The organism is Streptomyces iakyrus, from assembly GCF_000717055.1.
Classification (GTDB): Bacteria; Actinomycetota; Actinomycetes; order Streptomycetales; family Streptomycetaceae; genus Streptomyces; species Streptomyces iakyrus.
On the sequence record NZ_JNXI01000039.1, the window covers coordinates 1 to 42,180 of the forward strand.

A 42,180-nucleotide genomic window follows, 5' to 3' on the forward strand; every position below is an offset into this window, starting at 1 on the left:
CCGCTGAAACAGTTCCCACAGCCCGTCCGGAACCAGACGTCCCACCCACTCCATCACGGCAGACAGCCTAGTGATCAAGCCAGTTGAGACGACCTCTAAGGAGCTGGCGGACCTCAAGGCGCTGAGCTTCATGCCGCCCCCCTTGCATCTGCGAGGCCCACATTCTGACAGTTACGGCGTCGCCCTGGTGCCGGGTCGGAGTGGACGACGGGACCCAACCTCGGTCCTTGTCCGGCGGCGCTACCCCGGTGCGGCGTGGGCGCGGGAGCAGGTGGCCCCTCGACCGGCCTCACGGAACCGGCTCCGTCGCGCCGACGGGCACCGGCCGAACGTCGCCGCGACGCTGGTGGCCGCGCGGTCGCCGCCCGCGCCCCGGCCAGGTGCCCGACCCCTCGCTCGCGGCTAGCTGCTGCGCATCGACCATTCCGCCTGTTCCCAGCACGACGGCGACAGTGAACATGCGGCCTGTAGCCTACGATCGCCGCCCTGACCGCGTTGCCGGAAGTCCATCGCACCGGCCTGGGCGATTTCCACCGGGACCCACCATGACCCGCGACGGTTACACCCGCGAGGCGTTCAAGCACTGGAACTCCGGCGACGATCCGGCCGACGGCTGCTCCATCCGCAGCGAAGTCCTCATTCACGAAGTCGTGGAGCCTCCGGCCGTGGGCCCCAGGTGCCGGCTCACCGGCGGCAGCTGGTGGTCGTACTACGACCAGATCATGGTGACGTCCGCCTCAGGCCTGGACATCGATCACATGGTGCCCCTGGCAGAGGCCTGGGACAGCGGCGCATCCGCGTGGACGGTGCAGCGCCGGGAGGCCTACGCCAACGACCAGGGGGCCGAGACCAGTCTGGTTGCGGTCACCGCCCGCTCCAACCGCAGCAAGGCCGACCAGGACCCGGCCCAGTGGATGCCCCCGGCCGCAGAAGTCCACTGCCGGTACGCGGCAGAATGGACCGGTACGAAACTCCGCTGGAACCTGACCGTCCACAGCACCGAACACGCCGCACTGAACGACCTCGCCTCCGTCTGCCCCGACCAGACCGTCACCTACACACCCGTCACCTGACAGGTTCCGCCCTACCCGGCCGCCCCGGTTCGCTGCGCATGATGCGGAGGCGACGGATCACTGCCACGGTCGTGAGGCTCAGGCACAGCACGGAGAGGGCCGATGTTCCGTACGCCGGCAAATTCGCCGGCGGGTCCTCGACCCAAGCACGCGAGAGGACCCGGGCCGGCTGATGAGCGTCGTACGTGACGAGCATTGCCCCATCACGGTGGACGTCGGGATACATCCCGGCGTAGTCCGAGACCTTGACCTCTTCCCCGGCCCGAGGGCCGCTGATGAGGCGCACCTTGACGTACTTGGGGTTGGAGTCGACGGCTACGACGGTGGCAGCGGAAGTGACGCCCCTGGAACGCAGGTCCTCGGCCAGGGCGTGGGCCGGGAACCAGAAAGCTGCGGTCATACCGAGGCACAGCAGAGACATACCGAACATCGTCAGGATCACGCGGCGTTGTGGGGGCTTCGGACGGGGCTTCCACTCTGCTGCCCTGCTGGCCGCCTGGCGTGCCCTGTCCACGTGCGGCGGCAGCTGATACCCGTTGGCCGGGCGCCACTTCTTCTTAGACACAGTTGCGCACTCTCGTGAGGACCATACGCTCACCGTATTCGACCTGGTGGATCGTGGATGAAGGGGTCCTGGAGCGGCTCCCGGGGGGTGACGTAGGTACGCAGAGGCACCTCACCCCGCCCCGACCTGGGTTGTCTACATGCGTCGAAGACGCAGGACGGCGGAAGCGGCACCGAGTGCGGCGATCGCCGTGACCACGGTGCCAGCCGGGCGGATCGAGCAGTACGGGCCTCCCACGCCGTGCCGGCCGGGTCCTGGCTATGAGGCGTGGCGATGGCGGCCGGGCAGGCCGCGGTTCGAGCAGCAGGCCGCCCTGGAGGGCTGCGACTTCAACGCCTCCCCGACGCTGTCCGCCGCCCGGATGCGCGACTGACCGAGAAGTGGCCGCTCCTTGCACCCTCGGACCGGGCTGGCGCCCGCGGCTAGTGCTGTGACCGGGAACGTTCGCCGGGTTGGTGGTTGGGGCGGTTGGATGGGCGGTGACGTCGGTTCCGACCGCTGGAGGTGTGGTGGCTGAGCCTGTGCGGGTGCGCAGACTGACCGATCAGGAAGGGCAGAAACTGCAGCAGATCGTGCGCCGGGGAAGTACCAGCTCGGTGCGCTACCGACGGGCGATGATGTTGCTGGCGTCCGCCGGCGGAAACCGCGTCCCGGTGATCGCCCAGCTGGTCCAGGCCGACGAGGACACCGTCCGGGATGTGATCCACCGGTTCAACGAGATCGGCCTGGCCTGTCTGGACCCTCGATGGGCGGAAGGCCGTCCCCGCCTGCTCACCCCTGACGACGAGGACTTCGTCGTCCAGACGGCCACCACCCGCCCCACAAACTCAGTCAGCCCTTCACCCGCTGGTCGATCCGCAAACTCGCCGCCTACCTGCGCCGTGTGCACGGGCGTGTCATCCGCATCGGCCGGGAAGCCTTAGTGGCTGTTGTCGTTCCGAATCTGAGGGCGGCGCTTTCGCTGGTCAGGCGTAGGGCGGGTGATTTGGTGGGAGTGGTGGCGTGTCGTGTCGTCGCTCCCCGGGAGGTTGCAGATGCCGTCGGTCGTCGGACTGCTGGAACAGCACGAACTCGCCGCGCGCCGTCGAGTCGACGGGTTGCGTGAGGAAGCCGATCGCATCCAGGCTGAACTGGCCGCGGCCGAGCAGGAATGGCAGGAGTGGGCGATCGCCCGCAGGCGGGTGGGCACCGTCCTGGCTTCGGACAACGGCAACATCGCTGATCAAGAGGCCGCCCATGGCCCACCGGACTCGGACACGCGCTCGGCGTCCGGGCAGGCGGCGAAACCGAAGTCGCAGGTGCCGGTGTGGCGGGAGGGGATGGCCTGGTCGGTGCTGTCGGCTGACTATCAGCGCATCCTCACTGCGCTCGCGGACCGGCACCGGCTCGATCAAGGTCCGCTGACCTGCCAGGAGTTGGCTGTGATGTTCGGCCTGGACGCGTTGCCGGCCAAGGTGGAGGCGCTGCGATCGAAGGCGAAACGCCTGGTCGCGCGGGGCTGGCTGGCCGAGCGGCAGCCGGGCCGGTTCACCCTCGCCCAAGGTGTGGCCGGGCAAGACGGTGCGTCATGAGCAGGGTCATCGACCAGTAGACCATCGCCTCGGCGCTGGCGGTGCGGCGTTCGAAGTCGCGCACCAGACGGCGGGTGCGCATCAGGTGGGCGAAGAACCGCTCGACGATCCACCGCTTGGGCAGCACCACAAAGCCGCGCATGTCGTCGCTGCGTTTCACGATCGCCAGGACCAGCGCGGGCGTGGTGAGGCAGTGGGCGACGAGGCTGCCGGTGTAGCCGCCGTCGGCCCAGACCAGTTCCAGCCGGTGGTGCACGTCGGCGACCTGCCCGAGCAGTTCCTGGGCCGCGATGCGGTCGCCGGTGTCCGCGGCGGTGACCATCACGCCCAGCAGCAGACCGAGCGTGTCGACCACGACGTGCCGCTTGCGGCCGTTGATGAGTTTGCCGCCGTCGAAGCCGCGGCTGTCCGTGGCGACGACAGCGTCCGCCTTGACCGACTGCGAGTCGATCACACCAGCCGTCGGTGCCGCGTCGCGGCCCAGCGTTTCGCGGACCTGCCCGCGCAGCCGGTCGTGGAACTCCTTGACCAGGCCATGGTCGCGCCAGCGGCGGAAGAACGCATACACCCGGTCCCACGGCGGGAAGTCGACCGGCATGCCGCGCCACTTGATTCCGTTGTCGACGAGGTAGCCGATCGCGTCCAGCATCACGCGGTGGCAGTACGCCTCCGGCTGCCCGCCCCGCCCGCGCAGCCAGGCCGGCACCGGCAGCAGCGGCCGGACCACGGCCCACTCCGCGTCCGTCATGTCCGACGGATACCGCCGAACACGTTCCGGGTGATCGGCTGCATTTCCGAACCGGTGGGCGAGACAATCACACGTCGGAGACGCCGAGTTGAACTCCACCGGCGCGAACACGTACAACTGCGGCAACAGGGCCTCCTGGATCTCGGTTGGCTCCGCAACCCCGAGCTGCCAAGAGGCCCTTCATGCCCGCGGCCGGTGCCGATCATCCGATCGTTCGACGCCACCCCTCAAGATCGGAACGACAACAGCCACTGAGCGACAAGTGTTGGCGGATCCCGTCGACAAAACCAGGGGCCAGGGCCGCGGTGGCTACCAGGCGGTCCTGACCGTGCTGTAGGAGGTACGGCAGGTGGCGTCGGACGCCGTAGCGGAAAGCTCATTCATGGCCTCGGTCCACACCTTCTTGACCACCTTGTCCAGGCCCCGGGCCGCCGCGGGGATGTTCGGAGAGAACTTCCTGGCCGTTCCCACCGTGGCGACGGTGAACTTGTTACACACCGGCAGGGCGGCGTTGCGGTAGCGGTTGTCGAGTTCACCCGTCACGGCGGAGCTGTTGGCGGTGGCCCAGCTGTTCCACGCCGCACAGGCAGGCCGAGTGAGTTCGGCCCGCTCGGTCTCGGTCAGACTGCCCAGAGCGGCGACAGCGGCGTTCGAGAACTCGTCCGGGATGGCGTAGCGGGTGGTGGCGAACTGATCCCCTGTTTTGAAGATCGCTTCCTGGCAGGCGAACGGCAGCGAAGCCGCTTGCGCAAGGGCGGCCAGGAGCGGAGGGGACTTCACACTCCGAGCGGCCGGGGTCTCCTCCTGAGGGATGACAGTCACCGCCACCACCAGGACACCGGCAGCCCCGGCCACGGCCACGGCAGAGCGCTTGAGAGTGCGGGAGGTGTTCATGAGCGCGGGCCTCCTGTACGTGAGGGCTGAGCGGCCAGCCCGGTGCAGACCAGGAGCGGGGGCTGGAAACGGAGCATCAGCCACCGCGCCCGTCCCCGGCCGTACTCAGCGCTGACGGTCGGCTGCTGAGGTGGCCAGTTCGGCGAGGCGCAGGGCGCCCGGCAGGCCGGTGAGTGCAACGTGTGCTCGTTCGGCGCGGGAAGATGCCATCTGGGCCGCCTTGGTGAGGGCGCCGGTGCGTGTCAGCACGGCGAGGATGTCTCGGTGTGCGGTGACGGGATCGATGTCGCCGTGGAATACGGTGGTCAGGCGGTCGCGGTCGGCTTTGTCGGCCACTTCGTAGGCGAGCAGGACGGGCAGGGTGGGCTGCAGGTTGGCGACGTCGCTGATGGCTGTCTTGCCGGTGATCTGGTCTTCGGCGGTGTAGGGGAGCAGGTCGTCACGGATCTGGAAGGCCATGCCGAGGTGTTCTCCGTATGTGCGGAGGGCCCGGTCCTGCTCCGGGGTTGCTCCGGCCAGGATGGCGCCGGCCTGGCAGGCGGCACCGGTCAGCGCGGAGGTCTTGGCTTGCATGACGTTCAGGACGGTCGGTACCCCGCAGGTCAGGTCGCCGCGGATCTCGGTTTCGCGCATGATGCCCTGGCACATGTGGCGCAGCGCCTCGACGGTGACGCGTGCGGCGTGCAGTACGCGCTCGGCGGGGCCGCCACTGAGCAGGGCCGCGATTCCGGCCATCGACAGTCCGTCGCCTGCTACCAGAGCCTCGGCGATACCGTACTGCTGGGCGGTGGAGGCCCGCCCGCGGCGTACCGGGTCCTGATCGACGATGTCGTCGTGGATGAGGCTCGCGACGTGCAGGCATTCGATGCCGGCGGCGAAGGCCAGCACCTGGTCGGCGGTGCCGCCGACGGCTTTGGCCGACTCCATGCACAGGATGGGGCGCAGGAGCTTGCCCGGCGGGAACAGAGCGTCCAGGCAGGCCAGCTCCAGCAGGCTGTCGCCGCTGCCCACCCAGCGCAGCAACTCGGCCTCCAAGAGCGGAATGTGCGTGCCGTCGGCTGAGGTCACGGCTACGGACATGACGAGTCCTCTCGATGGTCAGCAGGGGATGACGGCGCGCATGACGGGGCGCCACAGGTTGAGGAAGGGGCGCGTAGGCGGTTTGACCGGCCGATGTAGCACGTCCTGGCCTGCGTCCACCGCAGCGGCCACGAGCAGCCGGAGATGCTCGCCCACTGCGTGGGTGAACGGGCTGACGGGGCTGTGTTCCAGTTCAGCGGCCAGGGCGGGCAGCCGGTCAGTGACGCGCGCGGCCTCGAACGCGATGAGGTCGGACATAGCGGGTGTCCACTGTTTGGCCTTGAGGTCCGCAGGAGCTACTTCAAACCGGTCGAGATCTTCCAGCGGCAGGTAGAGACGACCGTCGTCAAGGTCTTCTGACAGGTCACACAGCACGTCGGTTACCTGGCAGAGCACGGAGAGCTGGCGTACCAGTGGCTCCACTTCCACCAATTCGGTGGCTGTCGTCGTCCTTAACAGGCTGGCCCAGCCAAAGGTGTTCAATTGCTCAGCCCACTGGCTCAATTCCTCGAAGGTGGCGAAGTCACGGAAGTCGACATCGCGCTGCATCGCGGTGAACATGTCCTGAATTCGTGACAGCGGCATGCCGAAGGTCTGGTAGGTGTGCACGAGGGCATGCAGGACAGGGTCGTGCGAGCTACCGACGGCGAAGGCCGCACTGGTGGCCTCCGCGAAGGCGGCGAGTCGGCGCTGACGGTCCTCGACCGGGCCGCTATCCGCGTAGGCGTCGGCACGAGACGCGTGTGCGTCTGATGCCATCATGTGAGGCCGAGCCGCTGCGGGAAGGGCGCGCGACGCCAGCCACGACATCTGCCAGCGGATGATCCCTCCGTCGTTATTGGCCAGCACGCGCGAGCACACGGTGTAACAGTGCCGAAGGACGGGATCGGTGATACCCGCCGCGTCCAGCCATCGCCTTACCAGCATCTGTGAACTCTTTCTAGTCAACCGGCTCGGTTCCAGGGCCGGGGCTTCGCTCTGCGATGAGGACGCAACCGTCTGTCGTAAGGGGTCTGCGAGCCGTCGCGCCAGGATGTTGCTCAACGGGGCGTCGACGTGGCCCGGGCCGGGCGCGCATGTTGCCGGCGCCTGGGCGGCCACGGCATATAAAAGGATCGTCTTGCGGTCAAGGCGTCCTTGGTGCGGCGGTGGAAGGCGAGCAGGCCCAGGAACGCGGCGCCGGCGAACCACAAGAACTGAACGGCCAGATCACCGGGCAGCCACTCGCGGGTGAAACCCGCAGCTGAGGCGGCCTGCATGGTGCCGTAGGTAGGCAGGAACCGCACGACCTGGCTTCCGGCACCGCCGCCGGCCAGCGGATTTTGAAGACCGACATCTACGAGGCTGGTCATGATCAGGGCGAACATGCCCTCCACCTCCCGGCGCAGCAGCGAGCCGAAGACGACGCCGAGCGCCCCGTAGGTCATCGCTCCGCAGAACAAGGCAGCGGCGAGCAGCAGTGGCTGGCGAGGGCTCCAGGCCGCGCAGATCACCGCGGTGGCATAGGCGGCGATGGCGCCGGAGGCCAGGGTGAGCGAGGTGGTCTTGGCCAGGACGAGGTGGATGCGGGGGTAGCCGGCCAAGGCGAGGCGGCGGTCGAAGCGCCCGCCGTTGAACGTGACGGCGAACATCATGAACCCGGTGATGAGGGTGACGGCGTTGATGGCGCCGGTGATCTGCGTGATCTGGTTGCCGGCCGGTGCCAGGAGCTGGCCGGCTGCCCGCAGGCGGAAGGTCAGGTGCCTGCTGGGGATGACGGCGTACGCCAGGCTGATCCAGCAGGGGATGAACACGGCGACCAGGACCATGGCGAGCCTGTTCCGGGCGTGTTCGACCAGGTCGAAGCGGACTGCTGTGACGAACAGGTTCAGGTGCCGCCTCACGCCGGCGCCCCCTCAGCGGGGCGCAGCACTCCGCTCTGAAGGCGCCACAACTCGTCCAGGCGCTCAGCGTCATAGGCCAGGTGGGAGACGACAAGGACTGAGCGGCCCGTATCGCGTAATCGGGCTGCCAAGTCCCAGAACCGCTGGTAGGTCTCCCAGTCGAAACCCTGGTAAGGCTCGTCCAGCAGCAGCACCTGCGGGTCATGCATCAGCGCCAGGGTCAGGTTCAGCTTCTGCCGGGTTCCGCCGCTGAGCAGGCCGGCACGCTCATCGACGTACTCCGACAACCGCAGCACCTCCATCACCTGCCCTGCGTGCCGCAGATCCGACAGCCCACGCGCGACGCGGAAGAACTCCAGATGCTGGCGCACGGTCAGCGCCTCGTTGACCACCACGTCCTGCGGGCAGTAGCCAAAACGGCCCTCATGACGGACCGTGCCACCCAGCGGGCGCAGCTCACCAGACAAGATCTTCAACAGCGTCGACTTGCCCGCACCGTTCTCCCCGACAATCCCGGCCAGCACTCCAGGCCGTAGATCAAGGTCGAGGCCCCGCAAGACCTCACGGCGACCGTATGCGTGACGCACACCCCGAACCTCCACCGCACCCCCGAGCTCTACGGCGGTGGCACGCACTCACTGGTGGCCACTCGCCGTCACGGCAAGGCTAGGCATTACGCACGGTCAAAACCGGGGCATGATCGCTCATTAGCCCGCACGAGTGAAGGCCGCGGTGTAAACGGCGATCGGCTCCAGAGTGATCGCCTGCGTTGCCGAACCAGCGCGCGAGGCAATCGCACAGCGGCATATGAGAGTTGGACTCCGACAGCAGGGACGCGACAGGCTAGGGCAAAAGGGCCTCCAGATGCTCGGAGCGGGTTCGCACCCCTGAGCTACCAGCAAGGCCCTGTTTCTGTGCGGTACGCGAAGATCACCTGTGCGGGTTCCGACTTGAGACATACGTTCGCGTGCCACCCAACAAGGTCGGAATGACAACAGCCTCTGAGAGATCACCTACAACCGCTCGTGCGGTGGCCCGCCCGACAGTCTCGACGGGCGGGCTCAAAGTCCGGGAGGTTCCCGCCGCCGTCGAAGCGCGTGAGGCGCTGCTCACCGCGATCGCACGAGAAGCCAAGACGGTCGTGGACCTAGCTGGTCGACGAACAGGACGTGCCCGGCGCTTCCCGCGTGTGCGAGGACCCTGGCGCGCACCTCGGGGACGGGAGTGCAACGCGGGTGGTCATGGTCGACGGCTTGACTCGCTGATCCCGAACCCGGCAGCGATCTCCGCCAGAGTGATGTGCTCGCGCAGGTACACCAGTGCCACCATCGCTCGCTGGGACGGAGCTTGCAGCGCCGGTCGCCCTCACGGGTGACGATCAACATGGTGACCCACTCCACGAGTGCATGCGGCAGGTCAAGTGCGGCAGGATGGACGACCACCGAGGCCCCCGAGCAACGTGATTGAGAAGTCAGACATCTCGATCAACAGCCCGGGGGCCTCGCTCGTTGCGCTGCATGGGCCGTCACCCGATCGGTGGCCACATCGAAGAAGCTCAGTTGGTTGTAGCCTCCGGCAGGGTGCTACCACCTGTGACTAGATCTTGCTCTGCACCCAAAGGGCGCTTCGCCTCGTACCCCATGGACAGATCATCCCCGAGTGACCCGGAACTGATCCGTCAGGCACCGTTAACGGGAGGGAATGGGTCGCCGACATGGGGCGCCACGACGACGATGCCGCCGGTCTCGTGGACGAGACCGAGTACATCAAGGAGGTGGTCCGGCGAGCTCGGCAGTGCTGCTCTCAGCAGTGCCGCAGACCGCGCGCGCTCGGATCGGCGTCGAACGAGGACGGTGTGTTGACCCAGTCCGCCGGGACGTAGCCCCACCCGTCGTAGCCAGGAGCGGTCCAGTCACCCTTGGTGTGGTACCAGGTGGTGTTGCCGCCGCCGTGCAGTCCACCATAGGTCCAGCAGTCGAACCAGCTGAAGGTGGAATAGAGCTGCCCCGTTATGTTCGCTTCGTGATAGGCGCCCGAGCGCAGAATGGCGGGGGCTCCGTTCCCGCACCACAGCCGGCCGTCGCTCGCCCGAACTCCGCACTCGGCGCTGGCAGCGGCACTGGCCGAAGGGGCGGCGATCACACCGCCCGCCGTCAGGGCGAGGGCTGCCGTCCAGAGGGAGAGATACTTCCTGGTCCTGGTCATCCACTGTCCTTTTCTCACTGGTCCCCCGCTTCAGCCGCCGTAGCGGTGCAGGGGACGCCCAGTCGGCGCCTCGAACTGTAGGGGCGGACCCGGGACGTTGCGACCCTGACAGATGTCAGGGTCACGATCAGCTGCTGGCGCGCGCCATGGTCCCGCCAGCCCGCCTGCCCTGGGTCACTTAAGGGCTGATCAACTGGCTGCACGTGCCGCTGCCCTGTACCCGAACGGCAGGATCGGCGAGAAGCTGCTCTGAACTTTGACCCGGCCGGATCTCCTCGCGCCAGCGGCAGTCTTATCGTCCTCCAGGTCGCCCGCCTGAAGTCCTGGCGGATCTTCCGCAGCTCCCGCTGCAGCCCCAACCGCATGACATCAATCGCCAAGGCCGTCCTCACCCTGGAGCTGCAACGCTGAAGAAGCTCACTGATCATGGTGCTGCTGATGATGACCAGCAGCATGCAGGCCACCATCACCGAGCTCACGCGCCAGCGCGACCAGGCCCGCGAATCCGAGCGCCAGGAGAAGGAAGAACTTCTCGCCCAGGCCCAGTTGCGCCTAGAACGCACCGAACAGGAACTCGCCAAGGCACGCGAACATCGCTACACCGCCGAACAGGCCCAGCAGGCCCTGCTGCGCGAGGTGGAAGAGGCCCGGCGGCAGGCGGAGGACGTACGGCGCAGAGCGGAGCAGGCGGGTCCGGATCTCGACATTGCCCCGGTGGAGGGCGCGATGCCGGAGAAGGATAAGGAGCCGCCTCTTGCGACCTCCGGTACGACGAGGCGGGAGGATTTCGAAGCCTTCGACGAAGCGCTGGAACGCATCAAGGGCGAAATCCATGGTGACGAGCGGGACCTGGCCGTGCTGGCCGAGCACACCGGGCAATCGCCCCCGTCGCACGCCAGCGAGGGCCAAGTCGTCCAGGGTGTAGTCCTGTCTGCCGAAGAGGCAGCGGCAGACCGCACCGTAGAACACTCCGTGCCAGACCTCGACGGGACCGCGGTTGCTCAGCAGTTGTCCAGGAAGACCTTACGTTGGTGACCAAGGCGAATTGGCAGCGCTCAGGCGCGAGCTCACTGTTGCGTCGGGGTTCAGGACGGCGGGGCCGGCAGAGGGTTCTCCGCCAGCGCCCGGGCGCTGTGGACGAGGATGGAGGCCATGGCCCGGCCGGTCGACGCCGACCGGCCTTGGCTGCGGTCGTCGTCCAGATCGTCAGGACCGGGGGGCGAAGATGCCAGTGTGTTCACGCCTGAGGGCTGTCCCGAAACTGCCAGGAGGGGTAAAAATCGGGCTCAGACTCCCTTATGGTCTGCTGCTGTGGCCCAGCGACGGATGTGCGGGTCGGGATGGACCCGGGCGGATGCGAGTGTGCTTTCAAGTAGTTGGTGCAGGTCTGACGGGTATGCCGCGCGGGAGGTGGGCAGATCCAGCAGGACACGGTGGCGCATACGCAGGTCGGTGGCTTCGGCCAACAGCCGCAGGGATCCCTCCAGCCACGCGGCCTTGATGTCGTGTGACTCGTCCAGCGCGGGATCACGTACCCCGCCGGGTGCATACGCGGGAGATCGGTTTGCACACAAAGGCACGTGGGCGCTGTACCAGGCCCGCACGGCACCAGCTCGCTCGGCATCCGTGCCGACCCGCAGGTAGTCGACCAATGCCGCCATCACACGGCGGCGTCCGAACGCATAGACCGCCGGCTCGACGAACCAGCGGCAGAAGCTGGGATCCGGGTCGTACACGGCGGCCGCCATCAGCGGGGCGAACCACTTTTCGGGCAGACTCGCACGTTCGAGCAGGGGCTTACGCACCGCATGGGCGAGGTGGCGGGCACGCCGGTCCTTCGGCTCCATGGCGACGTCTCCGACGCCCACCAGCCGGGCCACCTCTGTCACGCATATCAGGAATGAACGCGGTTCTATGCCGCTCTGCTCGTCTTCGGCCACGGCAGCATTCTGGACTGCCGGGACGGCAGCCCCAGGCCCGGTGGCCGCTGATACTTGGGCGGAAGAGCACTTGCTCGGCGTCCCCTGGGTGGAACGATCACGGCGTGGCTGGTGTGATCACGGCGTCAGAGCCGTCCTGGATAGCCCCGTCCTCCGGGCTGAGCCCTCGCGCCTTCAGCAAGCTGCGGACCGTGCTGCGACGTGAGGGTGCGGACGCGGTCCGCAAGGCCGGCCATGGAGCCTCCCACTGGAGGACCGGGCCCTGCTGGTGGCCGCGTACTGGCGCACGAACCTGACGCTGCGCCAACTCGCACCGCTGTGCGGGGTGTCCAAGTCTGCCGCAGACCAGATCATCGCCCACTTCGGACCGATGCTTGCGCTCCAGCCCCGTCAGCGTTTCGCAAAGGACACCGTGCTCATCGTGGACGGGACACTGGTTTCCACCCGGGATCACACCGTCGCGGAGCGGTCGAAGAACTACCGGTACTCCACCAACCACCAGGTCGTCATCTACGCCGACACCCGGCGCGTCGTCGTGGTCGGCCGACCGCTCGCACTGAACCGCAACGACTGCAAGGCATGGGAGGAATCCGGCGCCAAGGCCGCCGTCGGCAAGACCCTCGTGATCGCCGACGGCGGCTACCCGGGCACCGGACTCGTCATCCCACACCGTCGCGAGCGCGGCCAGACGGAACTGCCGGACTGGAAAGAAGAACACAATCGATCCCACAAGCAGGTCCGGGCCCGGGTCGAGCACGTCTTCGGCCGTATGAAGACCTGGAAGATCCTCCGCGACTGCCGTCTCAAGGGAGTCGGTGTCCATCACGCGATGCACGGCATCGCCCCGGATGCACAACCTCGCTCTCAACGGATAGACCAATGGGCTCCACCGTGATCAATCATGCCCGAGGAGACCCGTAGATCATTTACGGGACAGCCCCTGGGCCGGGATGGTGAAGCCGATGGCCACGAGCGCACCGCTGATCTTACTGATGGCGTGGGGTGAGCACCGTCCTCAATACCGGTGACGACCACGCCGGCCACACGGTTGCAGGCGAGGTGGGCACGTCGCGGGCGCCATCGACACCGTCGTTCACCACCGGCTCGGATTCCCGTTGCGTGACCCGGCTGTCCACTGCGCCCGCCTGCTCGACGATAGTCAACACACTCATTCGCTTGGGACGATCGCCGGTTCCGGCACGCTGCCGACGGCGCGCTTGAAGTCGGGACAGTCGACGATCGGCTCGTAGTCGCAGACGGCCGCGTGCTGGAGGCTGTCACGGAGCCGCGTGAGTCGGCCGATCTGCTCGTCGAGGTCGCCTGCTTTTGCAGCCATGCGGACGCGCAGATCCGCGTCGGACGGCTGCGCCACAATGAACCGGCTGACCTCGGCGATCGAGAATCCGGCACTGCGTGCGCACGTGATCAACGCCAGGCGTTCCAGTACGTCCGGGGTGTAAGCGCGGCGCAGCCCGTTGCGGCCCGCAGGGGCAATCAGGCCCTTCTTCTCGTAAAACCGCAGCGCCGAAGGCGCCAGAGCGGAACGCTGTGCGACTTCGGCGATGTCCAGCAACGCATCGTCCATCGATGTCTCCTTGACTTGATCCGCGGTTCAAGTCGCAGCCTAGTCGTCATGAAGATCCATCACTTGAACTGCGGAACGGTGCGGACGATCGAGGCCACCTACGACGGTCCGCTACCCGCCCCGGCAGTGAACCACTGTCTGCTGGTGGAAACCGACGACGACGGTTTGGTCCTGGTCGAGACCGGCCTGGGCCTCGGCAACGTCCAGGACCCGGACGGCACCCTCGGCACCGACTGGGTGGAGCTGACACAACCTGTGCTCGACGAGGAGGAGACAGCCGTCCGGCAGGTCGCCCGGCTGGGACACGCGCCATCCGACGTGCGCCACATCATCGTGACCCACCTGGACGTCGATCACAGCGGCGGCCTGCCAGACTTCCCCGGCGCCCAGGTCCATGTGCTCGCCGCCGAACTCGACGCGGCACATGCCGAAGCGCCCAGCTTCCGCTACCGATCTGCTCATTGGGCACACGGGCCCCGCTGGGTCACCTACGGCGTCGAACCGGGCGAGCAGTGGTTCGGTTTCACCGCGGTACAGCCGAAGGGGCTGCCGCCAGAGATCCAGCTCATCCCCCTCGGCGGTCACACCGCCGGCCACACCGGAGTCGCCGTACAAAACGGTGACCAATGGCTCCTCCACTGCGGCGACGCCTACTACTACCATCGCGAGATCGAGAACCCGAGTGAGACCCACCCGCTGCTGGACATCGTCCAAACGCGCTCGCAGGTACACCGTGATCTGCGACTCGGGACCCAAGCTCGGTTGCGCGAACTGGTACGCGACCACGGTGACCGAGTCGAGCTCTTCTCCGCACACGACCCATGGGAGCTGGCCCGCTATACGCGGTGACAGCCGGGGTTGATATATCCGGCGAGGCGAGACGGTCGAACGAGCCGGCCGAGCGCCTGTCCCGCTAGTCGGCCAAGCCTTCGGGCCACCTCGCCGGTGCTGTCTGTCACCTTCCCGCGCCGAGAACGCGGCAGTACCCGCCCGTCCTCGCGCACGGCGAGCCGAGTGCGGTAGCCCTCTCGTTCCGGCTCCAGTACGCGCCGCCCCGGCGTCTGGGCTGGGGCCTCAACACCGTCCTGCCGGTGCGCGAACGACGCACGTCGGCAGGAGACCATCCGGTGAGGACCGGCCCCGCCCAGCGGCCTAGACCCCTGCAAGCTCTGCCTCGAACGACGATAAGTAAAGGGATGCACCGGCGTCACCCAACTCCACGGCGAACTGGTCGCCGGGCAAGCTCCTGTCACCTACGGCATGGTCCGAGCCCACATAGCCACCTTGCGCGCAGCTCCATCCGCAGCATCGCCGCGGCCACGGGTACGGCAGGGAACCGGCTGGCTCACCCGCCACCCCGCCGCCCTGAGCGAGGAGGACCGCGTCAGCCTCAAGCACCTCCTGACCCGCTGCCCCGAACTGGACGCGGCCGCCGGACATGTCAGCGCGCTTGGCACTTCCCCTGTTCCGGGACCTCGACGCCGCGACCGCCGGCCTCACCATGGACTGGACTTCGGGCAGCATCGAAGGCGCCGTGAACCGCATCAAAAGGATCAAGAGACAGCTCTACGGCCGAGCCGGATTCGAACTCCCACACAAGATGATCTTGCTTCAGCAGTGCATCGCCCGGGTGCCGGCTCGTCGCTTCCCAGCCAGGAGCCAGACCGTGCTGCCCGTCCCGGTCCTGCCGGTGGCCCGGGCCACCGGCAGGACCGTCCCCGGCGAAGCTCAGTTCCATCAGCATCGGCGTCCGCTGACCACCAGTTGGGTCACGCCCATGGCGTGAGCGGACACCGGGATGCCGTACGCGGCCTGGAGGCGGGTCAGGCAGCCGGCCGCTGGGCAGCACGGTGCTCCGGCTGGATACTCAAACGCCAGATGGTCGGCAGCGTCGGGATCTTTTGCGACAGCGCGGCCCTGCTCTACACACGACACCCCGCGCCACACCGGCTCACAGACGCTATAGCCTCACGCCTGTGACCAACAGCCACAGCCGGATCGAGGATCCCCGCCCCCACGAGCTACCTCACTTTCAAGCGCTCCTGGACGGTACGGACTGGGAGTCACTGGGCACCGTGCGCGGGACAGGCGAGTTTCTGCCGGCCGCGCTGGCGGGCATCCTCGACCCCGACCCGGCCGTCAGGGCGGCCGCCACCGACAGCGCGCTCAGGGCGGTGACCCACCAGAACACCATCTACGAAGCCACCGTGCCCATGGCGCTCTACGTCGCCGCCATCCTCAGCCACCCGGTCATCGCGGCAGGCAACTGTGGCCACGATGCCAACATTCGACCGCACCGCCCCACTCTTGTGAGACTGCTCAAGTGGCTCAGCGACACGGCGTATGACGCCGACGACGAGTGCGCCGCCATCGGCGAGCGCTACTTCGGCAAGGGGTTCCTCGACGAGTACGGGGAGATGCGCGAGTTCCGGGACCTGCGCCCGGCGATCTTTTCCGGCGTCCAGCCGCTTCTCAGCCATGACAACGCGGGCGTACGCGACGGGGCCCTGATTGCTGCGATCCCCCTCGCAGAGCATCCTGGTCTCACCGCGCACCGGGCCGAACTGGTCGTCCACGCCCGTCGTCTGCTGGCCACCAGCACCGACCGCTACAACCGAGACCGCGTCCTGGCTGCGATGAAGGCATGGGGCCACGACACCGGCGACCTGGAGAACGCGGACGACATCGCGGCCCGCGAGCGCTACGCGCGTTTCAAAGCGGAACGTGATTCCTGGGGGGCGACCGACGGGACAGGCGGCTACTCCGAAAACCCACCGTTCTGACTCCGCACCCCACCCCTGATCAGCCATGACGCCGAATCGTACGAGCCGGATCCCGGCCGGGGCAGCACCAGCGCGCACGAACCTCCCGCCCAAAGGCGCCACCAAATCCCTGCCGGTGCACCGGGGGATAGCGTCTACCGGAGGGCAGGCGAGAAAGCCACGGCAGCCGGTGACCCCATACGCTGCGGGCCTGTGAGCGGAATCGATCTTGTCAGCGGGATAGTCGGGGCCGTCTTCGGCATGGTCTTCGCGATATTGTTCCAACAGCCTCTTCAAGACGCCTGGTTCAAGATCCGGCGCCGATCCGCCACCGTGCGCAGCCTGACGTATCGTCCGGGCGGTTCCCCGCTCTCCACCTGGACGACCTTCTCGATCGGGCCCCTGCACAAGTCGGCGCTCGTCGTCGAGGGCGACGGCGAACAGACCATTGCGCCGGAGTCGGTCCGGGTCCAGGTGCTGGAAGGGGAGGTGGCACTGCCTGACGACATGGTGCCGTGGCGGGCGGAGATCAAGACGGCGGAACAGCAGGCCCAGACATCCGGCACCCGGATGCGCATCTGGAACGGCCCCCGATACGCCGTCGAGGGCCTGGAGATCTCCCGCACCACGCTCGAGGAACACGCGGACGTCCGACTGCAGCTGCGCCCCACCGACTACTTCACCTTCCTCGCAGCGCAGCAGCTCGACCGCAGGCAGCCCGACGGGACCACCCTGCGCGAGCGCTACCTCGACCCCGACCGCCCCCTGGACGCTCCCGCATTCCTGCAGTGCAGCTTCGGCGTCAACATCGCCGTGGTCACCGCCGACCACCTGCTCGTCGTCAGCCGACGAGCCGACCACGTCCGCTCCGGGCCCGGCCTGTGGGGCTCCTCGGTGAACGAAGGCCTCTCCCGGCACATCGACTCGGCCGGCCGCAACGCACCCGACCTGCACGACGTCGCGCGGCGCGGCATACGCGAAGAACTCTCCCTGGAGCCGCACGAATACACACTCACCATGCTGGCCTTCGTCCTGGACGTCGAACGCCGGCAGTGGAGCGCCCACTTCACCGCACACCTCGCCGGCCTGACCGGCCAGGCCCTGCGCTCGCGCATCGCACGCGGCGTCGCGGACCGGTGGGAGCACCAGAGCATCGAGTACGTGCCGTTCCGCCCCGCGGACGTGGTTCGCCACCTCCTGCGCCCGGACCGCATCCATCGCTGGGCCCCGGTCACCCCCGCCCTGTTCCACCTGGCCCTGGTGCACACCCACGGCCGCAGCGCCGTGGAACGAGCCGAGACCCAAGCCATCCGCCGCCTGCGCTAACGAGTTCGTGCACGGTAGGCGGTGAGACGTCGAGTTCTCGATCGTCGATCATGGTCGTGTGGGGAGGAACGCGTCTCCTGCAGTGATCATCAGTGACCGGAGGATCACCGGTGGCTCGGCGAACGTGATCGCTGAACCCGTCACCGACCTTGGGCCGTTGCGGCACGAACGACACCAGGCCAAACTCGCGTCCAGGCCGCGGAAGCGGGCTGTGGGCGCGGGTGCGAAGCACCGGCTGGTGTCCGTCGACCGGCTCTTGGCGACGCTCGTGCATCTGCGTCATACCGTCACTCATGACGTGCTGGCCTGCTGGTTCGGCGTGGACCGCTCCACCATCACCCGTGCCATCGGCGAGGTGCAGCCCTGCTCGCCGAGCGCGGGTGCACCGTCAGTCCAGGTGTACGGCTGCGGACCCTGCCCGAGGTCGTCGACCACCTCGGCTCAAGCGGGACGACCGGCATCATCGACGGAACCGGGACCCGCGTCAGGCGCCCAGCCGCCGGCCGCAGAGACCGGGACAAGTTCATCTCCGGCAAGAGCAAGCAGAACGCCGTCAAGACCATGATCGTCACGGACGGCGACGGCCGCGTCCTCTACTGCAGCCCGGCTCAGCACGGCAGCTGCGCAGACATCACCCACTCCCGCCACTTAGGGCTGGTCAGGCTCCTCGCCGACGGTTCCGCCGTGGAGATCCTCGCCGATGCCGGATACCAGGTGCCTGGGCGCCCAGACCGGCGGACGTGTGGTCACACCTCCGCACCGCAAGTCCAAGAAGAACGTCCCGGACTGGTACGAGAAATGCACGAGTGGCAACGCAAGGCGCACTCCTCACGACGCATCCGGGTCGAGCACGGCATCGCGCACATGAAGAACTGGCGTGTCCTGGCCCGCCATCTCGGCCGCCGCGAGCACATGAGCGACATCATCCAAGCCGTCGCCAGCCTGCTGTCCCACCAGCAGACCGCGGACCTGACGTCGGCACGGCAGATGTGAACACCGAGTCCCGCCGCCATCCTCGACGCCTCACCGCTTACCGTGCACGAGCTCGTTAGGCCGTTTATCGGAAGTGCTGTTAGCGGAGCTAAACGAGGGTTGCGTTTCAGGGTGCGGTGCTCGGGGCGGGCTGAGACTCAGTCACCGGACCGTTCCAGGAGGCCGGCGAGGCTATGGTTGGCCCCGGGCGGGATGGCGTGCGGAAGCGCGTGATGGGACACATCCGGCAGCACGGTCGTTGCGACGCGTGGCAGCAGCGCCTCGGCGCGGGCGGCCACCTTGGAGGGGCCATGGGTCCTGCTGCTTCCGGCGAGGAGCAACAGGACCGGCAGGTCCAGGCCGCGCAGGGCGTCCGGTGCCGGGCGCGGCCCGGTTACGGGTCGGATCGAGGTGGCCGCCCCTGCCCAACGGGCGGCGGCCCGGCGACCGTGTCTGCGCCACCTCGTCCTCGACGGCCAGGGCGGGCGGCTCGGATGAAGTAGGAAACACCACCAGCGGCTGACGGAATCAAGCTTGAGAGCAACTGCGTATGACCCGGGCTGGTGACCCCGTCGCGGCCAAGCGGCAGGTCACCAGCCCGTTCTGCGTGGGGCGCGCGCCAATCACCTGCGCACATGGCTTCGTGAACGAGGTATCCGCCACCGCATCGCGCGCAAGGGCATCGAGCCAAACACTCGGCTCGGCCGACACCGCTGGGTGGTCGAGAGAACCGCTTCTTGGCTTGCCGGATGCCGACGCCTGCACCGCCGCTACGAACGGAAGCCGGAACACTTCCTCGCATTCGTCGGCGTGCCGGCGCTTCTGATCGGATACCGCCGTTTGACCAAGAAGGTCAAGGCCTGAGCCGATTCTGCTGAGGATCGAAGCACACCAGCCCCATCGACGCCGCGAGGGCCGCTGCCCAGGCAGAGACTTCCTCAGCCCTGCTCCAGCTCATCGCGAAGTAGACGAGCGGGCCACCGGCCCCGCCGAGCAACGGCCCAGCTGCCCACGGCGAGGCGTCCTCCACGTCCTCAGTCACGTCACCCCACCGCTCCACAAGCGCGGCAACGTAAGCCGTGATGCGCTCGGTCGGGGGATCGCACACCTCTGTCTCCAGGTAGCGCTCGAAGAGGTCCGTGAAGACCCGACCGGCCGTCCTGTCATTGGCCGGCCACTCTCCGTCCCACACGGCCAGGTCGTAACTCATACCCGACACTCTCACACCGCAACACACGCTGACGCCGCCAGGCGCCAAAGGAAACGAGGTCTATGGCCCGGAACCACTGGCCGACCCGTCATATGATCTTTCGACCGTGACGGGGAGGGCGAACTCATGGCGCGTAGCGAGAAGCGCGGCCGGAGAAAACGAGCGGATGGCGAGGAGGACGAAGGATGCTGCGCGGGGACGCTCGACACTCTGGCCCACCCGTGCTGTTGCGGTAGCGTGTCGCAGGCGGCCATGCTGCTCGCCGTCGTCCGCCCTGCACTCACGGCCGCCGACTACTCCACTGACCCCGCCGCGCCCCCTCCGGGCGGGCGGGTGTCCGCCTCGATGTACCGGGCCGTACGCCACTACCGTGTCGAGGTCAGCCCCACTCGGCCAGCCTGCTGCCCATACACCCCGACCTGCTCCACCTATGCAGTGCAGGCGCTCCACCGCCATGGCGCCCTACGCGGCGGCTGGCTAATACTGACCCGTCTGCTGCGTTGCCGGCCGGGTGCTGCCCACCGCCGGGGCTTCCAGGACCCGGTGCCGCCGGGCCGCGGCTGACCGCCACCCTCACGTCCGCCTGCCCGTCCGCCCGGCACCGGGGCAGGCGGGACCCAGGGCCTAACCAGCTCTAACAAAAACGGTTGATCATGTGACTGTCAGATGGATCGTTCGTTGATGAGGGCATGGGGAAGCGTCAGTCGCGGCCGTGGACGGGTCGGACGAACTGTGGTCGCTCATTGAGCCGTTGCTGCCAGAACCACCTCCGAAGCAGGTCGAGGGCCGGCCGCGGGTGCCGGACCGGCAGGCCCTGTGCGGCATCCTGTTCGTTCTGCACACTGGCATCCAGTGGGAGTACCTCCCACAGGAGTTCGGCTTCGGTTCGGGCATAACCTGCTGGCGCCGCCTGGCCGCCTGGAACGAGGCAGGCGTCTGGGATCAGCTCCACCAGCTGCTGCTGAACACGCTGCGGTCGAAGAACCAACTGGACTGGTCGCGGACGGCGATCGACTCCTCCCACGTCCAGGCTGCACGCAGGGGCCCAAAAGCGGGCCCAGCCCGGTCGACCGCGCACGACCGGGCAGCAAACACCACGTCATCACCGACGGCCAAGGGATCCCGCTCGCGGTGTCGCTGACTGGTGGAAACCGCAACGACGTCACCCAACTGCTGCCACTGCTGGACAAGATTCCACCCGTCGCTGGGGTGGTCGGCCGGCCGCGCAGGCGGCCCGACATGCTCTTCGCGGGGAGAGCCGCGTCGGTTGTCCTCGTCCCGATTCTCGTGGCCCTCGGCCTCGTTCTCACCGCCGTCGTGCTCTGCAAGACCCGCTACGAGGAGGATGCGCTCGGCGATCCCGAGGGCGCGGGCCTGTACATGAGGTCAGTGCAGGGGCTTTGCGCCAACAGGGGTGGGGAGACGTAGGTGGGTTGGCGCTTGTTCGCGCGGGCGAGTGCACGCTGCGTGGCCTTCGCGCTCATATGGCCTCGATGTGCGGCTGCACGCCGACAACCTCGCCGGGACCGCAGGCGACGTCCGCCGCGCCTTCGAGTGGCTCTCGACCACCGCGGCCGCCGCGCAGCGCACTGGGTCGAGTGACGGCGCACCCCGCCGCATCAGTCCTCCTCGTCGTCCCCGAAGGAGAAGTAGACCCTCAGTCCGTAAGGCTCGTCCTCACCGTGAAAGACCTTCCACGAGGTGTCGATCACGTTGATCTCCACACTGTCGTAACCCGCAAGCCATCGGGCGGCCTTTGCGAAGGGCTCCGTCGGATTGTCGCTGGTGAACAGCATCGAAGCCATCGGCTGGACCGGGTCGACATCCCAATCCAGGTCGCTGGGAACGAGCAGACAAGTATCCGGGTCGTGCTTCATGCGTACCCCTTTTGCGTGCTGTGCCGACGTCGCTACCTAGGACGCAGGCAGGCGGACGGGGGTTGATCAGGGACAGGAAGCTCCGGTATGTGATGCGGTCGGCTGTCTATCCCTCGGACTTCATCATGTGATGTCGGGTTGCGCCAGGAAATGGTGGTCTCGCCGGTGAGGCGGCATGCCATCAGGTCGGTCAGGCGAGGTGGACCATGGCTTCGGAGCGGGCGGGAAGGGTCTCGTAGGCGCGGGGCGAGACGCCGGTGGAGCATCAGCCAGCGGTACGTCCGCTCCACCGCCCACCGCTTGGGTAAGGCGTGAATCCCCTGGTCCCGGGCTTGCGGGCGGCGTTTTCCATGTCGATGCCGGCAACCTGGTCGAGCAGCTCGGTGCCGGCCACGGTGTCCTGGACACTGGCCGCGGTGACCAGCACCGCGAGAAGCAGGCTGAGCGTGTCGGTTCGACGACGCACACCGGTACGTCGCCGACCCGCTCGCCGGCATGGACGCCCGGTGGGTACGACCTGGGCGACGACCACCGGTTCGTCGGCACCCTGTGCCCGGACATGAAGTTGACGCTGGAGCGGCCCGACCCGGACGTCGACATCGCGGTGAACCGGTCGGCGAACCTGCTGCGTGAGGGGCGTGGGCTCCTGCTCGGCCTCGTCGACCGCGCCGAGGCCCGCGGCGCCACGGCCGCCTGGACCGGACGGGTCAACACCCTCACCGCCCGCACGGATCGGGTGGACCTCGACGCGTTGCTCATCCGGCCCGACGGCTGTGTCGCCCGGGCCCGCTCACCGGGCAGGACCGCGACGCCACCACGCTGGTGCGTGCACTGGGCACATCGTTCGGCCAACCGGCCTGAGCACCGCATTAACAGTCGTCTCAGGTTCGCTCAGTAGGAAGTCGGCATCCAGATAAGCGATGCAACCCGTATGTAGGAGGCTGGTGATGGCAGTCAACGCAGCGCCGTCCGAGGGAGCGCCGTCCGGACGGTTGGCGGGCCGGTGGGTGCCGTGGTTAGTGATTGGCTTGTGGCTGGTGCTGGCGGCGGGCATGGTGCCGCTGAGCGGAAAGCTGAGCTCGGTCACCACCGACAGCGCCGTGGACACCCTGCCGGCCAGCGCCGAGTCCACCAAGGTGGCGGTGCTGGACGACCGTCTCCCCGGCGGGGACAGCAATACGTTCGTCTTCGTGTACCACCGCGCCGGCGGCATGACCGACGCCGACCGCGCGACGGTCGAGCGCCACTACAACACTTTTGCCAAGCGGTACCCGCCGAAGGCGACGGCGGCGGACGGCGAGGAGGACGAGGGCTCGCCGCTGAGCCCGTCCACCGACGGCAAGGCGATGATGTTCACCCTCGAGGTGAGCACGGCCTACGGCGAACCGGAAGCCACCGTCGGCCCGTTGCGTGACGCCGCGAAGGACCGCCCCTCCGGCCTGGAACTTGACGTAACCGGCCCGGGCGCGATCGACGGCGACATGGACGCCGTCTTCGACGGCATCGACGAGCAGGTCCTCCTCACCACCATCGTCGTCGTCACGCTCCTGCTCATCCTCACCTACCGCAGCCCGGTGTTGTGGCTCATCCCGCTGCTGGCCGTGGGCGCGGCCGCACTGACCGCGATGGGGACCGTCTACCTGCTCGTCCAGGGCTTCGGCATCGTGGTCAACGACCAGAACTCGGCGCTGCTGACGATCCTGGTGTTCGGGGTCGGCACGGACTACGCGCTGTTGCTCATCGCTCGATACCGGGAGGCGCTGCACCACCATGAGAACGTCCGGGTCGCGATGGTCCACGCGCTGCGCGGTGCGGCGCCGGCCATCGTCGCGTCCGCGGCCACCGTGGTCGCCGGCCTGCTCTGCCTGCTCGTCGCGGACCTGAACAGCACCAGCGGGTTGGGCCCGATCGGTGCGGCCGGCATCCTGTGCGCGCTGGTGGCCATGCTGACGCTGTTCCCAGCGGTGCTCGTGGTGCTCGGCAGGCGGATCTTCTGGCCGGCCATCCCGCGGTTCAGCACGGCCCTGGAGGAGAAGCCGGGGCTGTGGGGACGGCTCGGCGCCGCCATCAGCCGCCGCCGGTGGGTGGCGACGCTCGGCTCGCTCGGAGTCCTCGGCGTGCTTGCCCTCGGGCTGGCGGGCAACACCGGCGCCCTGCGGGAGCAGGACCAGTTCCTGTCCGCGCCGGAGTCGGTCACAGGCTTCACCGTTCTGCGCCAGCACTTCCCGGAGCTCGGCGGCCAGCCCATGACGGTCCTCACGCGGCCGGCGCACCAGGAGCGGGTGCTCGACATCATCAAGGATACTCGCGGTGTGGCCCTGGCCATCCCGGAGCAGATCAGCGGTGGCTGGGCCAACATCTCCGTGTTCCCGAAGGCCGCGCCGGACACCGCCGCGGAGTACGACACGATTCTGCGGGTGCGCACCGCCGTGCACACGGTGCGCGGGGCGGAAGCGATCGTCGGCGGGCCGAGTGCGGAAAACCTCGACACCGAGGTGACCACCAAGCGCGACGAGAAGCTGGTGATCCCGTTGGTGCTCGCCGTCGTCCTGATCGTCCTCGGGCTGCTGCTGCGCGCGATCCTGGCCCCGCTGGTCCTGATGACCACCGTGATCGTCTCATTCGCCGCAGCCTTCGGCGGCAGCGTGTTCGTCTTCGACACGATCCTCGGATTCAAGGGGATCGACTCTTCGGTGCCGCTGCTGGCATTCCTGTTCCTGGTCGCGCTCGGCGTCGACTACAACATCTTCCTGGCCAGCCGGGCCCGGGAGGAGACCATGCGTCTCGGCACCAGAAAGGGCATGCTCAAAGCCCTCTCGGCCACCGGTGGCGTCATCACCTCGGCAGGCCTGGTCCTGGCGGCCACGTTCGCGGTCCTCGTCACACTTCCGCTGGTGATGCTGATCGAGGTCGGGTTCCTGGTGGCCTTCGGCGTGCTGCTCGACGCCCTGCTGGTGCGGTCGGTCCTGGTGCCCGCCCTCACCTTGCTGATCGGCCGGCGGATCTGGTGGCCCAGCCGGCTGTCCCGTCCGGCGGCCGAGCTGCCGGACAGTCAACAGCCGCTCGCCGGCGACGAGGAGCCCGCGCTGCAACGGTGAACGCGGCGGCACGGACGAGATCCGGGACGGGCCCCAGGCCCGCCCCGGATTTTTTCAAGGGCCCGACGGTCGCCGCCCTTTGGTCCTGCGCCACGCGCCGGGGCTGGGGCCGGCGCATCGCGGAGTCCTGCCCCGACGGTGAGCCGCGCGGGGCCATGCCCGAGGGCCGCCGTCCCTCGTCATGCGGCCCTGCCGCCGGAAGAGTCAGCACGCCGCGGTGTCCTCCCCGGCGGTGAGCCGCGCGAGCGGGGCGGGCGGGGCCGCGGCCGGAAGGTCGACCCGAAGCAGCGCGCCACCGCGTGCGGAGCGGGCGACGCTGGCCCGGCCGCCGTGGGCGTCGACGACCCGCTGCACGATCGACAGCCCCAGACCGGATCCCGGCAACGACCGGGCGCTGTCGGCACGGTAGAACCGGTCGAACACCCGCGGTACGTCGGCGGCGTCGATGCCCGGCCCGGCATCGTCGACCTCGAGCACCACCGACGCGTCCTCGGCACGGAGCCGGACGTGGACCGGCTGGTCCGCGGGGGACCACTTGCCGGCATTGTCAATGAGGTTGAGCACCGCCCGCTCGAGCGCAGCGGGACGCCCGCTCACCCACACGGAGGTCACGTCGAGCGCGACCTCGACGTCGGGCGCGCGGGAACGTGCCCGGGTCGCGGCGGCCGCCACCACGTCAGCGAGGTCGAGCAGCTCGGTGTTCTCGTCGCTGACGTCACCGCGCGCCAGGTCGGTCAGCTCGGCGACAAGGGTGCTCAACTCGGCCACCTGGGATCCGAGATCGTTGAGCAGCCGGGTCCGGCTCTCCGCCGGCAGTGCGCTGTCCAGGGTGCCGCGCCGATCCAGCCGGATCAGCAGCTCGACGTTGAGGCGCAGGCTGGTGAGCGGGGTCTTGAGCTCGTGGGCGGCGTCCTCAGCGAGCAACCTCTGGGCCCGCCGGGAGTCCCGGAGCGCGGCGAGCATGTCGTTGATCGACTGGATCAGCCGCCGGATCTCCCCACCGCCCTCATCAGGGATGCCGGCGTCGAGATCCCGCGTGTGCGCGACACGTACCGCGGCGGCGGTCAGCCGGTCGATCGGTGCCAGCCCGGTCCGCGCCACGGTCCGCCCGACAAGCGCGCCGCCGGCCACACAGAGCAGCCCGATCAGCAGCATGCCGAACCCGAACCGATTGATCGGGCTGTCGTCGGCGACCTGGGCCACCTGGACCGCCCCGTCGCCCGCCCGCAGCGTGTAGATGAGGTAGCCGTCCTCGTCGCTGTCGTTCGCCTCCAACAGGTCGGCCGACGCGCCCTGCGCCACCCGCTCGGCGTGCTCGCTGACGGGGGGCAGCGCGGGTTGGCCAGCCGGCGTCCGGGCCGAGCCGTCGGGCAGGATGACCCGCACCAGCCGACCGGATCCGGGATACGGCGGTAGCTTGATCTGCGCCAGACCGGCGCGCTGCGCGTTCGTCGCCAGGACGCGGGAATCGGCGCGCAGCTGACGCTTGGCGCTGTCCTGCAGCTCCCAGCCCAGTAGTTCGCTGGCCACCTGGAAGGCCACGAACACGCTGACCGCGATGGCCGTCGCCGCAATCACCGTCAGCCTGGCCCGCAGGGACCGCCGGCGCCACCATCGGGTCAGCCGGCGCGGTTCCCGGCCGGCGGGCCTGCTCACGGAGGAGTCTCCCGCAGCACATAACCCAGGCCGCGCAGCGTGTAGATCAATCGCGGCTCACCCTCGGCCTCCATCTTGCGGCGCAGGTAGCTCACGTATACCTGGAGGTTGTTGGCAGTGGCGCTCATGTCGAAGCCCCAGATCGCCTCGAACAGCCTGTCGCGGGTCAAGACCCGGGTCGCGTTGCCCATGAGGACCTGGAGGAGGGAGAACTCGGTCCGGGTCAGGCGCAGCGGCCGCTCCGCCCGCCACGCCTCGAACCTGTCGGGATCGAGCCGGACATCGGCGAACGACAGGATCTGCGACTCCCCGTCGGCCGGCGTGCGCCGGCGCAGCAGGGCCCGCACCCGGGCCAGCAGCTCCTCGGTGGCGAACGGCTTGGGCAGGTAATCGTCGGCGCCCGCGTCCAGCCCCGTGACCCGGTCGGAGACCTGGTCACGGGCGGTCAGCATCAGTACCGGCAGATCCCGACCCGCCGCCCGCAACCGCCGGCAGGTCTCCAGCCCGCCGAGGCGGGGCATCATCACGTCAAGGATCAAAAGATCCAGCGTGCCACCGTCGGCCCCCTCGACCCCGTCGAGCACGGCGAAACCGTTGGCGACGGTGCTGGTGTCGTAACCCTCGACCTGGAGCACCCGCTCCAGCGACTCACGGATGGCCGCTTCATCATCCGCGATCATGATCCGCACGCCGGCCCCCCCTTCCAGTCGACGTTTTTGCCGCTCATTGTCCCCGATCAACCTGAGGCCAGCATTAGAGCGTCACTGGGGACCGCGCTCTCACGAATACCTACGAAATGGTGCGGGTCTTCCCCGTACCCAGGGCCGGGCTCGGGCCTTGAGCTGGGTTGTTGCAAGACGGGTAGCTTGCTCGATTTCGGGTGGCCCTGCGAAGGACTGCCCGGTGAGGGCGCAGCGCGCCGAGGAGGAAGCCCGCCCAGGCGAAGGCGAATACCCAGGAGGCGACGGACCACACGACCTCGGGGAAGCCGAACGGGTCGTACAGCGTGCCGTTGAGCGCATCACCGCGCAGCGTCTGCGCCCAGGTCAGGAACCCCGCGAAGGGTACGGAGACGAGCGCGAATCACCAAGGGTGGCTCACACCGCCCCGTCCTTCACCCCGGTCGCCCGTCGGCCGCCGGCGCCGCCCCTCATCACCCCGGGAGCGAACCGGTCAGAACGGGCACGTGTCCATCCAGCGCATGACCAGATCGGTGTTGTTCTTGTCGGCATCCCGTTGGGGACCGCACAGGAACGGACCGAAGCGGGTGTCGGCTCGCAACCAGTGGCTGAAGAAGGACACGATCCACTTGCCCTGCTTGGCCTTGTTGCCGTAGCCCGTCATAGGGCACAGGTGGTCGCCGGGCACCTCGATGTAGAGCTTCTCGGCCTGGGACATGGAGTTGTACCAGGGCACCGCGTAGTCGTTGCCGTGGGCGACCGGGTCGCTCTGACAGGTCAGGAAGAACGTGGGGTCGGTGACCCCGGAGAAGTTCGGGTCGCGATGGTACGGGGCCGTGGGCACGCCCGCCCTGAAGCGCGGGTCGTCCCTGAGGGCCGCCATGACGCCACCACCGCCCATCGAGTGACCGGCCGCGCCAAGGGTGCCGTTGAGCTTCCCCGAAATCGGGTTGCCGGGAGCGTTGCCGAGCGCGAGGAGCTGGGTGCCGGCGGCCGTGATCTGGCGACCGCGCGATTCGGGATCGTCGGTCAGTGTGTTGGTTCCGACGTTGATGACGACAAAGCCCCAGGAGGCGAGGCGTGGTGCCAGCCACTCCAGGTTCTGCTGTGTGCCCTGATAGCCCGGCATCAGTACGACACCCGGGTACGAGCCACTGGCCGTCGGGTAGGTGACCGTGCCGGAGCCGTACCCGCTCGGGCTGGGAACGGCGTAAGTGGCGGTGGTCAGCGGGCCGTTGGCTGCTTCCAGGGACGCGGTCGTCGGGTCCGGGATCCCGGTGCCCGGAGGGGTACCGTCCGGGGAGCCGTAAACCTGGAACTCCCACAGCGAGTAGCCGTAGGCGGTGCCACGCTGGGTGGCGTGGATGCGGACGTACCGGCCCTTGCCGTCCACGTCGAGGGTCTGCACGCCGCCGGTGCTCGTCGTGGTCGAGTGGATGGTGGTCCACGTGGTGCCGTTGTCGGAGGTCTGGATCCGGAACGCGCGGGCGTACGCGGCTTCCCAGCTCAGCACCAGTTGGCTGATGGTGGCGGTGGCGCCCAGATCGACTGTCAGCCACTGCGGATCGCTGAACCTGCTCGACCAGCGCGTCCGGCTGTCGCCGTCCACCGCCGCCGACGCGGGGGTGGACGGCATCTCGGTGGACGAGGTGGTCACAGGCCTGCCCTGGGACAGCAAGTCCACGGCGGCGGCCGCCGGCCGGGCGGCGGCTGTCAACAGAGTCAGCGTCAGGCCGAGGGTGGTCGCCCATGCGATCAGTAGCGTCATGGCGCGGGGCCGGATCCGTAACGGCGCGGTCGTGTCGGCCGAATTGCGGGAGGGACGCATTGCTTTGCCTCCGGGATGCGGTGAGAGGGATGATCGGACAGCGCCGGATGCACCGGACGGTGAGCGCTGCCGGATTCACCGGAAGGGAACTCCTCGTGCGTGTGCGGAAATGGAAAGGAAGGGCGCCGGGTCGGCCGGTCAACGGGCCTGTTCGAAGAGCCAGTCGATGACCACGTCGTTCTCGTACGTCTGGGCCCATGAGAGGTGTGCGTTCACCGGTGTCGTGCCGGCCGTGTAGCTCGTGAACAGCACGTGACTGCGTGTGGCGCGAGCCTGCCGCAGGAGCGCCCGGGACCGGGCCTCGAACTGTGCCTTCGGCAGATCGTTGGGCCACTCCCCCCGGCTGACCCGTGCACCGGCGGCCTCCAGCGCGTTCATCAGCGTCCAGGTGCCGGGGTTGCCGAACCGGCCCTCGCGGTAGGGGACGACCGGGTCGTCGACGGAGTGGTCGGCCCAGATGGGGATGTGGGTGATCCTTTCCATGGCGGTCACGTCACTCCAGCCGGCGGTGGGCAGGGCAGCCGCGAACACGTTGGGGCGCTTCGCCAGCAGGCTGTAGATGCCGCGCCCACCCGAGGACAGGCCGACGAGATAGAGCCGGGCTGTGTCCACGTTCCGGGAGTGCTCGCTGACGAAGGCGTCGATGAGTTCTATCAGCGCACCCTGGACCTTGGCGTCGGTCCAGTCCGTGCCGTCGGGTCCGTTCATGGGCCGGGGCAGGGGGATCTGCGGGGAGAGGACGAACGCGGGGTTGCGGCGCTGTCGCTGCGGTGTGGCGAACGTGACCGCGATCCGGTTGGACGTCAGCTGGGTCATGTTGTTGTCCGCGACTTCGCCACCGCCGTGCAGGGTGACGACGAGTGGGTACCGCGTGCGAGGCTTCCGTACGAACCCCTCGGGCCGGTACAGCCGGAAGTCCAGTTCGAACCCCGTCGAGTCGGTGAAGGAACCAGCGGTGAAGTCGTCGGCCACGGGAGTGATGACGTCGTCATTCCGGAGTGCGAACGGGCCGGCCTTGAGTGCCGGTTCGCCGTCCGGGGTGAGCACGTCCGCCATCTGTCTGACGGAGTAGGCGCGGTCGAGCGGAAGGGGATCGGTGCCGGCGGCGCGGGCGTTGGTGTCGTTCGGGTCGAGCTCGATGATCAGGCACTTTCCTGGCCGTCCGGGGCGCGACCGGTCGTCCACTTCGGCGGCGGTGTTGGAGTACACCCTGGTCACCGTCCGAGCCGCGGTTCGCCCGCCCACGGTGGCCTTCACCTCGAAGGCGGAGGTCGGGACCACTCCGCCGCTTAAGTCGATGCGGTGCGTGTACCGGACGGCGACGGCTGTCACCAGCCAGTTGTTCCGCGGCGTCACGCGTGTGACGAGGTCGGTGCGCAGGACCGGATTGACTCCGGGGGTGCCTCGTCGTCCTTCGGGTGTGGCTGTCGTGGCGTCGGTGGCCGTGGCGGTTGCCGCCGGCGCCGCGACCGCTCCCGCGGTGGCGGCGAGCACCGTACGTCTGGCGATTCCTCTCATGGGTCCTCGTTTCGGTTCGGTGGCATCCGGACGGGTGCCTGGCGTGTGGGGATCCGGTCGCCCGCCTCGGGCTCCCGGCGGTCACAGAGGGAAGGCGCCGGTCAGCAGGGCGCCGGCGGTCATGACGAGCGTGGTGGCGAAGGCCCAGCGGAAGATGAACCGCTGGTGTTCGCCGAGCGACACACCGCTCATGCCGATCAGGATGAACGTGGACGCGGTGAGCGGGCTGAGCGGGAATCCGGTGGTCATCTGGCCGAGAATGGCGGCCCGGGCGACCTCGGCCGGGTCCGTGCCGAACCCGTTCGCGGTCTCGGCGAGTACGGGCAGCACTCCGAAGTAGTAGGCGTCCGGGGTGAAGACCAGGCTCAGCGGCATGCTGGTGACGGCCACCAGGACCGGCAGGTGTGATCCGACGGAGTCGGGGATGACGGAGACGAACGCCTCGGCCATCTCGTCGATCATCCGCGTGCCGCTGAGGATTCCGGTGAGGACGCCGGCCGCGAAGATCATCGTGGTGACCAGGACAACGCTCTTGGCGTGCTTGTCGAGGAGGGCCTGTTGCTGTTCCCAGGTGGGGTGGTTGACCAGCAGCGCGATCGCGAAGCCGAGGACGAACAGCACCGGGAGCGGGAGAACTTCCTGGATCAGGCAGACCATGAGGGCGATGGTGAGCAGGAGGTTGAAGATGTTCGGCCAGAGCCGCGGCCCGGGTTGGACCCGGGCGGCGCCGGGGCCGTCCCCGGGTGACCTGAGAGTGGCTTGACGCTCCTGGCCGGCAACCGTCGTGGGAGTGATCTGCCGGCCCGATTCGTCTGCCGCGGACGCCATGTCGGTCGTCGAAGCGGCGGGGTCACGGTCGTCCCGCTCGTCCTCGCCCTTGTGCAGGTCCGTACGCACATCTGCATCCGTCGCCGGACTCTGCGGCGACAGCACGCCGAGACGCTTGCGCTCCCGGCGGCCGAGCACGTACGAAGCCGTCAGTACCCAAAGGACACCGAAGCCCATCGCGGGCAGCACCGGGGTGAAGACTTCGGAGCTGTCCAGCTTCAGCGCCGCCATGGCTCGAACGGTCGGGCCACCCCAGGGGATCATGTTCATCACGCCCGCGCCCAGGCAGACCACTCCCGAGAGCACCAGGGGGTTCATGCCGAGCCGCTTGTATACCGGCAGCAGCGCGGAGATGGTGATGACGAATGTGGAGGCGCCGTCGCCGTCCAGGGCCACGCACAGCGTGAGGACGGCCGTCGCGATGGTGACCCGCAACGGGTCACCCCGAGCCGCGCGCAGCAGGGCGCGAATGAGAGGGTCGAAGAGCCCGGCGTCGACCATCAAGCTGAAGTACAGGACCGCGAAGGCGATCATGATGCCGGTGGGGGCCACCTTGGACAGACCGCCGAGGATCAGCTCGCCCAGATCGCCCGCGAAGCCGCCGATGAGTGCCGCCAGCACCGGAAGCAGGACGAGGGCGACCAGCACCGAGGTGCGTCTGGTCATGGTGAGCAGCAGCAGGACGGCGATCGTGGCGAAGCCCAGGGCTGCCAGCATGGCGGCGCTCGCTTTCTCGGGGACGGCCCTCGGCGACGGTGGGCGGGGCGGGGCCGACCGAGGTGATACGCGAGAGTTTCGGAGCACCAGCGGATCGGTGTCCAGCATCAAACTGAGATCTGTCTATTCGATAAGCGCATCAATTGACGAGGGTGCGCCCTAAGCTCGTCGGCCATGGAGGCCACCACCTTGCGTCAGCTGGCGGCGTACACGGCCGTCGCCCGGGCTGCGAGCTTCACCGCGGCCGCGGCGGACATGCACGTGTCGCAGTCCTCGCTCAGCCGCGCGGTCGCGGATCTGGAGCGACAACTCGGCGTCCAGCTCCTGGAACGGGACACCCGCAACGTGCAGTTGACCCCTGCCGGTGTCGAGGCCCTGCGCGTCGCCGAGCAGATCGTCACCGCTCACAGGGCGGGTATGAAGGAGCTCAAGCGGTACCTGCTCGGCGAATCGGGGACGGTCGCCGTGGCCACCCTGCCCTCCGTCGCGGCTGTGCTCCTGCCGCAGGTGATCTCCGCCTTTCGCGAGCGGTGGCCGCAGGTGGCAGTACGCCTCCTCGACGGTCTGGAACGGCTGGTGCTGGACCGGGTCCTGTCCGGTGACGCCGATTTCGCGATCACCACCGTGGGCAACCCCCCGGAGCCGCTGGAACACCGCCCCCTGGTCAGGGACCGCTTCGTCGCCGTCCTGCCGGAAGACCACCCGTTCGCCGACCGTGACGAGCTCACCTGGGACGACCTTGCTCGTCAGCCGTTCCTTGCCGTCGGCCAGAACTCGAGCGTGCGCCGGCTCACCGATGCGGCGTTCGCCCAGATCGACGCGCATGCGGTACCGGCGGCCGAGGCGGGCAGTATCGCGACGGTGGGCGGACTGGTGACCGCCGGCCTCGGGGTGTCGGCGATGCCCGCGCTCGTGCTCCCGCTCATGGCTGCCGGGCCCGTCGTCTGCCGTCCCCTCGTGGACCCAGTGGTGGACCGGCGCCTGGACATCGTGGTGCGCGCCCGGCGAACGCTCCCGACGTCGACAGAGCGGTTTCTGGAGACGCTCGAGGAGTACCGCCTCCAGGGCCGGGCTCTTCCGCCCGGGGTCTCATGGGCATGACACCGCCTGGTCCATGCCCATGCCCGGAACCCCCGCTAACGGTTCCGCCCGCCGCACCGGCGCCAAAGACCTTTTCCGATTGATGCGTTCTTCGCATTGATTCATGGCCTTCTGATGCTCGACAGGCATTTCTCTGCTCCTGCAATCTGAGGGAACGAGGTGAGGCAGCAGGGGCGAGGGAGCGCATCGGTGTCGGACAACGAGCGGAACCCCACCGGATGTGGGCAGTTGCAGGGGCTGAAAGTGGTCGAGTTCGCCCATGTGGTGGCCGGGCCACTCGCGGGCTCGATGCTCGCCGACCAGGGGGCCGACGTCGTGCACGTGGAACCCCCCGGGGCGGGAGACGCGGCCCGCGCCATGGGGCCTCAACGAGACGGTGTCCCCCTGTGGTTCAAGGTCGCCGGCCGCAACAAGCGCTCGGTCACCCTCGATCTGCACCACGCGGCCGGCCGGAGTGTCGCTCAGCGGCTCGTCGCCTGGGCGGACGTCGTCATCGTCACGCTGCGCGCCGGGCGCCTGCGCGACTGGGAACTCGACTGGGACTCCATACATCGGATCAACCCCCGGGCGGTGTTGCTGCAGATCTCCGGCTTCGGCGCCACCTCGTCGCAGGCGGACGCCCCCGGCTTCGGCAAGATGGGGGAAGCGCGCAGCGGAGTCGTCCACCTGACCGGGTTTCCCGACGGCCCGCCCGTCCACACCGGCTTCTCGCACGGCGACGCCGTGACCGGCCTGATGGGCGCCTTCGCCGTCCTCGCCGCCCTCCACCGCCGCGACCACGACCCCTGTTTCGACGGCGAGTGGATCGACCTCGCTCTCTTCGAGTCCCTGTTCCGTCTCGTCGAGTGGCAGGTCATCGTCCACGATCAGCTGGGACGAGTGCCTCAACGCGCCGGAAACCAGCTGGCGGTCGCCCCCGCTGCCGTGATCAACACCTATCGCTCGCGCGACGGCGAGTGGATCACGGTGACGTCCGCGACTCTGCGCTCGGTCACCCACATCGCCCGCCTGCTCGGAATCTCCGAGCATGAGTTCGCCACCGCGCAGCAACAGTACGAGCGGCGTATGGAGCTGGACGAGGGCCTGCGCAACTGGGTCGCTGAGCGCGACGCCGGTGAGTGTCTCGAGGAGTTCGCCCGCGCCGAAGTCGTGGCCTCACGGGTGTTCGACGCCGCGGACATCGCAGCCGACCCCGTGTACGCCGAGCGCGAGGACATCATCACCGTGGATGACCCCGATCTCGGTCCGGTGCGTATGCAGACGGTCATCCCGCACTTCCGCCGGCACCCCGGCCGGATCTGGCGGACAGGGCCGGCCCTCGGGCAGGACAACCACCTCGTCTACGGGCAGTGGCTCGGGCTCAGTGCGGACGAGCTGGCCGACCTGGAGAAGAGCGGTGTCATCTGAGGCGTACTCCAACAGGTTCCCCGATGTGGACCCGGCAGCGGCAGACCGGCCCCCGCTGCGTTCCCTGCTCTTCGTCCCCGGAAACAGAACCGATTGGCTGCCCAAGGCCCGGGCGGCGGGCGCCGACGCGGCCATCCTCGACCTGGAGGACGCGGTGCCCGGCTCGGGCAAGCTCACCGCCCGAGCACAAGTGGCCGACGCCATCGCGCGGGCCGGTGCCACGGCAACCGGCCAGGCGGCACGGATGGCACTGTTCGTGCGGGTCAACCCACTGGACGGCTGGGCGGGGGCCGATGAACTGCGCGCGATCGTACGGCCCGGGCTCGCCGGGATCGTACTCCCCAAAGTGCGCTCCGTGCAGGACGTGGAGCTCGCCGACCGGCTGCTGGGCTGGTGCGAAAAGGAACAGCGCCTGCCGCCAGGACGAGTCGCCCTGGTGCCCTTGCTGGAGACCGCCCGTGGCCTGCGAGAGGCCTACGACATCGCCCGAGCCGCCCCTCGCATCGCCTACCTGGGTGCTCTCACCGCTCCCGGCGGTGACGTGGAACGCGCCGTCGGTTACCGCTGGAGCCCCGGGGGGACCGAAACAGTGGCACTGCGCTCGCGCGTTCTGCTGGAGGCCAGAGCGGCAGGAGTGCCCTGCCCCGTCAGCGGATTGTGGACGCGCGTCGCCGACCTGCCGGGCTTGCGTGCCTTCGCCGAACAGAACCGCTCCCTCGGCTACGAGGGAATGATGGCGATCCATCCTTCCCATGTCCCCGTGATCAACGAAGTGTTCTCACCCGGGCCCGACGAACTCGTCCGCTTCGCACGGCTGATCGCCGCGGTTGAGGCGGCGCAGCAGAACGGCGCAGGCGTTGTGGCATTCGAAGGTGAGATGGTCGACGAGGCCATGGCCCGCACGGCACGCCTCGCTCTTGAACGACACGGGGCGAACGTTCGCGTGGCTCACGAACTCCCGCCGTCCGGCCCCTGATCACCCGGCTGGCGTGTCAGACAGTCGACCGAATTCTCCCGGATATGCCCGGCACCGGCCGAACCTGGTTCCGCGGCCGTTCCCGGGTGCCCCCGCGCCTAGGACGACGCGGTTGGTGTCCTCTTCCAGGAGGACGTACCAAGTGGTCATGGCAGGAGCTTAGGGCCCAGGGCCGCTACAGGCCCATGTCCCGGCTGTGGATGCCTTCCAGAGGCTCTGGGCTCCACCAGGTGGTAGCCAGAGGCCATCGAACCCGTCCGTAGGCCGCGGCCCTCGAAGGACCCCGGCCGTGCCAGGGGCGGGCCGCCGTCCTGGCGGGCACTTGCTCAGGTTCGCACCCTTAAGCGGATCCCCCGGTTCTAGGCCGCCGGATTGCTTCCCATCGTTTCTCAGCGGACTTTGGGCGCTTTCTTAAGGGTTCTTGAAGATGACCTTTGATCAGAGGTCTCCGCCCCGGCCTGGTTCTAGGCTCTCGAACACCCCCCACAGGTCCGGTGGCCGCGATCGCGGCCACCGGATTCGGGGCCGAGTCAGCCGACCGACAGACCGAGGTGTCCTGCATGGGTTCCCGCCGAGCCGCTCGCCCGTCCCGCTTCCACGCCCGCCCTCGCAGTGGGCCGAAGAGGCGCGGTCCCGCGCTGGCCATGGGAGCCGTCGCTGTGATCGCGGGAGTCGGGATCACCGTGGCCGTCCTCAGAAGCGACGACGGCGACGCGTCGGACCGGGTGGTCGCGAACAGCGCAGACAGGACACCGGGCGTCGGCGCTTCCGGTGAGGCGGCGCCGCTCGCCTCCGTTTCGGCGAGCCCGAGCAGCACGGCGAGCAACACGCCGAGTGCGAAGCCGAAGGAGAAGCGGAAACAATCGGCGAGCCCCACCCCCCGTGAACGGAAGACGACCCTCCCGGTGTCGAAGGCACCCGCGGGGACGGCGGCGAAGAGCAGCGGCGGCGGGTCGGCGAGCGGTTCCGGCGGCACCCGGCCGGGCAGCACCGGCTCGGGTTCCCGATCGGACTCCGGGTCGGGTTCCGGGTCCGGTGGCGGACCCGAGGCGCAGGTGCTCGCGCTGGTCAACAAGGAGCGGGCTGCGGCGGATTGTTCACCGGTGACGGCGAACGACCGGCTCACCCGGGCCGCCGACGACTACAGCGACGTCATGGCGAGCAGCGGCGTGATGTCCCACACCGGCCCCGACGGCTCGACGATGACGACCCGAGTCGAGGCCGCCGGGTACCGGTGGTCGACCCTGGGCGAGAACATAGCCCGGGGTCAAGCGGATGCGGCCTCGGTGATGAAGTCCTGGATGAACAGCCCCGGACACCGGGCGAACATACTCAACTGCTCCTTCAAGGAGCTTGGCGTCGGCGTCCACTTCGGCGACGGCGGCCCCTGGTGGACGCAGAACTTCGGCGCCGGTCGCTGACCCCGCTCACCGCACCCCGCCGCCGGTCCCGCCCGCGTCGGCCAGTACGAAGGACACCCGCACCCGGGCGCCGCCCAAGGGCGCCCGGGTGATCGTCAGTTCACCGTCCGCCGCGCGGGACGCCCGGGCCACGATGTCCAGGCCCAGGCCCGTCGAGCCTGCGACGCTCACCCCCCGAGTGAGGGCTGCGCCGGGGTCCGCTACGCCCGGTCCTGCGTCGTCGACGGTGAGGAACACGTGACGATCTGCGCGCTCGACGCGCACCGCGAAGGCGGTGCCCTCCGGGGTGTGGCGGAAGACGTTGCCGATCAGGGCATCGACGATGGCGGCGAGGTCGTCCTCGGGGAAGGCGACGGGCACCAGTCGCGGTGTGAGGGAACGTTCGCAGGGTCGTCCTTGCTTGGTGGCGAGGACCGACCAGAAGTCCAGGCGCATGGCGACCACCTCGGCGACGTCGCATGCCTTGGCCCGGCCCGCGCCGGCTGCCGCACGGGCCGGGCGGGCCGGCGCCAGCGGGGTACGGGCCGCGGCGATGATCGCATCCAGTTCGCTCTCCAGCTGGCCGGCCGCCTCCGCGACCCGACGGGCGCTGGGCGTCGACCCCATGCGGTCGGCCTCCAGGTAAAGAGCGGTCAGCGGGGTGCGCAGCCGGTGTGAGAGGTCGGCGACCAGCTCGCGTTCCACGGCGAGCAGGTCCAGGACACGGTCGGCCATGGTGTTGAATGCCGCGCCGGCCTCCTGCAGTTCGGGCGGCCCGTCGGGGCGGACCCGTACGTCCAGGTCGCCCGAGCCCAGAGCCAGCGAGGCGCTTTTGAGACTGCGTGAGGAGCGCACGACGCGGGCGCCGAGCCGGTCGGCGACCAGTACCGAACCGCCGACCAGGCCCAGCGCGAGCAGCGCCATGACGCCCCAGGAGGCGGCCACGCCCCGGGTGAGGTCGCGTGCGGGTACGAAGGCTTCCACGACGGCGACCCGGTCGCCCTGCAGGACGACGGGCTGGAGGTAGACCCAGCCGCCGGCGGTGTCCACGGTCAGCGTCTCGCGCCGGCGCACGGCCCGCTCGAGTGCGTCGGCCGGCGCGTGCGGGGTGCCGACGAGGCTGCCGTCGGGCAGACGTACGACGAGCTGGTCGGAGGAGCCGAGTTCGGAGACGGCCTGCTGGACGTCGGTACGCCGGGTGGTGAGGGCGAGCACCGGAGACAGGGCGGCCGCTCGCTGTTCCGCGGCGGTGGTGGCCCGGTTGCGTGCCTGCTCGCGCACGAGGAGGGCCAGGGGAATGAGGAAGGACAGGGCCACCATCGAGGTGACGGCCAGGGCGATTCCGGCGAGGGCGCGCCTCATGGTGAGCTGACCAGCTTGATGCCCAGACCGCGAACCGTGCGCAGATAGCGGGGCTTTCGCGGCTTCTCGCCCATTTTACGGCGCAGTGCGGAGAGATGGACGTCGACGGTCTGGTCCTCGACATAGGGTTGCTGCCACACCTCGGTGAGGATGCGCCGGCGGGTGATGACCTGGTCGGCGTGGGCGGCGAGGTAGGCGAGCAGGTCGAACTCCCGGCGGGTCAGGGACAGCTCCCGGCCCGCCAGGTGTGCGGTGCGGGCGGTCGGGTCGATGCGCAGGTCTGCCACGTGCAGGACGGGCCGGCGGGCCGGGGCTGCGCCGGCCGGCACGGAGCGGCGCAGCACCGCGGCGAGGCGGGCGGCGAGCTGTCCGCCGGAGAACGGTTTGACCAGGTAGTCGTCGGCTCCGGCGTTGAGCAGCCGGATGATCTCGCTCTCGTCGTCACGGGCGGTGGCGACCAGGACCGGCACGCGGGAGATGCCGCGGATCATGCGCAGCACGTCGAGGCCGTCGAGATCGGGCAGTCCCAGGTCCAGCACCACGATGTCGGGCGGGCTTGAAGTGATCTCGCGCAGCGCCTCAAAACCCTGGTGGGTGGTCCTGACCGCGTAGCCGTGCCCTGTCAGGACCTCGATCAGCGCAGTCCGGATGACTGGGTCGTCCTCGACGACGAGTACAGAGGCCATGAAGAGGCACGTTAGCCGGTCCGTCACTATGGTGCCGTGTCCCGGCTTCTGCGCTACCTGTTCATATGGCTGGCCTGTACGGCGGCCAGTGTCACCGCTGTCATCCTCACGATTCACTTCGTGGTGGGGTCGACCCGGCCGACCGCGCCGGTCGCACAGTCCGCGCCGAGTGCGCCGAGTGCGCCGGGCAACTCCGCGCGGCCCGGCCCCACCACCGCCACCCCCTCCCCGAGCCCGCCGGTGAGCAGCCGCACGCCCAGCCCCACGGCCCCCCGCAGCAGCGAGCCGGCCACCGGTCCCAGCCCGACACCGACGCCCACGCCGACACTCACCGGCCGCACCCGCGCCCCGGAGGCGGCCGGGGCGGACAGCCCGGGATGCCAGGAGGGCGGTGCCGGCGTGTACACGGTGCCGTCCCAGGGCGGCAAAGCCACCGTGCGGTTCGGCGACGGGGCGGTGTGCCTGATCTCGGCGGTGCCCAACCGGGGGTTCACGGTGAGTACCAGCCGGACCGGGGCGACCACCCTGACGGTGACGTTCTCCGCGAGCCGGCACCGCTCCGAGATCACCGCCACCACCCAGCCGCAGAGCCGGGCCGATGTCCGCGAGGTGTCGTGGTGACGCCCCGGCAAGTGACGTATCCGGGGTCGGCAGGCTCGTCAGACAGACGTGAGAACACCGGGCGTGGCCATCCCCTCGGGCAGGAGTGCGTCGCGTGTGACCGCCGTCAGTGCCGGTACCGCACCGGCCTCGGTCCGACCATCACCGGGTGAAAGGCACCGGGAGGTCTGGTGCCGGCGGCCTGCGGGAGCGTGGAGCGCGCTGGAGGACCGGGCCGTGAACGCGGACGCGGGCGTGGCGGCCCGCAGCAGCCGGTAGGGCGGTGAGGGGCGCCCGGTGTCACAGCGGGCGCCCCTCGTGGGCGCTCAGGGACGGGCACCGGGCTTGCTGACGACACCCCAGGCGGCGCGGGCGCTGACGATCTCCCCGTCGTCCCGGGTCTGCCCGAGGTAGGCATAGCTTTCGGGATCGAAGAAGATCTCCTGCTTGCCCTGCCAGCCCGAGGGCGTCTTCTCGGCGTAGGTCACGCTGACGCCGATCGCGGTGCGGCCGAGCGGGTCCTTCACGCCGGTCGTCACGCGGGCACCGGGGATTTTCGCCAGAGCCCGGAACAGGCCCGCCTGGACATTCGGCGGGATCAGCACCGACCGGTACAGGACGTCGATCTCCCGCCAGTCACGCTGGGCCCGGGTCTCCCCCGTGATGGAACCGATGGCGTGCTCCTGGCGGATACGCTGCATCATGCGGTCAGGGTCGTCGGGCAAAGTGGCGAGGAAGCGGTAGAACTGCCGCTGGGAGCGGTCGTCGTAGCCCTTCTTCTCCCCCTTGTCCTCCTGGTTGGGTCCGTACCAGACCTGCAGCTTGTCCGGGTCGAAGTCCGAGACGTCACCGGCGGGAGGAATGCCGGGCAGATTGGCGTGCCCGGTGCCGTCCCAGCGAGTCCACTCCTCGCTGGTCTGCGGCTTGCCCTGGACGAAGACGGTGCTCTTGTCGTACAGCCACTGCTTGGGGCCGGGTTCGGTGCGGTCGTGCTTCTCGACGGTCGCGGCGGCCAGTTCGAGGGCGTCGGCGGAGGCGCCGGCCGACAGCACGCGGGGGCCCTTGTCCGCGGAGGCGTGGGTGCTGTCCTGGGGCAGGGTCGCCACGATCCCGGCGGTCACAGCGAGGGTTGCTGCGGTGGCGGCGCCGGCCAGGATCATCCGGCGCGCGGGCAGGACGGCGCGCCCGCGGCGGGTCTCCTGCCCAAGTGCCGCGGTGAGCCGGGCCCGCGGCCCGGCGAGCCGGCCGGCGTCGGGAAGGGGTGCGCCGGCGCGCAGCCTGCGCAATGCAGAGAGCTCGTTCATACGGGGTCACCTTCGTGGATGCGAGCTTCGATGAGGGCGCCGCCGGCCGCTCCAGCCGGGCCGGCAGCGGTGCGCAGCTTGCGGCGGGCTCGGTTGAGGCGGGAGCGGACCGTGCCGACGGGAATACCGAGCGCTTCGGCGATCTCCTGATAGCCGAGATCGGCCCAGGCGAACAGCAGCAGGACATGCCGGTCCCCCGCCGACAGACGGGCCAGCGCCCCCGCCAGCGGGCGGGCGGCGGCCTCAGCGGCGAGGCGGTCGTCGGCCGAGTCGGTCCAGCTGTCCGCGACCGGATCATGGCCGGTACGGGCGAGCAGTCTCAGCGCCTGGACCTCACGCCGGCGGTGCCGGCCGATCTGCTTGGCGGCAATGCCGTACAGCCAGGGCCGTACCCCGGCACGGGCCGGGTCGAACCGGGCCCGGATCCGAAACGCCGTCAGGAACGTCTCAGCGGTGACGTCGTCGGCCGCGTCCCGGCCCAGGCGCCGGGCGACATACTGGTGGATCGCCGGGGCGTGACGGTCGAAAAGCGCCGCGAAACGCTCGGGTTCCTCGAGTGAGGCTGCGATGAGCTCGCCATCGCCGCCGGCCGGGTCGCTCATGGACAGTCCGTCCGCTGGTCGGGTCGGTAGGTGTCACGGTGGTAGGTGTTCATACCCTGTACTTGCCGCATCGCGGCGAACAGGTTCACGCCACCGCCTGAGGCGCCTTACGGCTTGCGCGACGGCTTGCGCGGCCTCCCGCAGCAGCACAACCCCTACGAGCGCCCCCTTTCCCACCTCGCCTCCCCCGCCCCCCTCTTTTTGCAGCACGGCCGCCCATGATGCGCCGGAGACCAGGTGACAACAGTGAAGTCCGACAGGTGGTATTCGTGGGCCTCCCGCGCTTCGCGCCGCCCGGGTGGCCACCGCCCGCGGCCGGGGCCACTGCCCCCCCCCCCAGCGCAGGTCGAGCGGTCGCAGACCGATCAGTTCAGGCGGGAAAGCCGTGATCCACCAGGAACTCTTCCGGTCGACCTTCTCGTCAAGGCAGAAACACCGGAAGGTCATCCCCGAGCACGCGCGGCGCCTCCTCGGGCAGGGCCGGCTCCGTGAGCAGGCCCAGCAGTCGCGTCCGGCCCCCCTCCAACCACAACCACTGGCAAAGACGTTGACCGGGGACGACCACCCAGCTCGACCGCGACCGCATGCTGCCACTGCTTGCGCGGCACCATGCAGGGCCTGATGCGGCACTAGGACTTGTCCGGCCGATCATGTGACTACTCCGTTGTCGTGTCGTTGATGTGGGCATGGGGCGGGGCGATCTGACAGATGCCGAGTGGGAACGGC

At 68.9% G+C, this 42,180-nt stretch carries 41 protein-coding genes and 8 pseudogenes; 23 read left to right on the plus strand and 26 right to left on the minus strand.

Features of this window, described 5'->3' with window-relative positions; genetic code table 11:
• Positions 1–458 precede the first annotated feature (458 nt).
• Positions 459–1,073, plus strand: coding sequence for an HNH endonuclease family protein (locus tag OO68_RS39490; protein ID WP_078625777.1), 615 nt, complete (start codon positions 459–461; stop codon positions 1,071–1,073).
• Here the strand turns inward: OO68_RS39490 and OO68_RS39495 are convergent.
• Positions 1,066–1,494, minus strand: a complete 429-nt coding sequence (locus OO68_RS39495) for a hypothetical protein (protein ID WP_157852821.1) — start codon at positions 1,492–1,494, stop codon at positions 1,066–1,068. The two genes, OO68_RS39490 and OO68_RS39495, sit on opposite strands and share 8 nt — an antisense overlap.
• Positions 1,495–1,828: 334 nt before the next feature.
• Between OO68_RS39495 and OO68_RS47255 the strand changes: the two genes are divergently transcribed.
• The 3 genes and pseudogenes from OO68_RS47255 (at position 1,829) to OO68_RS39510 (ending at position 3,209) form a co-directional block, all read left to right on the plus strand.
• Positions 1,829–2,011 carry a hypothetical protein gene (locus OO68_RS47255; protein ID WP_033314313.1) on the plus strand — a complete coding sequence of 61 codons (183 nt, stop codon included), beginning with the start codon at positions 1,829–1,831 and terminating at the stop codon, positions 2,009–2,011.
• Positions 2,012–2,147: 136 nt separating this feature from the next.
• Positions 2,148–2,560, plus strand: a pseudogene (locus OO68_RS42790) (helix-turn-helix domain-containing protein); the annotation flags it as partial.
• Positions 2,561–2,672: 112 nt separating this feature from the next.
• Complete coding sequence (locus OO68_RS39510) at positions 2,673–3,209, plus strand: hypothetical protein (protein WP_033314314.1); 537 nt, start codon at positions 2,673–2,675, stop codon at positions 3,207–3,209.
• Here OO68_RS39510 and OO68_RS39515 read toward each other — a convergent pair.
• The 8 genes and pseudogenes from OO68_RS39515 to OO68_RS39545 all read right to left on the minus strand — a co-directional run bounded on the left by OO68_RS39515 (position 3,166) and on the right by OO68_RS39545 (position 10,019).
• Positions 3,166–3,957 carry an IS5 family transposase gene (locus OO68_RS39515; RefSeq protein WP_078625774.1) on the minus strand — a complete coding sequence of 264 codons (792 nt, stop codon included), beginning with the start codon at positions 3,955–3,957 and terminating at the stop codon, positions 3,166–3,168. The genes OO68_RS39510 and OO68_RS39515 overlap by 44 nt on opposite strands.
• A gap of 309 nt (positions 3,958–4,266) precedes the next feature.
• Positions 4,267–4,851: a hypothetical protein gene (locus OO68_RS39520; protein ID WP_033314315.1), complete on the minus strand. Its 585-nt coding sequence runs from the start codon at positions 4,849–4,851 to the stop codon at positions 4,267–4,269.
• A gap of 105 nt (positions 4,852–4,956) precedes the next feature.
• Positions 4,957–5,931: a polyprenyl synthetase family protein gene (locus tag OO68_RS39525; RefSeq protein ID WP_033314316.1), complete on the minus strand. Its 975-nt coding sequence runs from the start codon at positions 5,929–5,931 to the stop codon at positions 4,957–4,959.
• Between the two features lie 18 nt (positions 5,932–5,949).
• Complete coding sequence (locus OO68_RS39530) at positions 5,950–6,858, minus strand: phytoene/squalene synthase family protein (RefSeq protein ID WP_033314317.1); 909 nt, start codon at positions 6,856–6,858, stop codon at positions 5,950–5,952.
• A gap of 113 nt (positions 6,859–6,971) precedes the next feature.
• Positions 6,972–7,814, minus strand: coding sequence for an ABC transporter permease (locus OO68_RS39535; protein WP_033314318.1), 843 nt, complete (start codon positions 7,812–7,814; stop codon positions 6,972–6,974).
• The gene (locus OO68_RS39540) at positions 7,811–8,416 is read right to left on the minus strand and encodes an ABC transporter ATP-binding protein (RefSeq protein ID WP_209442674.1); all 606 of its coding nucleotides are present in this window, start codon (positions 8,414–8,416) and stop codon (positions 7,811–7,813) included. The genes OO68_RS39535 and OO68_RS39540 overlap by 4 nt, the downstream gene beginning before the upstream one ends.
• A 649-nt stretch (positions 8,417–9,065) precedes the next feature.
• Positions 9,066–9,256: pseudogene (locus OO68_RS44960) on the minus strand (transposase family protein); the annotation flags it as partial.
• 361 nt (positions 9,257–9,617) lie between these two features.
• Positions 9,618–10,019, minus strand: a complete 402-nt coding sequence (locus OO68_RS39545) for a hypothetical protein (RefSeq protein ID WP_033314320.1) — start codon at positions 10,017–10,019, stop codon at positions 9,618–9,620.
• Positions 10,020–10,325: 306 nt separating this feature from the next.
• On the opposite strand from OO68_RS39545, the pseudogene OO68_RS45965 reads away from it, so the two are divergent.
• Positions 10,326–10,430, plus strand: a pseudogene (locus OO68_RS45965) (IS5/IS1182 family transposase); the annotation flags it as partial.
• Between the two features lie 15 nt (positions 10,431–10,445).
• Positions 10,446–11,054, plus strand: a complete 609-nt coding sequence (locus tag OO68_RS39550) for a hypothetical protein (protein ID WP_033314321.1) — start codon at positions 10,446–10,448, stop codon at positions 11,052–11,054.
• Between the two features lie 50 nt (positions 11,055–11,104).
• Here the strand turns inward: OO68_RS39550 and OO68_RS47260 are convergent, their stop codons facing one another.
• A complete protein-coding gene (locus OO68_RS47260) occupies positions 11,105–11,260 on the minus strand; it encodes a hypothetical protein (protein WP_209442673.1) in 156 nt (51 codons plus the stop codon).
• A gap of 45 nt (positions 11,261–11,305) precedes the next feature.
• Entirely contained in the window at positions 11,306–11,959 is a 654-nt protein-coding gene (locus OO68_RS39555; protein ID WP_245237403.1) for a hypothetical protein, read from the minus strand.
• Positions 11,960–12,063: 104 nt separating this feature from the next.
• Here OO68_RS39555 and OO68_RS42795 point away from each other — a divergent pair.
• Positions 12,064–12,834 (plus strand): annotated as a pseudogene (locus OO68_RS42795) (transposase).
• Between the two features lie 293 nt (positions 12,835–13,127).
• Here OO68_RS42795 and OO68_RS39565 read toward each other — a convergent pair.
• On the minus strand, positions 13,128–13,544 hold the full coding sequence (locus OO68_RS39565) for a MerR family transcriptional regulator (protein WP_033314322.1): 417 nt from the start codon (positions 13,542–13,544) through the stop codon (positions 13,128–13,130).
• Positions 13,545–13,592: 48 nt separating this feature from the next.
• Between OO68_RS39565 and OO68_RS39570 the strand changes: the two genes are divergently transcribed.
• From OO68_RS39570 to OO68_RS44970, 7 genes and pseudogenes are all read left to right on the plus strand, one after another.
• Positions 13,593–14,393 carry an MBL fold metallo-hydrolase gene (locus OO68_RS39570; RefSeq protein WP_033314323.1) on the plus strand — a complete coding sequence of 267 codons (801 nt, stop codon included), beginning with the start codon at positions 13,593–13,595 and terminating at the stop codon, positions 14,391–14,393.
• Positions 14,394–14,994: 601 nt separating this feature from the next.
• Positions 14,995–15,330 (plus strand): hypothetical protein, encoded by a 336-nt coding sequence (locus OO68_RS43335; RefSeq protein ID WP_157852822.1) that lies wholly within the window; start codon positions 14,995–14,997, stop codon positions 15,328–15,330.
• Positions 15,331–15,520: 190 nt separating this feature from the next.
• Complete coding sequence (locus tag OO68_RS39580; protein WP_033314324.1) at positions 15,521–16,327, plus strand: hypothetical protein; 807 nt, start codon at positions 15,521–15,523, stop codon at positions 16,325–16,327.
• A gap of 312 nt (positions 16,328–16,639) precedes the next feature.
• Complete coding sequence (locus tag OO68_RS39585) at positions 16,640–17,632, plus strand: NUDIX hydrolase (protein WP_245237405.1); 993 nt, start codon at positions 16,640–16,642, stop codon at positions 17,630–17,632.
• A gap of 268 nt (positions 17,633–17,900) precedes the next feature.
• Positions 17,901–18,197, plus strand: coding sequence for a helix-turn-helix domain-containing protein (locus OO68_RS48110; protein ID WP_245237411.1), 297 nt, complete (start codon positions 17,901–17,903; stop codon positions 18,195–18,197).
• Positions 18,095–18,625, plus strand: coding sequence for a transposase family protein (locus OO68_RS48115; protein WP_245237413.1), 531 nt, complete (start codon positions 18,095–18,097; stop codon positions 18,623–18,625). Before OO68_RS48110 ends, OO68_RS48115 begins: the two co-directional genes overlap by 103 nt.
• Positions 18,626–19,222: 597 nt before the next feature.
• Positions 19,223–19,468, plus strand: a pseudogene (locus tag OO68_RS44970) (IS5/IS1182 family transposase); the annotation flags it as partial.
• Here OO68_RS44970 and OO68_RS39595 read toward each other — a convergent pair.
• Positions 19,458–19,814, minus strand: a complete 357-nt coding sequence (locus OO68_RS39595) for a hypothetical protein (protein ID WP_033314326.1) — start codon at positions 19,812–19,814, stop codon at positions 19,458–19,460. The pseudogene OO68_RS44970 and the gene OO68_RS39595 sit on opposite strands and share 11 nt — an antisense overlap.
• A gap of 345 nt (positions 19,815–20,159) precedes the next feature.
• On the opposite strand from OO68_RS39595, the gene yidD reads away from it, so the two are divergent.
• Positions 20,160–20,378, plus strand: coding sequence for a membrane protein insertion efficiency factor YidD (gene yidD / locus OO68_RS47265; protein ID WP_209442675.1), 219 nt, complete (start codon positions 20,160–20,162; stop codon positions 20,376–20,378).
• Positions 20,379–20,503: 125 nt separating this feature from the next.
• A pseudogene (locus tag OO68_RS39600) lies at positions 20,504–21,071 on the plus strand (IS5 family transposase); the annotation flags it as partial.
• A gap of 362 nt (positions 21,072–21,433) precedes the next feature.
• Here OO68_RS39600 and OO68_RS39605 read toward each other — a convergent pair.
• The gene (locus tag OO68_RS39605; protein ID WP_033314328.1) at positions 21,434–21,691 is read right to left on the minus strand and encodes a hypothetical protein; all 258 of its coding nucleotides are present in this window, start codon (positions 21,689–21,691) and stop codon (positions 21,434–21,436) included.
• Between the two features lie 131 nt (positions 21,692–21,822).
• Positions 21,823–22,289: pseudogene (locus OO68_RS48550) on the minus strand (transposase family protein); the annotation flags it as partial.
• On the opposite strand from OO68_RS48550, the gene OO68_RS39610 reads away from it, so the two are divergent.
• A complete protein-coding gene (locus tag OO68_RS39610) occupies positions 22,251–22,589 on the plus strand; it encodes an aromatic-ring hydroxylase C-terminal domain-containing protein (protein WP_033314329.1) in 339 nt (112 codons plus the stop codon). The pseudogene OO68_RS48550 and the gene OO68_RS39610 overlap by 39 nt on opposite strands.
• Before the next feature lie 49 nt (positions 22,590–22,638).
• Positions 22,639–24,789 (plus strand): MMPL family transporter, encoded by a 2,151-nt coding sequence (locus OO68_RS39615; protein ID WP_033314330.1) that lies wholly within the window; start codon positions 22,639–22,641, stop codon positions 24,787–24,789.
• A gap of 204 nt (positions 24,790–24,993) precedes the next feature.
• Here the strand turns inward: OO68_RS39615 and OO68_RS39620 are convergent, their stop codons facing one another.
• The 6 genes and pseudogenes from OO68_RS39620 to OO68_RS39640 all read right to left on the minus strand — a co-directional run bounded on the left by OO68_RS39620 (position 24,994) and on the right by OO68_RS39640 (position 32,016).
• Positions 24,994–26,445: a sensor histidine kinase gene (locus OO68_RS39620; RefSeq protein WP_033314331.1), complete on the minus strand. Its 1,452-nt coding sequence runs from the start codon at positions 26,443–26,445 to the stop codon at positions 24,994–24,996.
• A complete protein-coding gene (locus tag OO68_RS39625) occupies positions 26,442–27,134 on the minus strand; it encodes a response regulator transcription factor (RefSeq protein ID WP_033314332.1) in 693 nt (230 codons plus the stop codon). Before OO68_RS39625 ends, OO68_RS39620 begins: the two co-directional genes overlap by 4 nt.
• 100 nt (positions 27,135–27,234) lie before the next feature.
• Positions 27,235–27,513 (minus strand): annotated as a pseudogene (locus OO68_RS48650) (DUF6185 family protein); the annotation flags it as partial.
• Between the two features lie 105 nt (positions 27,514–27,618).
• A complete protein-coding gene (locus OO68_RS48555) occupies positions 27,619–28,893 on the minus strand; it encodes a poly(ethylene terephthalate) hydrolase family protein (RefSeq protein ID WP_033314333.1) in 1,275 nt (424 codons plus the stop codon).
• A 198-nt stretch (positions 28,894–29,091) separates the two neighbouring features.
• On the minus strand, positions 29,092–30,471 hold the full coding sequence (locus OO68_RS39635; RefSeq protein ID WP_033314334.1) for a prolyl oligopeptidase family serine peptidase: 1,380 nt from the start codon (positions 30,469–30,471) through the stop codon (positions 29,092–29,094).
• An 81-nt stretch (positions 30,472–30,552) separates the two neighbouring features.
• A complete protein-coding gene (locus OO68_RS39640; protein ID WP_033314335.1) occupies positions 30,553–32,016 on the minus strand; it encodes a CitMHS family transporter in 1,464 nt (487 codons plus the stop codon).
• 174 nt (positions 32,017–32,190) lie between these two features.
• Here OO68_RS39640 and OO68_RS39645 point away from each other — a divergent pair, with 174 nt between their 5' ends.
• The 4 genes from OO68_RS39645 to OO68_RS39660 all read left to right on the plus strand — a co-directional run bounded on the left by OO68_RS39645 (position 32,191) and on the right by OO68_RS39660 (position 36,921).
• The gene (locus tag OO68_RS39645; protein WP_033314336.1) at positions 32,191–33,117 is read left to right on the plus strand and encodes a LysR family transcriptional regulator; all 927 of its coding nucleotides are present in this window, start codon (positions 32,191–32,193) and stop codon (positions 33,115–33,117) included.
• Positions 33,118–33,306: 189 nt separating this feature from the next.
• Complete coding sequence (locus OO68_RS39650; protein ID WP_051814993.1) at positions 33,307–34,524, plus strand: CaiB/BaiF CoA transferase family protein; 1,218 nt, start codon at positions 33,307–33,309, stop codon at positions 34,522–34,524.
• Entirely contained in the window at positions 34,514–35,500 is a 987-nt protein-coding gene (locus OO68_RS39655) for an HpcH/HpaI aldolase/citrate lyase family protein (RefSeq protein WP_245237409.1), read from the plus strand. Before OO68_RS39650 ends, OO68_RS39655 begins: the two co-directional genes overlap by 11 nt.
• 560 nt (positions 35,501–36,060) lie before the next feature.
• Positions 36,061–36,921 (plus strand): CAP domain-containing protein, encoded by an 861-nt coding sequence (locus tag OO68_RS39660; RefSeq protein ID WP_033314348.1) that lies wholly within the window; start codon positions 36,061–36,063, stop codon positions 36,919–36,921.
• A 6-nt stretch (positions 36,922–36,927) separates the two neighbouring features.
• Here the strand turns inward: OO68_RS39660 and OO68_RS39665 are convergent, their stop codons facing one another.
• The 3 genes from OO68_RS39665 to OO68_RS46610 form a co-directional block, all read right to left on the minus strand.
• On the minus strand, positions 36,928–38,262 hold the full coding sequence (locus tag OO68_RS39665) for a sensor histidine kinase (RefSeq protein ID WP_033314338.1): 1,335 nt from the start codon (positions 38,260–38,262) through the stop codon (positions 36,928–36,930).
• The gene (locus tag OO68_RS39670; protein WP_033314339.1) at positions 38,259–38,948 is read right to left on the minus strand and encodes a response regulator transcription factor; all 690 of its coding nucleotides are present in this window, start codon (positions 38,946–38,948) and stop codon (positions 38,259–38,261) included. Before OO68_RS39670 ends, OO68_RS39665 begins: the two co-directional genes overlap by 4 nt.
• A 113-nt stretch (positions 38,949–39,061) precedes the next feature.
• Positions 39,062–39,355, minus strand: a complete 294-nt coding sequence (locus OO68_RS46610) for a hypothetical protein (RefSeq protein ID WP_157852823.1) — start codon at positions 39,353–39,355, stop codon at positions 39,062–39,064.
• On the opposite strand from OO68_RS46610, the gene OO68_RS39680 reads away from it, so the two are divergent.
• Positions 39,348–39,569 carry a hypothetical protein gene (locus OO68_RS39680; protein WP_033314340.1) on the plus strand — a complete coding sequence of 74 codons (222 nt, stop codon included), beginning with the start codon at positions 39,348–39,350 and terminating at the stop codon, positions 39,567–39,569. The two genes, OO68_RS46610 and OO68_RS39680, sit on opposite strands and share 8 nt — an antisense overlap.
• A gap of 305 nt (positions 39,570–39,874) precedes the next feature.
• Here the strand turns inward: OO68_RS39680 and OO68_RS39685 are convergent, their stop codons facing one another.
• Together OO68_RS39685 and OO68_RS39690 are read right to left on the minus strand one after the other, a co-directional pair.
• Positions 39,875–40,852, minus strand: a complete 978-nt coding sequence (locus OO68_RS39685; RefSeq protein WP_033314341.1) for a CU044_5270 family protein — start codon at positions 40,850–40,852, stop codon at positions 39,875–39,877.
• Positions 40,849–41,454, minus strand: a complete 606-nt coding sequence (locus tag OO68_RS39690; RefSeq protein WP_033314342.1) for an RNA polymerase sigma factor — start codon at positions 41,452–41,454, stop codon at positions 40,849–40,851. Before OO68_RS39690 ends, OO68_RS39685 begins: the two co-directional genes overlap by 4 nt.
• Positions 41,455–42,180 lie beyond the last annotated feature (726 nt).

Excerpts from the sequence above, each read along its gene's own strand:
- OO68_RS39670 (WP_033314339.1), bottom strand. The coding sequence starts at position 38,948 with ATGGCCTCTGTACTCGTCGTCGAGGACGACCCAGTCATCCGGACTGCG.
- OO68_RS39550 (WP_033314321.1), top strand. The coding sequence starts at position 10,446 with ATGGTGCTGCTGATGATGACCAGCAGCATGCAGGCCACCATCACCGAG.
- OO68_RS39615 (WP_033314330.1), top strand. The coding sequence starts at position 22,639 with ATGGCAGTCAACGCAGCGCCGTCCGAGGGAGCGCCGTCCGGACGGTTG.
- OO68_RS39610 (WP_033314329.1), top strand. The coding sequence starts at position 22,251 with ATGAAGTTGACGCTGGAGCGGCCCGACCCGGACGTCGACATCGCGGTG.
- OO68_RS39665 (WP_033314338.1), bottom strand. The coding sequence starts at position 38,262 with ATGAGGCGCGCCCTCGCCGGAATCGCCCTGGCCGTCACCTCGATGGTG.
- OO68_RS39520 (WP_033314315.1), bottom strand. The coding sequence starts at position 4,851 with ATGAACACCTCCCGCACTCTCAAGCGCTCTGCCGTGGCCGTGGCCGGG.
- OO68_RS39530 (WP_033314317.1), bottom strand. The coding sequence starts at position 6,858 with ATGCTGGTAAGGCGATGGCTGGACGCGGCGGGTATCACCGATCCCGTC.
- OO68_RS39685 (WP_033314341.1), bottom strand. The coding sequence starts at position 40,852 with ATGAACGAGCTCTCTGCATTGCGCAGGCTGCGCGCCGGCGCACCCCTT.
- OO68_RS39605 (WP_033314328.1), bottom strand. The coding sequence starts at position 21,691 with ATGAAGCACGACCCGGATACTTGTCTGCTCGTTCCCAGCGACCTGGAT.
- OO68_RS39490 (WP_078625777.1), top strand. The coding sequence starts at position 459 with ATGCGGCCTGTAGCCTACGATCGCCGCCCTGACCGCGTTGCCGGAAGT.
- OO68_RS39595 (WP_033314326.1), bottom strand. The coding sequence starts at position 19,814 with ATGAGTTACGACCTGGCCGTGTGGGACGGAGAGTGGCCGGCCAATGAC.
- OO68_RS39565 (WP_033314322.1), bottom strand. The coding sequence starts at position 13,544 with ATGGACGATGCGTTGCTGGACATCGCCGAAGTCGCACAGCGTTCCGCT.
- OO68_RS39545 (WP_033314320.1), bottom strand. The coding sequence starts at position 10,019 with ATGACCAGGACCAGGAAGTATCTCTCCCTCTGGACGGCAGCCCTCGCC.
- OO68_RS48555 (WP_033314333.1), bottom strand. The coding sequence starts at position 28,893 with ATGACGCTACTGATCGCATGGGCGACCACCCTCGGCCTGACGCTGACT.
- OO68_RS39635 (WP_033314334.1), bottom strand. The coding sequence starts at position 30,471 with ATGAGAGGAATCGCCAGACGTACGGTGCTCGCCGCCACCGCGGGAGCG.
- OO68_RS39690 (WP_033314342.1), bottom strand. The coding sequence starts at position 41,454 with ATGAGCGACCCGGCCGGCGGCGATGGCGAGCTCATCGCAGCCTCACTC.
- OO68_RS39525 (WP_033314316.1), bottom strand. The coding sequence starts at position 5,931 with ATGTCCGTAGCCGTGACCTCAGCCGACGGCACGCACATTCCGCTCTTG.
- OO68_RS39510 (WP_033314314.1), top strand. The coding sequence starts at position 2,673 with ATGCCGTCGGTCGTCGGACTGCTGGAACAGCACGAACTCGCCGCGCGC.
- OO68_RS39515 (WP_078625774.1), bottom strand. The coding sequence starts at position 3,957 with ATGACGGACGCGGAGTGGGCCGTGGTCCGGCCGCTGCTGCCGGTGCCG.
- OO68_RS39495 (WP_157852821.1), bottom strand. The coding sequence starts at position 1,494 with ATGTCTCTGCTGTGCCTCGGTATGACCGCAGCTTTCTGGTTCCCGGCC.
- OO68_RS39640 (WP_033314335.1), bottom strand. The coding sequence starts at position 32,016 with ATGCTGGCAGCCCTGGGCTTCGCCACGATCGCCGTCCTGCTGCTGCTC.
- OO68_RS39645 (WP_033314336.1), top strand. The coding sequence starts at position 32,191 with ATGGAGGCCACCACCTTGCGTCAGCTGGCGGCGTACACGGCCGTCGCC.
- OO68_RS39570 (WP_033314323.1), top strand. The coding sequence starts at position 13,593 with ATGAAGATCCATCACTTGAACTGCGGAACGGTGCGGACGATCGAGGCC.
- yidD (WP_209442675.1), top strand. The coding sequence starts at position 20,160 with ATGTACCGGGCCGTACGCCACTACCGTGTCGAGGTCAGCCCCACTCGG.
- OO68_RS39660 (WP_033314348.1), top strand. The coding sequence starts at position 36,061 with ATGGGTTCCCGCCGAGCCGCTCGCCCGTCCCGCTTCCACGCCCGCCCT.